Genomic DNA, 57,671 nt, shown 5'->3' with positions numbered 1-57,671 from the left:
CGGAATATACACCAGCTGCGCACTCAGCGCAGGTGTAACAAAGTTTTTATAATCGCCTACATACACATCATGTGTTGGGTGCGCGCCAAAATAAGCCGTATCTGTTCCGCCATTATCCCGGTAACCGGCCAGATTGGTCTGTAATAACATTTTCGCACTGGCGGCATTGTTGTAAAAGGCCGACGCCCTGAAAGTCGCCAGGAAACGGCCTGCAGCGCTGCTTTCCCACAAACGGGTATGGCTAAGCACTACCTGCCAGGGCCAGGGATGGCGGTTAGTAAAGTCACCCGTGAAGCCCGGTGTAACAGTAAAGGTCTTCGTAAGTAAGGGAATGCAGGCGTAAATGCTGGTCCAGTTGCTGGTGATTAAATTATACGGATGCACATCAATCAGGGCCTGCGCCTGCGAGGCTGCAAAGTTCAGCGCATAATCATTTTCCAGGTTGGCATAATACGTAGTGCGCAGGTATTGATTGGCAACAGCCGTATCCTGCCCGGGTATTTCTGCTGTTTGTATTTTCCTGAGCGATTGTTCAAACGCAGTGGCATCATTGTTCATACGGTCTCCCAGCAAATGCAGCAGGGAAGCGCGTTGCGCATCCATCAACTGCCTGGCGTTTGGCTTGCTGCCATTACAGGGTGTTGCATAGGTTTTGCTGCTGCCTATCCAGTTATACTTTAGGGTAAAGCCCAGCTCATTATTGTATTGCTTATTGGCAAACGCAGCATTCCATGCATTGAAAATATTGGTTTTAATACCAATGCTCATCATGCTGTGCACCGCATCATCCTTCCCCTTCGGGCTGTACAGGTTATGCGTTACCGCCACTGTACCCTCCGATGAATTAAACACCAGTGTATTGATGTGATAGGATAGATCAATATTATCAGACAGGTAGGTGCCCACCTTATCAGTCAGGTATAGGTTCATGGCGCGGTTGCTTACCAGCTGCGCCTTGCCGGTGCTGCAAGGCAATGCTGCGATGCGTTGGTTAATGGCCTGCAGCGTATCAAAAATGGCCGCGGCATTTTGTGCACGGGCAAACAGGCCGGTAAAAAACAACAGCAGGCACAATACAATTCGTTGATGCATAGGCAAGCTATTTATCCAGCCCCCACTGCTGCATTACCGGGTTGGTAAACACATTACGGGTATCGGCATCCAGCAGCTGGTTGCGCGCTGCCAGCCAGCTGTCGGCCGCAGCACCGTATTTTGATTTCAGTCTGTCAGGGTCCAGTTCCGTCATTTTACCCCAGTGAAAAGTAAACGGAATATTTGCCTGCTCCAGCTTATCCCATACAGCGGAATAAAATTGCAGCGTTGCATCCGAAAATACGGCGTCCAGCTCCAGTATACAGGTCGTATCAAAACGTGTAAAAGCCAGCGTGGCATTAGACTTCTTCACATACCGCAATGCAAACAACCCCGCATAAGGCACATTGCCCCTGGTCATTGGCAGCAGTATATCCACCACCTTGTTTACAAACGAAATGGGTATGCCGATGGCCGCGCACAGCAACTTGCCATGCAGGGTAGTGTTATCGAATATTTCACCCAGTGTGCCCATCTTTTTTTCATAAGGGGTAAGCGCACCGGCCAGTAGTTTATTTACAATAAAGGGAACGGCAGCAGGCACAGCTTGTGTAAGCCTGCCCACGAAACAGGCGGCATCATCACCCGGACCAATACCATCCTGGTTATCACTGGCGCGCTGGTAATCGTGTGTGTAAGGCCGTTTATACATGGAAGTTACATACACGCCCTTGTCTATATCATACGGGTTAATCTGTACCGCGAAATGAAAAGGCCGTTCTGTTCCGCAGGGCAGGTTGGCATTGCTGAAATCCAGTGTTTCCATGATCTTTTTCAGGTTGGCATCGTAAGGCATGCGACGCATATAACACTCCAGCAGGTACAGTGATTCTGTTTCAATCATTACCCCATGCACAAAACCAAAACATCCCATGCTAATGAGCGCTGCATAAAACAATGCATCATCCTGCACCAGTTCTGCTTTCAGCTTCTGTATTATTTCACTGCCCGCAACAGGGGCCGATTTGCGTTCAAGAAATATATGCCGGTTGGGACCAACCACGATATGCAGCCCCACCACAAAATCCTGCACCGCACCAAAATCAAATGCAGAGCCATGTGCGCCGCTGCCGATAGCGCCTGCAATGGTTTGCCCGTTGCTGGCGCCCGAGGTTTTCAGCGACAGGTTGCGGATCTGCAGGTATTGGCTTAGCTCCCAAATGGCAGCACCGCACTGTGCAAAAACCAGCTTGCTTACATCGCCTTTATAGTCGGGCGAAACCTGCTGCTGCGATATGGTGAAAATGGAATTAAGCGGTTTCGTATCGAGCATAATACCGTTGTTACCGGTAGTGGCAATCTTTGTCCACGACCAGCCCGAGCCCAGCGCGCGCAAGGTTGTGTTTTGCTGTATGGCGTCTGCAATCAATTTCTGGATAGCCACAGTAGCATCGTTATAGGCATCGAGTGCATTCATGGAATTGTCGTTGCCCAGGAAATACAGATCTTTTATTGGCTGGGTAAACACTTCATGCCTGTTCTGCCATTGTGTTTTACCCGATTTTACAATCATCATAACAGTAAGTTTTAAAGTGGGCCGGTAAGCGGACAGGGTTTGCTGCATTTGTACTGCACCGTCATAGGGCACCAGATGCCCAGTGTTGCAACCGTTAGCAGCGAATAACCCAGGTTTGTTTTCATTTGTACAATGGCCATACCCCTGGCATTGAGCGAATCGCAAACAGGTGTGGTAATGGCTTTGGGACTTTGTACCAATCCCCAGAAATAAGCGTTCACGTGCCTGGTTTGTATTTCTGTGCCCTCCTGCGCCTTCGTTGAAATACGATAGGTATAGCAGCCCGTGAGCAGTTGCGAGGCCAGTAATGTGCACACAAGGGCACGCACAAAAACGCGAACTGATTTTTGTTGATACATAAAAATGGTATTAGGAATTCAATGACATTCGGCTAAGCGCCTCCTGAAGCCTTTACATGAAAAGAAAGGCCCTAACAAAATGGCATCGATCAGGAATTAAACTATGATTGTCCCTGGTGTTTAGCAGGTATTTGCAGTTAGCAGCAGAAAGCATGCACGGTATAAATGTAGAAACTGTTTATAAGAAATGCAATGGGAAAAACCACATCCATCATTGTGATTACAACCTGCGCTGTTAGCCGGGACTATTCCGCTGCAGGCCGCATGCCAGCTGCATTACACATTATGCAACAACATAACCGCTTACACAGCAAACAATGCGTTAATATGATGCAAGTGAAGTATAACAGGGCATAAAAAAAGCGCACATGACGTGCGCTTTTGCGGGAATTAACCATTTGCAGCGGTTAGTTATTTTCAACGAGTGCTTTTATTTTAACCAGCAGGGGGTTCCAGCCTTCGCCGTTATTATAGGCATCCTGGTACCGCTTCTCCCCTTCAGCCGCGGTTTCAAAACCGGTTTGGCTTACTTCCAGGTTGGTAGCACCATCCTGCTCTGTTAAGGTATAGGTCACAGTAAGATAGTTTTCCGGCACATCCGGTAAATTGGGATTGTGCGGGTCAATCACTGTGTACGCCAAGTACCTGCCCGGCTCAATGGCTTTTATAAACCCCTTTACCGGGATAAACTCCTGCCCTTCATGTATCATACGCCATACCAATGTACTTCCTTCTGTCCAGTCGCTCACGGTTTCGCAGCCAAACATATACTGTTTGGTTTGTTCAGGATTGGTGAGTGCATCCCACACCTTTGCAGCAGGTGCCTGGATCAGGATATTATTTTCTATGGCCAGCATGGGTAATGGTTTTACGATGAACAAAATTATATGGAATAATTATACACTGTTGTTGCGTGCTTTAACCAGCTCCTGGTCCTGCAAGCCGGCAAAGGTTGCGGGGTAACGCACCACAGGTTGTGTAAGCGCATCAATGGCTGCAATTTCCGCGGTGCTGAGTTCCAGTTCGGCGCCCTGCAGGTTGCTTTCCAGCTGCTGCATTTTGCTGATGCCCACGATTACGGTTGACACCACTTTTTTCGACAGCAGCCAGGCAATTGCCACTGCGGTAGGTGTGGTATTGTGTGCCTTGCCTATTTCGGTAATCGCATCTACCACGGTATAACCCAGCTCACGGTCAAACAACCCGAGATCAAAGGAATTTAACCTGCCATCTTCCGGCTGCGGGTTGCTGCGCGTGTACTTGCCTGTTAAAAAGCCACTGCTCAGCGGCGACCATACCATCATGCCAACACCATGGTGCAGGCTCATGGGCACAAACTCCGATTCTACTTCCCTGTTCAGGATAGAATAATGCATTTGCGAAGTGATAAACGGGCTGTAGTGCAAATCTTTCTGGCGCTGTATCATCGTAGCCGCCTTCCAGGCCTGGTAATTCGAGAAACCGGCATAACGGATGAGGCCACGTTGTACCAGGTTCTCCACCGCCTTCAGCGATTCATCTACCGGTGTTATGGGATCTTCGTTGTGCAGCAGAAATACATCGAGGTAATCTGTCTGTAATTTCTTCAGGCTGTTTTCGCATTGTTCAATCAGGTGTTTGGCATTAACGCCTGCGTTAAAAACCTGTGGCCCTGTGCGGAAACAGGCCTTGCTTGCAATCAGTACATCTTTGCGTTTGCCGGCAAGTGCCTTGCCTAAAATCTCTTCGCTCTGGCCATTGCCATATCCATCTGCCGTATCAAAAAAATTGATGCCTTTGTCAATGGCAGTTGCAATCAGTTCAGTAGCGCCTTTCTGATCAAAACTGAATTTCAAACCATAAAAATCCCCTTCACCAAATGTCATTGTTCCCAGCGTAAGTTCAGATACAACCAAACCGGAATTGCCCAGCTGTTTATACTTCATGCGGTTAATTTCACCCAATAATAAATACTCTTTTTAACATGCCGTGCGAAAAAGGGATGAGCGGAAAGTGAAGAAAATAACCCGGGAATGTACAGGTTAAAATAAGCCTGCCGGCGAGGAAAGATTGAAAGCAAAGACCATGTAGAAACATAGTCCGAGGTTACTAATAAAAATGAGAAAAGATATAATGACAACCGGCCAACTGCCAGGTTGCGGATTGACAGTTCGCAAATATAGACGAATATCTGTATATAAAAATTAAAAATGTATTCCTGCACAATAGTGATCACCCTGGCTATTTCAGCGGCCTTTAGCTGATTGCCTCATTGCGGCTTTGCGTTTTTCACGGTAAAAAATAAGAACCACAGCTAATTAAGTGTAACCGTTTGCAGCGCTTCTACAATATAAGGTTTGGTGTAATGCACCGCAGTATGGTATTGCTCTTTGATTTTACCAATTACCACGTATGTGGTTTCATCAATATTGGCAATGACATTTTTGGGAGAAATATAGATGCGGAATTTCTCGATCTGCGCGGGATTGGTTTGCCAGTCAGACTGCTCAATCTTCGCCGTCCACAAACTGGCCGGGATAAGGTATAATTCATTAAGCGGCGCGGCCGACTTTACCGCGAGCTGTATCCTGCCTGGCCTTACCACGCCATAGTTTACCTGTAAAGTATCGAAACCCTTTTTGCGCGGGCGTTGTATGTACCCCGTACACCAGATGCCGCCGCTATGTTTGGGCACATAGGCGGGTGTGGTTACTTTAATAAAAAAGCCGTCACCATCGGCATCGAAACTTTCAATTACACCCGAACGCCAGCTTTCGCGCCCTGCCGTATCAAGACTTAGCATGGTAAAGTTCAGCATACGGTCTGTTTTCTGCGGGTGATGCCCTGTCCAGTTGGGTGTGGTAACATGAACACAATTGGAAATACTGTCGTGCCGGGCAGCCATTTTGCTTTGTGCAAAACCCTTGGAAAAACCCAGCACAGTGAGTAAAAATAAACTACCACGTATCCATTGTGTCATTGCCTGAAATTTTAAGCGCAGTAAAACAGTGGTGCCAACCATTTTACTGCGCTGGCAAAGATAGAGAATACTTTCACCCACGGCAGCTGAGACAGCTTGCGCAGGGGATTTTAACAATGTGTGTGGTTACCCCATCACCCATTTTGCTTTATCCTTAAACAGTTTATATACCAATACCGTAAAAATCCATGCAAAGGCAAACGTAAAACTGGTGGCTACAGCTATCTGCAGGGGAATGGGCACATGCAGTGCGTTTACGATCATCCAGCTGGGGCCAACCAAAAAATAATGCACCATGTAAATGCCAAAACCGCATTTGGTGAGATTGGCAAAAATATTCACCCAGAATGTGCTGCTTACTTTAATACGCTGCGCCAGCATAAACACGGCAATGGTCATCAAAAACACATTGGGTGTGCAATACAGGAAAAACAATTCTATCTGCTCTTCGGTTGATTTTGGATCAGCTACTTTTTTGCCGAAACCGATATAGGTAATCGCATAGCCAATGGCGAAAAGCACCACGCTTACAAGTACAGTTTTGGCCAGGCTCCGGTTATTGCCTTTTGACAAATAATGCCCCAGCAACAGGTAACCGTTAAAACCGGCGAAATAGTAAAACATATCAAATCCCTGGTTCCACGGGCAGGAGCCCAAAATGTATTTGGCTACATATTCATGCACGTATGGCATAAACAGGGTAATGATCCAGAAGCCAAGGTACATGCGCTTCTGCTTGTCTGTAGCATCTTTTATCCAGGCTGAGAAAATGGGCATAAACAGGTAAAGCCCAATCAGCATATAGATGTACCACATATGCGTACACATGGCAGTAAAGTTGAAAGGTATCAGCAACACATTGTGTAAACTGTCACCAAACGCCTGCGATGGATGATCACCTGCATACACAAAAAACTGTGTGATTACCGAAGGCTGCAAACCCAGCACACCCGTGAACCACGGAAATAAATCGTACAGCACAGACCAGATTAAAAAAGGAAACACCACACGCAGCAATCGCTTCTTGTAAAACACGCCCGGCTCCTGTTTAACCGGCAGCAACAGCATGCCTGTAAGCATTACAAACAAAGGCACACAGGGACGTAATACTGAACCGTAAATAGTTCCCCAGAAATTATAGGCAGGGTTTAACCTGGCAGCAGGTGAAATATTAAACGGATCGGTACAGTGTACACAGATCACCATAAACATTGCAATAAAACGCAGCACATCGGCCCAAACAACACGTTCGTGTTTCAGCGGCAAAGCATCACTCATGAGTAGATTTAATTTTTAAGAACAGGATAATAACACAGGGCACACATGAAATAGCGGCGAAAATAAACCATCAAACCATTCAACCAATAAACCGTCCTTCCTATTTCCCTTTCTTCCCTGGCTTCGGAAACACCTGGTGCGTAGTGGCCCATTCGCGCCACATAGTTTGTAACTGCTGTACTTTACCAGGATAGCGGGCCGCAAGGTCAGTTGTTTCTGTTCTGTCTGCAGCCAGATTGTATAAATGCCAGGTACTGTCATTACTGGCACTTACCAGCTTCCAGTCGCCCAGGCGCGCATAACGCGCACCGAAATGTTCGTTAAACAAAGCCTCATGGCCCCGTACTGTTTTATTACTGAACGAGGGCACCAGGCTAACACCGGTTGTAGGTATAATGGTTTGCCCTTTATACACAGCCGGGTATTTTGCATGGGCCAGCTCCGCAAACGTGCGCATAAAATCCATCACATGCCCAACCTGTGCATTCAGGCTGCCTTTGGCTTGTATACCTTTTGGCCAAAAGGCAATCATAGGCGTGTGAATACCGCCTTCATACGATTCGGCTTTCCAGTACTGGTAAGGTGTATTGGATACATTGGCCCAGCGCTGCCCGATGGAAACAAAACTGGTTTCTTCACCTGGCATGATTTGTTTTTTGGTGTCGTACACAATGGCACGACCATCGCGCGTGGCGCCTGGCCTGTCGAATCCCGGGCCATAGGCAGCTGCATTTTCAGGACTTGCACCATTGTCTGAAAGTACCACGATCAGCGTATTATCCAATTGCCCGGTTGCTTTCAATGCTTGTATCATGCGGCCAATGCCCTGGTCCATCCGGTCTATCATGGCAGCATGCACCGCCATGGCCCTTGCATCCCAGGCAGAATCGGGGTTTTGCTCCCAGCTTAGTTCATTTTTCCAGCGTTTGGGTAAAAGTGTAGTGGAACTGTCAATCAATCCCATCTGCAGCATGCGGTGGTAACGGGCTTCGCGTATGGCATCCCATCCGGCAGTGTAAGTGTTTTTGTATTTGGCAATTTCTTCAGGTGGTGCCATCAGCGGCCAGTGCGGTGCATTGTGTGCAACATATAAAAAGAACGGTGCCGTTGATTGTGCAAAGGTTTTAATATAAGCTACCGCCGTATCGTTGATAGCATCTGTTTGATAATAATGCGCCGGCACCTGCTCAACAGGCTTGTTGCCGCTTACCAGGCTAAACGGATCGTAAAAATCCACCACACCCCAGATGGTGCCGAAAAAGCGATCAAACCCGCGACTGGTGGGGTACTGCTGTAAAGGCGAAAAATCACCCCCTTGCAGCTGGTGGTTCAGCCAGGCCTGTTGTTCTGCAGGCGTGCGCTGTTCATTGGTGTTAGACACATGCCATTTGCCGGCCATCGCCGTATTGTATCCTGCCGTTTTCAGCACTTCGGCCAATGTAACCGTATGTTCAGACAAATGCCCCAGGTAGCCGGGCTCATCTTCTGCATCTGTCATTTTACCAATGCCTGCCTGCTGGTTATATAAACCGGTTAACAGCGAAGCACGTGTAGGGCAGCAACGGGATGTATTGTAAAACTGTGTGTAGCGGATGCCATTATGTGCGAGGTAATCAATATTGGGCGTATGTATTTCACCACCATAACAACCCAGGTCAGAGAAGCCCATATCATCGGCCAGTATTACAATAATATTGGGGCGTTTGTCTTTCACTTGTGCGCCCGCCTGTTGAAAAGGACTGAGCAGGAATAGCACCAATGCTGCAGTTGCAGCGCTTGCCGCAACCTGTTTTTTTAAATGGCATTTCATGGTTTGAAAATAAACAATAAACCCCATCCACTTGCAGGATAGCCTTTGCCCTGGCACATTAAAATCACTGTAAAACCGCTCCGGCGCAGGTAATAAAATGGCTGGCATTGTTCAGTTTTGATCATTTTACGGGAATGGTGTATACCCATTGTAACCGGCTGTTTTACGCATCCAGGTCTTTTAAAATATCATTCACGCTTTCTTCCGTTGAAGTAAGTTTAGCCTTGCATATTTTAATCAGCTGGGCAGCCCGCTTAACTTTTTCAGACAATTCATCGATAGAGATCTGCCCCTTTTCAATTTCTGAAACAATTAACTGTAACTCCTGGAAAGCATCGGTATACTTTATCTGCTCACTCATGCTTCTGTATTTTTTTCTGAAGTTTCAACAACACTTGTAACTACTCCCTGGTACAGGATGGTGGTAAGCACATCGCCTTTCTTTACCTGCTGCGAATTGCCTACTGCTTTATTTTCCCGCAAGGTAATGCTATACCCGCGCATCAGTACATTTTCCGGGCTCATGATCCTTACTTCTTTTTCCAGTCCGCCTACCGCAACCCTGGCAGCATCTGCCTGTTGCCTTATGGCTGCAACAAGCAGCTGCTGATCGTGCTTCAGCTCCTGTTGATTTTTACTCACCAGCAACTTCGACGCATGGTGCAATAACCCCGCGGTTTTCTCCATGCCGAATTTAAACCCCATCAGGCACGCAGCCACATCTTTCTGAAGATGTGATACGGATAATTTTACTGCCTGTTTATTCGCATCACAGGCAAGCGCCGCACCCCGTTGTAACCGGCTTCGCAGTGCGTGCATTTCATTGCGCTCACTTTTAAAAAGAAAATCTGCCTGCCGTATTATTGATTTCCCGTGTGCATCCACTGCACTCCTGTTTTTAACCAGTACATTTTGCGTAACCGATCGGAATAATTTCAATACCGATGTTACCTGTGTTTGCTGCTCATTCAATAAGCGCAGTGCTTTGTCTTTTATTTTCTCTTCTGCCTTCTGCACCGGTACCGAAAAATTATGAAACTGCTGAATCAGGTATTCTGCTATTTTGGTGGGTGTAATGGCATTGGAAAATGAAACCATTTCCACAACAGTTTCGTTGGTGGCATGCCCGATGCCTGTTATTACCGGTATGGGAAACAGGGCTATTTCTTTAGCCAGCTCATAATTATTGTAACAGGAAAGCCCCACATCACCGCCTCCGCCCCTGATAATGGCCACCACATCAAAATGCGATTGCACTTTTTTTATTCTTTGCAGCTGTTGCAATATCGATTTTACAGCCTGCTCGCCCTGCAGCAGCGACGGAAACAGGAAATGAAAAAAAGCATACCCGCCAATGTTGGTGGTTAGTACATTCAGAAAATCGGCATATCCCTTACTTGTTTCTACAGAAATTAATGCAATGCGTTGCGGCAGCAACGGAAGTGAAAGTGATTTGTTCTGATGAAAAAGGCCTTCCTTTTTTAAACGGGCAATGGTATTTGCCTTTTCCTGCTCCAGGTCGCCCAGTGTAAAACCGGGGTCAATATCAATAATCCGCAAAGCCAGTCCATAAGCCGGATCAAAAGAAAGGGTGGCCAGCAATAATATTTTAATACCATCCTTCAGCGGCTCGCCTACAACCTCTGTAAACTTTTCGTTGATGCGTTTAAAATCATCGCGCCATAAATTGGCTTTCAGCTGTGCCACCACCTTGCCTCCCGATTTCTCCACCAGCTCGGGGTAACAATGACCGGAATGACTGTAATAGTTGAGCTTGTTCATTTCCGCCTTTACCCAATATGAGCTGGTATACCTGTCCATAATGGTTTTCTGAATGCTCTTAGCCACTTCAAACAGCGAAAACACCCGCTTGTTATGTATATCCTCTGCCATACGCTCCATCTTTCTCCGCTAAAATTAGCGACTTATCTGCAAGCGGGTTTGAATTTGTTGCGCGTGGTGCGCGCTACATTTCCAAAAACAAAAAAGACCATGTAGAAACACAGTCTTTGATTCGATTGCTTGCCATATGAAAATAAATACCAGCAGTTACGGATGGATTCGAACCATCGTAGAAGGTTGTGCAAACCTTAGCCTAACCACTCGGCCACGTAACTCATTTATCATTTAACGCCGCAGCAGCTGCACTTGCTGTAACTGCGAAGTATCGCTGATTACCAGTTTGCCGCTTTTGTAATCTCCGTGTTGTATGGTAATGGTAACAGGCAGGGCTTGCCAGGTTCGTAAAGTAAAATTGCCTGATGTATCAGTGAGGGTTTCTTCTTCACCCTGCACTGCCGTAATATAGGCGCGTGACACCGGCTGATGATCTGCGCCGCTTACCACCCGGCCCCGTAATAAAACGGGTGTGGCATGATACATATCGGTAAAACTTAAAATCATGATACTTGTTAGCATGAGGCAAATTATCACCAGTGTCTTCATATTGCCGTTGTATTAAATGATGCATCAAATATAAGTTGTTTTCAATTAGTCTACCAATTTTATAGACTTTTATTTTTATTATGTTTTTTTAGCTTATTTCCTGTGGCGCACACTTCATCACAAATATGTTGTACATCATAAGCGCAACATCTTTGTCCAGCCAACTGGCTATCAAACCATTGCAGCCATCTTAAAACCATACCATTTTTCCATGTATCTGTACCGGCACGCGGTATACGGCACCCTTTATTTTTGCTGTAAATTCATGGCATGATTAACCACCAGCAAAAAGCCTATGCCCTGGCCAGGGTTTTACTCGGCATCAATTTTTTACTGCACGGACTAACACGTATTCCCAAATTGGAAGCTTTTGCAACCGGCATGGTTGCCCAGTTTCAGGCCACGCTGTTACCTGCTGCACTCACCAGCGCGTTTGCCCATGCATTGCCTTTTGCAGAAGCCGGCATCGGCCTGTTTATCTTATTGGGTCTGTATACCCGTCATGCCCTGCTGGCTGCAGGTGTGGTAATGGGTATGCTGCTGTTTGGCACCTGCCTGCTGGAGAAATGGGATGGTGCGGGGCTGCAGATGAGCTATGCTTTATACATTGCTGCCCTGTTGTTCCTGGAAAAATATAATTACTGCGCAGTTTATCGTTACAAAAATTAAGTAACCCGCACTATCTATAATTACAGCCCCTAAGGCGATGGATATAAACGTCCATTGCCTTATGAAGTTTATGCCTTTGGCAGGGCAGGTTTATATATTTTTAACCATTTGCAATACTTTTTTTTCAGAATATGCCATGCATGCAGCATAAAGAGGCAATTCGCTGCCTATGTAGAGTTATAACGTAAGTATATATTGAAAAAAAAGTTTGTGTAAAATTTACATGAGGTTAAAAAAGACCTAAATTTATTAAACGATTCACCTGTTTTTGAAAAGGATTGCTTGCAAATATGGAAATGGCGATACATTCCTCCTTCTGTATTTCTCCTTTCAGGATTACGATTAAGCGTTGTTTATTAAGATTTTAACCAAACTAAAATGCACATATACCTAGTAAATAGTATCGAACCACGCACGTAGACTACTGATTATAATTCAACTTATTCCACCATATTCCACCGGTACGCCATATACCGGACGGTAACGCTTTGCACCAAACTTTTATTATCACCAAAACAACACTAACAATTATGCGTATGTAAACTCCCGCTTCCTGTTAAAACACCACCTAATTAATCATCAATCTATTTTATCATCCCGTTAAACACAACGATTGCTATGTTCATCAAGCACAAGGAACGCGCGATAAGCTTTATCCTGGCATTGCTGCTCTTGCTGGGCACCAATGTTTTTGCGCAAAAAAGCATTACAGGTAGAGTTCTCGGTCCCGATCGCAAACCCGTACAAGGGGCCTCGGTATCTGTTAAAGGCGCAACTACCGGCACACAAACCGATGCTGACGGTAACTTCCGTATTAACGCAGCCAGCGACGCTACACTGGTTATTTCTTTCGTAGGTTTTGCCTCACAGGAAATAGCCGTTAATAACAGCCAGTCTGTCGGTACCATTTCACTATCACAGCTTGCCACATCACTTAACGAAATCGTAGTAACCGGTTATTCTTCCCAGAAGAAGAAAGACCTTACCGGTTCTGTAGCCATTGTTAACATGGAAGCCGCCAAAAAACAACCGGTGGCCGACCTTAACAACATGCTGCAGGGACAGGTTTCGGGCTTAACCGTAGTGGGAACCGGCCAACCCGGCCAAACACCACAGGTTAGGATCCGCGGCTTCAACACATTCGGCAACAACGCCCCGCTGTTTGTTGTTGACGGTGTTCCCACACAAAACATCAATGACATTAACCCGAATGATATCGCCAGCACCCAGGTGCTGAAAGATGCGGGCGCCTCTTCTATTTACGGTTCACGCGCTTCTAACGGCGTTATCATCGTAACTACACGCAAAGGCACAGGCAAAGTAAAAGTCTCTTACGACGGCTATGTGGGTACACAAAAACCCAAAGGCGGCAATGTATGGGATATCCTTAGCCCGCAGGAAATGGGTAACCTGAAATGGCTGGCTTACAAAAATTCAGGTAAAGCACCAACCGATGCGCAGTTTGGCTCAGGCACTACTCCTGTAATTCCTGACTATATTCTGCCTAACGGTGCCAAAGCAGGCGATCCCGGAACAGATCCTTCTACTTACTACCTCGATCCCAACTACAATGGCAGCATGGACGGCTTTCACCAGATTGTACAAGCCAACAAAACAGGTACAGACTGGTACCACCAGATCTTCAGAAATGCCCCTATTACACAGCATAACCTTGCTGTAACAGGCGGTAACGACCAGGCAGCTTACCTGTTCTCTGTAAACTATTTCAATCAGCAGGGTACACTGATCAACACGTACTTAAGACGTTTCACCATCCGTGCAAACAGTACTTATAAAATCACCAACTTCCTGCGCGTAGGCGAAAACATGGGTTACTCTGTTATCAGCAACCCGCAGGCAGCCAGCGGTATCCTGGTAGAAGGCAGCGCCATTGGTATGGCCTTCCGCGAAAACCCGATGATCCCGGTGTATGATATCAAAGGCAACTATGCCGGTTCTGCCGGTAAAGACCTTGGTAACGCCAAAAACCCTGTTGCCATCCAGCAGCGTACAGCCAACAACAAAGGCCTGGCTAACCGCCTGTTCGGTAACATTTTTGGTGAAGTGGACATCCTGAAAAACCTGACTGCACGCACCAGCTTCGGCGGTGAAGTGTACAGCGGTTCAAACCACTCATTTGCCTTTCCTGAATATGAGAACTCAGAAAACCTGACGACCAACTCATACACAGAAACTGCCTATAGCGGTTACAACTGGACATGGACCAACACCCTGGCTTACCATCTTACAGCAGGTGATCATGACCTGAAACTGCTGGGTGGTACAGAAGCTTACCTGGCTACCAACCGCAACCTGGGTGGTACTACACTGGGTTACCTGAATTTCGATCCCAACTACACTTCACTTTCTACCGGCTTAGGCACACAAACCAACTACAGCAACCAGAACAATGGTATTAACTCTACCACTGCATTTGGCGCTGACAACACGCTGGTTTCTTATTTCGGCAGACTGGATTATACTTTCAAAGACAAATACCTGTTAGGTGCAACTGTAAGAAGAGACGGTTCATCTAAATTCACTACCAACAGGTGGGGTACTTTCCCTGCGGTGAGCATCGGCTGGCGTATTTCACAGGAAAACTTCATGAAAAACGTAGGCTGGATCACCGATCTGAAAATCCGCGGTTCATACGGTACCATGGGTAACCAGTTTAACGCCCTTGGCACTAACTCTTACACACTGTACGGTACCAACAAACAAACCACTTACTATCCTTACGGCGGTTCTGCCATTGTACAGGGTGTAAGCCTGCAACAGTTTGGTAACCCGAACGGTAAATGGGAAAAAGACAAAAACCTGAACGTAGGTTTTGATGGTACCTTCTTTAAAGGTGCACTGGAAGTAACCGCAGATTACTACCACAAAGACATCAAAGACCTGCTGTACCAGCTTACTTTCCCCGGTACTTATGGTGCCGGTACAGTACCAGCTTTCAACGTAGCTTCTATGAAAAACTCAGGTGTTGACGTTGCCGTAACCGGTCACATCAATATTGCCAAAGACCTGAAACTGGACGCTACCGGTACATTCACTACATTCAGCAACACCATTACCCAGATTGATGCCAGCGGTACACCTTACTTCGACCAGGACAGCAGGCGCTTTAATGGTTCTAACATCGTGCGTAACGCTGTAGGTCATTCAATCAGCCAGTTCTATGGTTATAAAGTAACCGGTTTCTGGCAAAGCCAGGCTGAAATTGATGCAGCCAATGCAGAAGCACAGAAAGCTACCGGTAACCCTAACGCAGTTTACCAGACAGATGCTGCTGTAGGCCGCTTCCGTTATGCTGACAGCAAAAACCAGCACCAGATCACCAACGACAGCAAAGTTTTCCTGGGTAACCCAAGCCCCGATTTCAGCTATGGCTTAAACCTGGGCCTTACTTACAAAGACTTTGATTTCAGCATGTTCCTGTACGGTGTACAAGGCAATGATATCTGGAACAACGTTAAATGGTGGACTGATTTCTATGGTTCATTCCCAGGTGGTGCCAACAGCAAAACAGCGCTGTACAATTCATGGACACCCACCAACACTCACGCCAAAGCACCTATCCAGGAAGCAGGCAGCTACTTCAGCACACAGAGTGTTCCTAACTCTTACTTCGTTGAGAACGGTTCATACCTGCGTTGCAAAAACATGCAGTTGGGTTACAGCTTTAATTTCGCAAGCCTGAAAAAAGCAGGTATCAGCCGCCTGAGAGCTTATGTGCAGGCAGCCAACCTCTTTACCATTACCAAATATTCTGGTATTGATCCTGAAATTTCTACCAATTCAGGTAATGTCAACGCTACTACTGATTTTGGTATTGATGAAGGTGCTTATGCTAATCCCCGCCAGTATTTGTTCGGTATCCAAGTAGTATTTTAATCAGCTTGCCAAAATTTATCAGAATGAAAAAGAAAATCAATAAAATATGGATGATAATACCCGCTTTGTCCGGTGCGGTATTATTCAATGCGTGTAACAAGAGCTTTCTCGACCAGTCAGCCAAGGGTGCTCTGAGCCCTGACCTGCTGCCTACTAAAACAGTATTACAGGCGCTGTTAGCCGGCGCTTATGCTGCGCTTGACGGCCAGGGTGCAGGCAACAATGCCATTGCAGGCGGTGCTCCATGGGAAGCTTCTCCCAGTAACTGGATTTACGGCAGCGTAGCAGGTGGTGATTCACACAAAGGCTCCAGCCTTGGTGACCAGCCGCCGATCGTTCCTATCGCCACTGCACAGGAAGACCCTTCCAATGGTTTCTTCAATACCAAATGGAAAGCCCTGTACGAAGGCATCGCACGTTGTAATGCTGTTTTAAAAACAGTTCCGCAAACACCCAACCTCACTGCTACAGACCGCGTAAACATCGCGAACGAAGCAAGGTTCCTGCGCGGCCACTACTACTTTGAGCTGAAGAAGTTCTTCAACATGGTTCCATGGATTGATGAAACCACTACAGACTTCAACCAGCCAAATGACAAAGACATATGGCCGATGATCGAGAAAGACTTTAAAGCAGCTGCCGACAGCCTTGGTGATAAAGCGCCAACTGCAGGCCAGGCCAACAAATGGGCTGCTAAATGTTATCTCGCAAAAACCTATGTATACGAGAAAAAATGGACAGAAGCGGAAGCACTGTTTGAAGAAATCGGCGCCGGTGGTATGACCTCTACCGGTTTGGCTTATGGCCTTACCGACAGGTTTGAAGACCAGTTTGATGCTGCTACCAAAAACAACAAGGAAACTGTATTCGACATACAGATGACTGCCAATGACGGAACCAACTCTATCGCCAATGCCAACGGCGGCGATATGCTGAACTTCCCTTACAACAGTCCTTTCCGTTGCTGCGGTTTCTACCAGCCTTCTATCGACCTGTCTAACTCTTACAGAACAGATGCCAGTGGCCTGCCTTACCTGGATGATTATAACAGCCACCCGGTAAAAAATGACATGGGTGTTATTTCTGAAGGCGACCAGGGCGGTGCACCGTTTACACCCGATGCTGATCCGCTGGATCCACGTATCGACTGGACCATCGGCCGCCGCGGCATTCCATTGCACGACTGGGGTAACCACCCAGGCAGCCACTGGATCCGCGATCAGGCATCTGCCGGTCCGTTCGCCAACAAAAAGAACCTTTACTGGCAGGCAACCGCCGGTACTTATTCTGACCAGAGCACCTGGGCACCAGGTTCTGCCATCAACATTCACATTATCCGTTATGCAGACGTACTGTTGCTGTGGGCCGAAACTCAGGCACAACTGGGCAACCTTTCCGGCGCACTGGAACATGTGAATGATGTAAGGAAAAGAGCAGCACTGCCTGTTAACTTCCTGAAAACATATGCAGACCCTGCCAACCCAATGGGTGGTTTCTCCGGTACCAATGCAGCCAACTACGTAATAGCTCCTTATGCAAGTTTCCCTTCACAGGATTACGCGCTGAAAGCAATACGTTTTGAACGCAAACTGGAACTGGCTTGTGAAGGTCAGCGCTTCTTTGACCTGGTTCGCTGGGGCATAGCAGAAACAACAATGAATGCCTACTATGCTTACGAAGGACAAATTACCGGTGACTTACCTGGTGGTCACTTCACAGCTGGTAAAAATGAATACTTCCCCATCCCTCAAATACAAATTGACCTGGTGGGTAAAGCAAAACTGAAACAGAACCCGAATTACCCGCAGTAATTTTTATTCTGTTCAAAAAAACAAAAGGTCGTTGCCAGTTTGCAACGACCTTTTGCGTTAATTAAATCACTAACTTTCTCCCTGTTTTTAACATTGCACCACAAGCCAGTAAGTATGAAAAGAATTTTCGCAACAGCTATTGTTATCGCATGCCTGGTTGCATGCCGCGACCGCCACAACCCGTATGAAAACAAACTCAATCTTCGCCCGAGTTATCTTGCACAGGTAGATGTTGAACATTACACCACCATTCAATGGTACGATACTGTTCAAAACTTCGGCACCCTGAAAGAAGGCGATAGTGTACGGGTGAAATTCCGTTTTAAAAACACGGGTAAAAGACCCCTGTTCCTTTCAAATATACGCAGCAGCTGCGGCTGCACGGTTCCCAGCTTCCCCGAGAAACCCATTTTCAGCGGTGAAGAAGATACGCTTGTTGCCACCTTCAACAGCGAAGGCCATCCCGGCGCTGCACGCAAGGGCATTACCATTACCTCCAACACCAACAACGGCACCGTACATGTGCTGTACCTGGTAGGTAACGTTATTCCCAGGCCCACTGCACCGGCTATTCCCAAACCATAACCCATAGTTACAGGCATTCAGCGCAATTTTATTTCAACAGCATCGCATGCAGTATACAACCGCCCGCTATAAAACCGGCTTTATTATTTTCAGTATCGGCGTTTTAATGGCAGCCTGCCAATCTAAACCCTTGTTGCATAAAAATCTTTCACATGCACAAACAGCTGATGAAAGCATTGCAGCGGGCCAAAAGCTGGCAGCACAATACTGCCAGTCTTGCCACACCTTACCCGATCCCTCATTGCTCGATGCCAATACCTGGGAAAACGGTGTGCTGCCGCAAATGGGTCCGCGGCTGGGTATTTTTGAACACCTCATGAAAAAGTACCCCAGCAACCAGAACGATCCCAATCTTGATAAAAATTTCTACCCTGCACAGCCAGCCGTAACAGCACAGCAATGGCAGCAGATCATAGATTACTACACAGCTGTATCGCCCGATACACTGCCCCAGCAGCAACGCACGCAGCCCATCCAGGTAAGCAGTACGCTGTTTACCGTAACACGCCCCAAACAACAGGGCGCTACACCGGCCACCTGCTTTGTTAAATGGGATTCAGCAGGCCGGCATATTCTCACAGCAGATATTATACAGCAATCACTGCATGCTTTTAACGGGCAGTTACAGCCAACAGATTCCCTGCACACCGGCGGTGCCGTGGTGGATGTTACTGCATCACCCGCAGGCACTGTTGCCTGTAACATGGGCGCTTTTTCACCCAACAATGCCAGGGGGGGCTTTCTGCAATTACTGCAAACAACCGGTAAACTGCAATTAAGCAATCCCCGGCTTACCGGCAACCTGATGCGGCCTGTAACCATTGCAGCAGGTGATTTTAACGGTGATGGCAAACAGGATTATGTTGCCGGCGAATTTGGTTACCTGCAGGGACAGCTGTCGTGGCTGGAGCAAAAAGACAGCAACCAGTTTACACAACACGTGCTGCGTAGCGTGCCCGGCGCCATTAAAACCTATGTGCAGGATTATAACCATGACGGCAAACCTGATATATGGACGCTGTTTGCACAAGGCGAGGAAGGCATTTTCCTGTACACCAACAAAGGCAATGGCGAATTCAGCCAGGAGGAAGTGTTGCGGTTTCCGCCTTCTTATGGCTCTACTTTTTTCGAGTTAACCGATTTCAATAAAGACAGCGCACCGGATATTGTTTATACCTGCGGCGATAACGGCGATTACTCCACTATCCTGAAGCCCTACCATGGCGTATATATTTTCCTGAACGATGGACACAACCATTTTAAACAACAGTATTTCTTCCCCATCAATGGCTGCTACAAAGCCCTTGTACGCGATTTTGACAATGACGGCGACCCTGATATTGCTGCTATTGCCTATTTTGCCGATTTTGCACACCAGCCAGAAGAAAGCTTTGTGTACCTGCAAAACCAGGGCAATGGCCAGTTTACCCCGTACAGCATTCCCGAAGCAAAAGAAGGCCGCTGGATGACCATGGATGCGGCAGACATTGATCACGATGGTAAAACAGAACTGCTGCTGGGCAATTGCTCTGTGGGACCTAATTTTATTAACCCGCATGCCAACTGGCAGCAGGGCCCTGCCTTACTGCTGCTGAAACTGAGATAACTGCAATAAAAAACCGGGCTGCAAACAACCCGGTTCAAATTATACCTGAGCAAAAAGTACATTTTACAGTAACACTGTAACAGTTGTTATGCGTGCGTTCATCAACTGTAGTCATGCCAGCCAGCCTGCAACGATAACAGGCAGTAACACCTGCTTTATCCTTGTGCGGTAAAATATTACCGGGGTATCTTTAACTGAAGATCCCTGTTGCAAGTAGTAGTTTTCTCAGCTATAAATATAAGATTTCAGGCGCCTTTTGCGTCAAAACAGCAGATATTTCATGAAAAATAATATAACAAAATTTCATGCATGTTCTGTAGCGTTTAACTCGAACACTTTCTCTGTTTTTACATCGTTTTTCCTGATATAGGGGCGGATGATCAGGCGATTGCCTTTGTCAAACGTAAAGAAGTTCCAGAGCCAGTTGGTGAACACCAGCATCTTGTTCCGGAAGCTGATTAAAAAGCCGATGTGTACAAACAACCAGATCCACCAGGCCAGCAAACCGCCAAAGTGCAGCTTACCCGGCAAATCGGCCACTGCCTTGCCCCTGCCGATGGTAGCCAGCGATCCTTTATCAAAATACTTAAATGGCTTAACAGACTGGTTGCTGTGCAGGGCATAGAGGTTCTTCCCTAGGTACTTGCCCATTTGCATGGCAGGTTGCGCCAGGCCGGGATGGCCTTTGGGTGTTGCTTCGCTTTTCATTATAGCAATATCGCCGATAGCGAAAATATTGCTGCTGCCTTTTACCCGGCAGTTTTCATCCGTAAGCAGGCGCCCTTTTTCTGCCCATTCCGGTGGCAGGCCGGGCAGCACATCACCGGTTACGCCGGCCGTCCATACCACGGTAAACGATTTCAGCTGTTCACCATTTTTAAGCGTCACGGTTTCCCCGTCGTAGGATTGTACCATGGCTCCCAGTTTTATTTCCACGCCCAGTTTCTCCAGATCTTTTTTAGCGCGGGCGCTGGCCTGGGGCGACATGGGTGGCAGTAACCTGTCCATCCCCTCGAGCAGGTAAATACACATGTGCGAAAAATCGAGGCGCGGGTAATCTTTGGGCAGCACGTATTTTTTCAGCTCGGCCAGTGCACCGGCCATTTCTACCCCGGTAGGGCCGCCGCCAATAAGCACAATGTTCAGTATATGGTCTTTAATAGATTCGTCCTTATTAATGCTGGCCCATTCAAATAACTGCATCAGCTGGCTGCGCAGGTCAAGCGCGTCGGGAATGCTTTTAAGCGGAAGCGCCAGCTGCTCCATTTTCTGGTCGCCGAAATAGTTGGATTTAGCGCCATTGGCAATTACCAGGTAATCATATTCCAGGTCGCCGGCCAGTGTGCTGATGGTGTGCAGGGCAGGGTTTACAGATTGCACTTTCAGCATGCGGAATTCAAAATCTTTTTTCTTCCTGAACTGGCTGCGCAGCGGGCCTGCAATGGCATCTGCCTGCAAACCGGCAGTGGCCACCTGGTACAACAAAGGCTGAAACGTATGGTAATTGTGTTTATCGAACAATACAACCTGGAAACGGCTGTCGGGCAGGTATTTCACCACATTCAAACCGCCGAAACCACTGCCCACTACCACTACGCGGGGCTTGTTCACTTTAGGAATATTGAGAGCTAGCTGCTGTACTGGTAACATAACTGGTGTTTAGGGATGCAGTACAGTATTTATGCCAGTATGGGCAGGCCAGGCCGCCTGCTGCAGTGCAGGAGTTATTTATGGTCAGAATGGCCCAGCGCCTTACCCGGCGCCACGGTATCGCGCACCAGCTGTTTCAGTTCTTTGGCTTCAGGAAAGCGGCCCATGGTTTTACGGTCGAACACGAGGTGGTGGTTTACCCTTACCTGGTAACAACCAGCCGTTTCACTGGGCTGCAGCAATACGCCGTGCAGCTCGTCCTGGAAAGTAGTCAACAGTTCCTGCGCCATGTAGGCGGCGCGCAGCATCCATCCGCAGCGGGGACAGTATTCAATGGTTACGGTAGGCTTCATGCCTTAAAGTTACCCCAATAAATTCTTACGATCATCACGTGCATCGCGCAACATCTGGCCAAAATCTTTTTTTACCGCCATCGCATTAACAGACTGAGCGATGCGTTTGGTTCTGGTGGTATCGGTTTTGGCCGTTTCAATCCATTTAATCCAGTAATTGCGGTGCGATTGGGGTATTCCCTGCCAGTAGGCTAGTGCAGCTGGCTCATCTTCCAGGCATTCCAGTAATTCGGGGATCATTTTCACCGGCTCGGGATTTTTATCAACAGCCAGCTTTACCACCAGCGAAGCGCCCACCTGCTTTTTAATCGCCTTCCGCACTGCGCCATTCAGGGGCATAATAAAATTGCCTTCTCCCATAGGCAGCAGGCTTACAGCTTCAAAGGCATAAGCATCGAGCCTGCCTTTTACCCTGAATGATTTTTTGTTGCCCGGAAGCAGCTTCTGTGCATATTCTGCGGGTATGTCAATATAAGTCCACCCGGTTTTCTCTCCTTGCTTTTCAAAGCGCTGTATAATGGCAGTGTATTGAATCATGGTAAAGCTTTCTGCAATAAAACTAATCAAATCACTGGTATTGAACAGGGGCATACAGGTCAACACAGCTGGTATAAATAACTTTATTCATGATGTGTTACAGACAGTGCCGCAAACATTTTCAGCAATTTATAGTGTGCCTTAACCAATAAATCTTTATTTTTCGGGCACCTAAACGCTTTAAAAACATGGATGAATATATTTCATTCGAGCAAATCCCGTTTGGCAGTGACAACTTTGCCGACAATCCCGAGCCAAGATGCCCCTGTGTATTGTTGCTCGACACTTCCGGGTCCATGGCCGGCAATCCCATACGCCAGCTGAACGAAGGCATTAAAACATTCCGCAACGAGCTGCTTGAAGATCCCCTCGCCGTTAAACGCGTAGAGATAGCAGTGATCACTTTCGGGCCGGTTACTCTGGAATCTGACTTTCACACAGTACCCAATTTCGGGTTAAGGGAATTAACCACCAACGCCGATACGCCGATGGGCGCTGCGATTGCCATGGGTATTGACCTGGTGAACAAGCGCAAGCAGGAATACAAAAATCATGGCATTGGTTATTACAAGCCCTGGATTATCCTCATTACAGACGGCGCACCGACAGACAGCTGGGAACATGCTGCCAGCCTGGTAAAAGAAGGAGAAGAGAAAAAGTCTTTCGCCTTTTTCGCCATTGGTATCGAAGGCGCCAACATGAAACTGCTGAAACAGATTTCACCAAGAGAGCCGCTGAAACTGAAAGGGCTCATGTTCCGTGAATTCTTTATGTGGCTGTCTGCCTCTATGAAAATTGTATCGGGCAAAAGCCCGGGCAGCAGTATTAATCTTTTACCCCCAACCGGCTGGGCCGAATTATAATGAATTGGAAATCGATTGGACAAAGTGTAGTGGGGAAATCGCACAGTATCGATAACAAGGCATGTGAAGACCATATCTGCTATGAAACTGTTTCCTTACCCCATGAACAGGTACTTCTTTGTTGCGCCAGCGATGGCGCAGGCAGCGCCATGTTTGCAGCAGAAGCATCTAACCGGGTTACCCAACGTACCATGCAGCTGCTGAAACAGTGGTTGCACAATGGTACCGTTATTACAGAAGCGCTGCTGCTGCAAATGATTGAAACCATTTACGATGAACTGCAGGCAGCAGCTACACACAGGGAAATACCACTTAACGAATTTGCCTGCACACTGCTGGGCTGCATTGTTTACCGTACCTCCGCTGTTTTCTTCCAGGTGGGCGATGGCGCCATTGTACGCCACGACGGCAATGAAGGTTACAGTCTTATCTGGTGGCCGCACAATGGCGAATACCAGAACAGCACCGCATTTATTGTAGATGACCGCATAGCCTCGCAGTTTAAAGTACAGCTGCTCAACGAAGCCGTACACGAAGTAGCCATTATTACCGATGGCCTGCAGCTGCTTGCGCTGAACACAGAAACCATGAGCCCGCACCAGCCCTTTTTCGCAGACATGTTTAAATGGCTGCGCCTGGCAGATGATGAAAAAAAACTGCACATACTGCAGCAAAAATTAGGCGACTACCTCAACAGCCCGGTAATTAACAACAGAACAGACGACGACAAAACGCTATTCCTGGCTTCAAGAATACAACCATGACAGGCAGAACAGTTAAAGGATTACACTGTGATTATATGATAGGCCGCGAACTTGGCAGAGGCGGCGAAGGGCAGGTATTTGAGGTACACCACAACGATGCTGTGGTGGTGAAGCTGTACAACGAAGAACTAAGCACAGAAAAGGCAGAAAAACTCAAATACATGGTAGAGATAGGCAACGATGATATACGCGCCTATGCTGCCTGGCCCTCGGATATTGTAACCGATTTAAAGGGCAATACCATTGGCTTTGTAATGCGCAAACTGGTGAACAGCGTACCGTTGCACATGCTGTTTAGCCCTATGGACAGGAAGAAACTGTTCCCTGCACGCGGTTACAATTTCCTGGTGCATGTTGCCCGCAACCTTGCTGCAGCTTTTTATACACTGCACAATGCCGGGCTGGTAATTGGCGATGTTAACGAAGGCAATATACTCATCGATAAAAACGGCATGCTTACGTTTATCGATTGCGATTCGTTCCAGGTGTATGTAAAGGAAGAGAAAAAATATTATTACTGCGAGGTAGGCGTGCCACGCTACACACCACCCGAGCTGCTTGAAATGACTTCCTTTGAAAACGTGGTACGTACTGCCAACACCGATGTGTTTTCGATGGCCGTACTTATTTTCCAGCTGCTGTTCCTGGGTCGTCATCCTTTTGCAGGGCGCAATACCTCCAGTGACGATATCGATGAAGAAACTGCCATTAAAAAACACTATTTCGCTTACTCACAAAACAACGAGGCGCCGAAACTGCTGCCACCGGCAGACAGCCTGGAAATAAAACACCTCTCCCCCCTACTCAGCCAACTGTTTCACCAGTCGTTTGAACAAAGAAGCCGCCGGCCCATTACTACGGAGTGGATTAAAGCATTAGATCAGTTTCAGAAAGAGATGACGCGCTGCGCCAACGCTAAAATGCACTTCTACCCCAAACACAGCGAAACCTGTCCCTGGTGTTCGTTTCGTGAAAAGCGCGGCATCGTTTATTTTATTGACGACAGTTACCTGAAAAGCAACCCGCTGCTGGAAAATATCGACAGTTTTGTAAACGGCTTCCAGGTAGAAGAAATTACCCTGAAACCGCACTCAGGCAATTACCTTACCACCGGGCTTTCTGCAGCTACTATTCCGCAGCAGTTTTATCTGTATAAAAACTACACACGTTATGCAAAACTGGCCATACTGCTGCTCACCACCGGCATTGCTTTTATTACGCCATGGCTCATTATTGCAGGCGTAGCTGCTTACTTTGTTGCCAATGCCCTGCTTCCCTGGAAAAACAAGCTGAACCGCCAGCTGCAGAAAAGGGAAACGGACTACACCACGCTTAAAAGCCGGTATGCCGCACTGGTAAAAACGTACAACGCACCGCCGGAATTAAACGTATACAACCAGCTTACACAGAAACTGGAAAACCAGATAAAGGCATTTCGTGAATTACCGGTCGAATTTAAAGAGCGCAAGAAACAACTGGAAGAGGTACAGTACAATGAGCAGCTGGAAGCATTTTTAAAAAGCTGCAGTCTGAGGGATCACAATATTGCCAGCTTTGGCAGTGCGCGTAAACAAATCCTGTTTAACAACGGTATACGCAATGCAGCCGACATTAGCCGGCTGCCTGAACTGCGCATACAGGGCATTGGCCCTAAAAACATGCAGGTGCTGCTGAACTGGCAACGGCAGGTGTGTGCAGACTTCACCTACAAACCCAACGATACGCTGTTCAGCAAACAGTTGCACACCATCTTTCTTGAAATAAACGGCAACAAGCAAAACCTCGAAAACGAGATCCGCTCCAACTACCAGGCCATTCAGCAAATGAAAAACCACATCTACACCAAACAGGCTGCACTGGAAAAACAAATAGCCGCCATGGCCGCACAGGTACACCAGGCTTCGCTTGACAGTGAGGCATTCAGGCGGTTTATTCAATAAACATCACCCGTTAAAACATACCATTATTTATGTATACAGGATGCCTCCCAGGCGGGCGCCATCTTTCGTTTAACAAAGTTTTTCCCTTAATTTATACCGATTGGTATATTTTTGCACCTTAATCATTTTCCTTACATGGGCAAGGCCGACCAGACAAGACAACTGATCATTGAAAAAACAGCACCTGTTTTTAATGTGAAAGGGTATGCCGGCACCTCACTGAGTGATATTACCGAAGCTACAGGACTTACCAAGGGCAGCATTTACGGCAACTTTGAAAACAAAGACGAAGTGGCCATTGAAGCCTTTGCCTACAATTTGCAAAAGGTAAATGCCATTTTCACGGCTGCTACGGGTAAACATGCCAGCTGCAGTGCCCAACTCATCGCCTTTGCTGAGGTATACGAAAACTTTTTGCACCAACCCTTTCCCCATGGCGGCTGCCCGGTGCTGAACGCAGCCATAGAAGCAGATGATACGCACCCGCAGCTGAAACAGTGCGCAGCCGCAGCCCTGAACGGCTGGAAGAAAATGATTGCAGCTATTGTAAAAAAAGGCATTACCGATAAAGAGTTTAAAGCAAGCGCCATACCGGATGAAACAGCGATTACACTGATTGCTTTACTGGAAGGCGGTATTATGATTGCCAAACTAACCGGTAAACGCAGCTACCGGCAAACCATCAGCAAGGCCATCCGCCAACTGGTGCAGGACTTAAAAAAATAAAATCATGAAAAGAGTAGTTGTAACAGGATTAGGCGCCATAACGCCATTGGGCAATTCGGTCAATGAATTCTGGCAAAATATTCTTGCCGGTAAAAGTGGCGCCGGGCCAATCACCAAATTCGACAGCAGTAAATTCAAAACACAATTTGCCTGTGAAGTAAAGGGATTTGATGCAACCGTCTACCTTGAAAAGAAAGAGATCAAAAAATACGACCTGTTTACACAATACGCCATCGCTGCCAGTGATGAAGCCATTCGTGATGCAGGCATCGACTTCAGCAGCATGAGCACGGCAGACCGTGCTGAAGCCGGTGTAATATGGGCATCCGGCAACGGCGGCATTGGTACGTTTGAAGAACAGCTGAAAGAGTTTTATGCAGGCGATGGCACACCACGCTTCAACCCTTACTTTATTCCTAAAATGATTGCAGATATCGCTGCCGGTGTTATTTCTATCCGTCACCAGCTGCATGGCCCCAACTATTGTACAGTATCGGCCTGCGCCTCGTCTAACACAGCGATCATTAATGCGTTTGATACCATCCGCCTGGGTAAAGCCAACATCGTGATAGCCGGTGGTTCTGAAGCAGCGGTTACTGCCGCATCGGTAGGTGGCTTTAATGCAGCACAGGCTTTATCTAAAAACAATGAAGGATACGCTACTGCCTCCAAACCATTTGATGCCGGCAGGGATGGTTTTGTACTGGGTGAAGGCGCGGGCGCACTGGTGCTGGAAGAATGGGAACATGCAGTTAAAAGAGGTGCACGCATTTATGCCGAAATGATCGGCGGTGGCATGGCAGCAGACGCCTACCATTTAACCGGTACCCCACCCGATGGTCATGGCGCTGCACTGGGTATGGAAAAAGCACTCAGCGATGCCGGTATTGATGCCAGCCAGGTTGATTATATCAATGCACACGCTACCTCTACCCCATTGGGCGATTTAAGCGAGCTGCACGCCATTCACAAGGTGTTCGGCACCAAACCTGCGGTAAGCGCCACCAAGTCAATGACAGGGCACTTACTGGGCGCAGCGGGGGCAGTAGAAACCGTTATCACCGTACTCGCCGTACAAAACGATATTGTACCGGCCACCATTAACACCACGCAGCTGGATGAAGCCACCCCCGCCGCTTTGAACATCGTACTCGGCGAGCCTCGCAAACAAACGGTACAATATGCACTGAACAATACCTTTGGCTTCGGCGGACATACGGCCAGTTCGCTGTTTAAAAAGTACACAACATAACCCGCATACAAATCCTTTAGTAATACAAAGGCCCCGCACGCAATACGCACGGGGCCTTTTTTATTTATAACAAACTGTGTTTAGTATACAATCACTTCATCAGTAAACAAAAAGCCTTTGTGATTTTTAGCGTATACATGAATATAACGCACAGGCTCACCTTTCAATACAGCACGGTATTGCTGTAACTGTAATTCACGTTTATCGTACGTAAGCTGGTTCAGCACTTTTACCGGTTCGCTGAAATTCACACTGTCTGCTGATACAGACACTTCCACGTATTCGGGCATATACACCCCCGGGCCAATAAGCTGCTGGAAATTGAGTGTTACGAAGTGCACGATATCAGTCTTCTCCAGGTCAATCGTAAAATCAATGTCCGTATCAAAACCCTGCCACTGCCCATCGCTGTAAGTATAGGTGCCTCGGTAGCCATTTACCAGCGTAGCATCGCCCCTGGCAGTGTAGCGTTTGCTGGGTGGTATTTTATACGTTACCTTTTTGCCCAGTGCTTTGTGAAAGTCTATTTCAACACGGCTCAGTGTATCATGCCTGGTTGAATCAGTAAAATAGGCGGCCTGCACTATAACACTGCTGTCTACCTCCAGCTCACCTTCATACAAAGGTGATTGAATGGTGGGCGCTGTACCATCCAGCGTATAGTGTATGCCAGGCTGGTAACGCTCTGTGTGCATGCGCACTGTTGCGCTGCGTATAGCCGAATCAAACGTGGTTTGCATAATCACCTGTGCCGATGGCCTGAAATAGTTCACCTGCTTTTTCTGCAATATGCCATAGTGCGGGTACAGCCTGCTGTGAAAATCATCGGCATTCTTTTGCGCAAGGCTGATCCACCCATTTTCTGCAAGTGCTATGGCGCGGGGAAACAGCATGTATTCAGCCTGCTCCATGGTAGGTATATATTCCGTCCACAAGTTGGCCTGCACGCCAATTACATGTTTGGCCGCAACACTGTCGAGTACGGCAGGCACCGGGTTGTACCCGTACACCATAGAGGTAGGCAGGTAACCGCCAAATGCTTCGGGCTGCGTGGCAGGGTTATCCTGGTAGTGATCAAAATAACAATAGCTCTCGGGTGTCATCACCACATCATGCCCTTCCTGTGCTGCGGCAATGCCACCTGCTTCGCCGCGCCAGCTCATTACCGTTGCTGCGGGGGCAATACCGCCTTCCAGTATTTCATCCCAGCCCAGCAGTTTACGGCCATGCTGCTGCAGGAACCGCTCTATGCGTTTCATGGCATAACTCTGCAAACCGTTCTCATCTTTCAGCTGCTCATTTGCAATACGGCGCTGACATTTGGGGCATTGCTTCCAGGCTTTCCTGCTGGCTTCATCGCCACCCATGTGTATATACGTGGATGGAAATATATCCATTACCTCTGTCAGCACATCCTGTAAAAAATTAAACGTAGCATCGTTGCCCAAACAATATTCCGAGTTGCGGTAGGGCTCACCCGAGCAGGACAAATAGGGATAAGCCGCCAGCACTTCTTCCGAGTGACCGGGCATTTCAATCTCCGGGATCACGGTGATACCGCGCTTCGCAGCATACTGCACCACTTCTCTTGCTTCCTGTTGCGTATAGTATCCGCCATAGGCATTGGGATCCCCCTCACTTGAATAACGGCCGCCTTCCTTGCGCCATTGTTTCCAATTGGCACCCGTGCGCCAGGCAGCCTGTTTGGTAAGCAACGGGTACCGGTTTATCTGCAAACGCCAACCGGCACCGTCTACCAGGTGCCAGTGAAAGGTATTGAGTTTGTAAAGCGCCATCAGGTCGATCAGTTTTTTAACAAAGCTGATGGGATAAAAATTGCGGCTCACATCCAGCATCAGCCCCCTGTAACGGAAACGCGGGGCGTCGGTAATATTCACACAGGGGATGCTGCCCTTGCGTTGTGTGAGTAAAAACAACTGTGTTAACGACTGCATGCCATTGAGCATACCTGTACGCGTGGGCGCAGCAATGGTAATAATATCCGGTGCAACGGTAAGCCGGTAAGCGCTGGTATCCGTTAAACCGTCTGCCGCGCGTTTGGCAAATACAATAGCGTTGGAACCCGCCTGCTGACTGCGTGTAAGCACACGCACATTACCTGCCGGCATCGATACGCTTGCCGCAAACATTTCTGCCACATCCCGGTATTCGGGATCAGTAATAATCATGGTTGATTCATCGGCCAGGAATACGCCGGGCTTTTCTTCGGCATGCAAAGGCTTCGGGATAATGGAAATACGTACCGGCTGCGCCATTGCCAACGAACAGCAAACAACCAGCAATACTGCTGAGATATATTTCATTGGGAAAAGATAAGAAGAAATGGTGAGTGGTGAGTGAACTGGTGAGTGGTCAGTAAACCCTCCTCCATAACACCTCAGCCCATTGCACGCTGCAGGAAAAAAGCAGACATGGCATTCATTACTACACCTGCCAGGCTGCGGCATTGCATCGCTTCTTTTATCTTTGCCATTACTAAAACCAAAGCAATGTTCGCCGTTATTTTTGAAGTACAACCTAAGGAACACCTCCGACAGCAATACCTCGATATCGCTGCCTCTCTAAAGCCGCTGCTGGAACAGATAGACGGCTTCATTGCCATTGAACGCTTCGAAAGCCTGGTAAATCCCGGTAAGATATTGTCACTCTCTTACTGGCGCGATGAAGCAGCCATTACCGCATGGCGCAATACAGAACTGCACCGCATGGCACAGGAGAAAGGCCGTGAGGAAATATTCAGCGATTACCATTTACGCATTGCAGCCGTGGTGCGCGACTATGGTATGTTCAGCCGGGAACAGGCGCCGGCAGACAGCAACCAATATCACCATACACAACCGGAACAATAAACCGGCACCATTGGAAAATACCAGTAAACCATAAGTCTGTACAAGCAGCCAGCCTTGCGGCCGTGATAATTTTATGTCATAATATTTCAGTATGACATCCACTAACACATCCGCAACAAACACTTCCAAACAACAGGTGGCGCTGGTAGCAGGCGCCAATGGCGTAATAGGCCGTAACCTCATTCAACACCTGCAGGCATTGGGCAACTGGGAAATCATCGGCTTGTCACGGCGTGGCGGCGAACCCGCACCACGCACAAGTTACATTGCCGTTGACCTGCTTGATAAAAAAGATACAGCAGCAAAACTCAGCAGCCTCAGTAACATAACACATCTCTTTTATACAGCTTACCAGGACAAACCCAGCTGGACAGAACTGGTAGCACCCAACGTAACCATGCTAACCAATGTGGTAGAAGCCACAGAAGCGGCTTCAGCACAGTTGCAGCACATTAGCTTAATGCAGGGGTACAAAGTGTATGGCGCACATCTGGGCCCGTTTAAAACACCGGCACATGAATCAGATGCAGGGCATATGCCGCCTGAGTTTAATGTAGACCAGCAGGCGTACCTGGAAAAAGCACAGCAGGGTAAAAGCTGGAACTGGAGCGCCATACGCCCTTCTGTAGTAGGTGGCTTTGCATTGGGCAACCCCATGAACCTGGTGATGTCTATTGCCGTGTATGCAACCATATCAAAAGAACTCGGCTTGCCATTGCGCTTCCCCGGCAAACCCGGTGCTTATGATAAACTGCTTGAAATGACCGACGCAGACCTGCTGGCCAAGGCCACTGTATGGGCCGCTGACAGCGCGCATGCAGCCAACCAGGCATTCAACATCAACAACGGCGACCTGTTTCGCTGGAGTGAATTATGGCCGGAGATTGCCCGTTATTTTGAACTGGAAACCGCACCGCCACTACCTATGCAACTCAACACCATCATGGCCGACAAAGCAGCATTATGGCAACAGGTAACAGCCAAATACAATCTGCAGCCCATCCCCTACAACGAGCTATCCGCCTGGGGTTTCGCAGACTTTGTATTTTCCTGGGATTACGATATGTTCGCCGATGGCTCTAAAGCACGCCGCGCCGGTTTCCATGAATATGTTGAAACAAAAGCCATGTTCTTTAACCTGTTTGATGATTTGCGGAGGAGGAAGATTATACCATAACAATACCTGCAGTACCATGCGCCGGGCGGGTAATGCTGTCCCGGCGTATAACCATACACTTCCGCAACCCTGATAAAACTGTATTACCTGGAGCTATCATTTGCCTGTCTCAGGCCCCTTTTTGCCTGCTTAACGGGCTTTCACTTTTTATGCATGTTGCGTGGTACCTAGCTTCGCCGTGATGGTAACAACCATCATTTAAATGCATAGGTTATGATAAATCTGCTACAGGGTAAAAGAATATTGTTCGCGAATGTTCCTACAGACGGCCACTTCAATCCGCTTACAGCGCTGGCAAAATACCTGCAGGCAGCAGGTGCCGATGTGCGCTGGTACACATCTGCTATATATGCTGATAAGTTGGCCGCATTACAAATACCCCATTACCCGTTTGTACACGCAAGGGAAATCAATGGTCATAACCTGTTGGCCGCAATACCGGAAATGCAAACTGCCAGCGGCCCTGAAAAAGGAAGATTATACCTGCAGCACCTTTTCATCGACCGCTCCGTAGAATACTATGAAGACATCAAAAACATCTACAGCACCTTTCCCTTTGATGTTTTTGTTGCAGACAATATGTTCTCTGCCATGCCCTTCGTAAAGCATAAGTTGCTTGTGCCTGTTGTGGCCATAGGGGTAATACCATTAATAGAAGATTCCGTTGATGTAGCACCCGCCGGCAGGGCACTGCCGCCAGCCGCTGATGCTGAAACCCGGGAGGCATATGCGCAAATGTATGCGCAGAAATATGCAGGCATCCGGCCACTCATCAGCTTATACAACGCATACCTGCAACAGCACAACATTTCAGTAGCAGGCTCTTTTATTTTTGATACGCTGGTGAAAGAAGCAGATATCTTCCTGCAGATTGGTACCCCGGGTTTTGAATACTACCGCAGCGATATAGGCAGCAATGTGAAGTTCATCGGAGCCTTACTACCGCAACAGGCACCGGCATCTTCAACCGGGTGGTTTGATGCACGGTTGAAAAAGTACAGTAAAGTATTGCTTGTTACGCAGGGAACCGTAGAGGGCGATGTATCCAAGATTATAGCGCCAACGCTCAAGGCCTTTCAAAACACCGACACACTAGTTATTGCAACAACCGGCGGCTCAGGAACCCAACTGCTGCGTGAAAAATACCAGGCGGAGAATTGCATCATTGAAGATTATATTCCATTCAATGAAGTAATGCCCTATGTATCCGTATATGTAACCAACGGTGGATATGGCGGCACCATACTAAGTATCATGAACGGTGTACCCATCGTTGCGGCAGGTGTATACGAACTTAAAAACGAAATCTGCGCCCGTATAGATCATTTCGGCATAGGCATCGACCTGCAAACCGAAACCCCATCCCCCGAAGCCATCTTTACCGCCGCAGAAAAAATCATGCAGGATGCTGCCTATAAAGAAAGCATCACCACCCTGCAACACGAAATGACCCGCTACGATAGTTTTACGTTATGTACATCGTACATAGCCATGCAGCTGAATAAATAGATTGCTATACACCGCCATAGTCGCCGAAACGTCACCCAAAACTAATGTTCAATATCTTATACATGTAAACAAAGGTCATTCATAAAAAATGAATACAAAAAACAACATAAAACGTAGTTAGGCCTGTTTACTGGTGTATTAATTAATCAGGGATAAAATAGTGATGGGAAAGCTTCAATTAAAGTCAAGTAAAAACAATTGGGACTGGCTTGGGGAAGGCATGTATGCCCTTAAATTTAAAATGAATCGAAAGGGATTAATTCCGTTTCAACGAGAAAGCCCTTTGCGGAGCTTGAGATTTACGGAAAATATGGAGCGAACCGGTGACCTCCCAAAACAAAAAAAAGCCCCTTGCGGAGCTTAGTCTGCCGACGAATTGTCGAACCAGATAAAGGCATTATTCAAATGTTTTTTGCGGCTTAAATCGCTAACAGACAAATATTTAATAGCACAATCAGGCTCTCGCTAAGAAACCATTCTACGTGTAGAACCTCCCAATTCCCTTTGTATTCGACCTCAACGATCCTGCTGATAACTGATCTTATTCAGTCTCAAGCTGCCAGATTTAGTAGTGAAAATTGATAAATTTCATATTTTCTATATGAAATGTTGCAAGTTTATGTGAAAAAATAGAGTAATAATATGAATATTTCATATTATCTATGCGATTTCATACATTTACTGTATGGAACTTTATCAATCCATACAACAATACGGCACCATTCCTATTCCACATCATGTAATGCTTTGGATATTAAAAGATTACCTCCAACCCAATGATAAAATAAAAAATTTGGTCAAGGAAGGATTGTTGATGCCAGTGAGGCGAGGGCTATATATTACGGGAGAAAGACTTCAACAACCCAAGCCTGATCCTTTCCTGATTGCCCACCATATTTACGGTCCGAGTTATGTCTCTTTAGACAGCGCATTATCTTTTTATTCCCTCATACCGGAAAAGGTGTACACGGTTACTTCAGTAACGACTAAGATGAGCCGAAAGTTTTCAACCAGGCTCGGCGTATTCACTTATACCAGGTTGCCTCTTCCCTATTATAGTTTTGGCATCCAAAGTAACGAGATAACGCGCCAGCAACGTTTTTTGATAGCTTCGCCTCAAAAGGCCCTATTCGATAAGATCATTACCACCGCCGGAGTTGAATTGCGTAGTAAAAAAGCTACTTTGGCTTATTTGGAGGACGATCTGCGCATCGACATGCAAATGCTAAAATCGCTTGATTTTACCTTAGCAGAACAATGGGTCTCTAACGCCCCGAAAAAGGCAACTTTACATATGTTACTTCAAACATTAAAGCAATTATGATAAAGGAATGGTTAGAAACCTATAATCCCACTGACAGGGAGGAGGCTACCGCTGCTCTTCGTGAGATTATGCAGGAAGTCGCGCTGGCAGGACTTTCGCGGAGTGAATTTTACGGGAAAGCAGCATTTTATGGCGGTACAGCCCTGCGCATATTTTATGGATTAAATCGATATTCTGAAGATCTTGATTTTTCACTGCTTCAACAAGATGATCGATTTTCCTTTCAACCTTATTTGGATGCGATAGTTGGTGAGTTTAACGCCCAGGGTATGCAGGTAGCCATTACGGAGAAAGTGAAAACTGCACAATCCGATATAGAATCGGCCTTTTTAAAATCCGAAACAATCTGGAAAGAATTGGTATTGGAAAGCATAGTGCCCGAAGAACATATTCAACAGGTGGCCCGAATCAAGATCAAAATAGAAGTAGACAAAAAACCGCCTTTAGGATTCAGTACCGAAGAAAAGTTACTCACCAGGCCATTCTCATTTTATGTAAAGTGCTTTTCACTACCCGACCTTTTCGCAGGTAAAATGCACGCGCTGTTATTCAGACAATGGAAAACCAACGTGAAAGGCAGGGATTGGTACGATATGGAATGGTACATCAAGCGCGGTACTTCCCTAAACCTTAATCATTTCTTGTTAAGAGCAAAAGGTAGTGGCAGCTGGAAAGAAGACACGATAACGGAGGTGCAATTCAGGGCATTGTTACAGAAGCGCATAGACAACGTTGACTTAAACCGTGCCAAAGAGGATATAAGCCGCTTCATTAAAGATCAGAAAGTACTGGAAATATGGTCTCCAAAGTACTTCCACGATCTCGTGGAAAAAATGAAGATTGTATGAGGCTATGCTATTTTGTTTGGCATTTTTCGAGTGCTTGCTGCAAGCTAGCTATATAATGTTTAACGGCTGGCAATTCTTCTTTTATTGTCTGAGCCCAATCTGTCAATAGAACAAGTTGCCAAAACTTTTCATCTGTAATAGCATTCATCTTGATGACCTGTTCCGGAGATTGTATTTTATTTATATGATCAATAAGTGCATGGCAATGTCGTTTATTCGCTTCGTCCATTACAAAAGAGGAGTTAAAAGGAAATCGCTTGAACAATTCTTCCCCTATCCAAAATTGTAGGAACTCTAACAACAAGCTTACATCGTTGTTCTGTGTAACAGTAATGATACATTTTGTGCCACTTTTATAGCGTTTATATTCCAGTTCCGCACCGAAATATTTCAAATAGCTGGTTATGAGTTTTTGATGATCTTTTTTGTTTACAGCATTGTAAAATTTGGCAAGCCTTGGTAAAATGAAATGTATGGAGAAGTCTTTTTGATCAATCCAGTCTATATAAGGAAGCAGATTGCTCAGTTCAAGGTTTGGGTGATGTGTATAAGATTTGTAGTGCATGATTTTGTCGGGTACATTAAGAAAAGAAAGTGCCTGAAAAAAATGTTTTACTTCCGGAACGATAAAGCTATAATAGGTATTGTTTAATATGACCAGTCTGCTCTCTAGGACTTTATCAAAAAACTCTCTGTCCAGGTCAAGCATCCTTGCAGATTCGTACATATCTTTTTTCTAAAGAAATGGAGGCTTTGATAGGAGTAGTGGCCTACAAATTTATCAGGGCTATGCGCTCTTTTTCGGAAAAAGATAAGCGGAAAAATTCGTGCCTGCAATAATCCACGATAAAGCCTGCTTGCTGTTTGCTTATCGGCTGTTTAGTTTCAAAACAATAATCTATTATAGGCCCAAGCTGTTGTTCTGTGCGAATGAGCTTATATAAATACTTCCTTTCCTGTAGCAAGGACGTGATTTTATCAACTTTATCGGGATAGATTTGGGCAACTTGCTCGTATAACTCTTTTCGGGATAGTTTCTTTTCCGGTATAGGAAGGACATTGTCTACAGCCTTTTTTATGTCTGCAGATTCTTTTTCTTTTGCCCCTAACTTGCCTATGTTCCGGGGAGTCTTTTGTCTCTTTGCTGAAAGCTGAAGTCTACTCCTTTATCCGGTCCTCCATTTTGTGTTATAACAACAAAGTTGGTTTGATTTGCGGCATTTTCTCTGGCGCCTACAAGATCTGCTACCAGTCTTTCAAATTCAGCAGGCTCTAATATATGGAAATCAAAATCGTACATAACAAATCACGCTTTGTATACTTAAACTATTGCCTTTAACATGTATTGGATGTTGAATTTACCAAACATTATACAATTAGTTAGCTTAGACATTAACTGGTTGGACAGCTGATGAAGTGATTATTTAATATCCATCTTTAAAAGCGGGAACTTTTGGTGAGATAAAAGTGAGAGAAAATAGTCGTGTGTCCCGATAGGTAGTAAATTCTTTACCGATTCAGGGTCGTATCCAGGCTTTGCCATTTATTCATCTGACCGCTAAAGAACCACATTCTAGCTATTCCCTGGGGATTCAGCCTGATCTATGGTTCGACCATCCAATAGACATAAAAAAGTAAAGCCCTGCGATGCAGGGCTTTACTTGTGTTCGTGGAGAATACCGGAGTCGAACCGGTGACCTCTTGCATGCCATGCAAGCGCTCTAGCCAACTGAGCTAATTCCCCATTGATTTTCAGAACTTTCCTTTTCCCGGTATTTCCGTGAAAGGACTGCAAAAGTATAGGATCAACACATACGCGCAAAATTTATTTTGCCGCTTTGTAGCTCCCTGCTTTTGCAGTCCGTTTATGGCTAAACAGGCACTACAGCGCCCGCTTTGTTCAGGCGCTTCAGTACGTCTGCATAATCTTCATCAAGGCGTATAAAATGCAGGAATAATTTAAACTCGCACGTAATGCCCATCATCCACTGTTTGTTCATCAGCCAGTAGGTGCCTTCGCCATTGCGGGTAATGCATTCTGTTACGGTTGATGCAACAGGTTCTTCCATAAAATGTTCGAGAATATGCTGCAGCTTTTCGCCGATCATCTCCTCCATAATGCTCATGGCCGAAATCTCGTACGAAAGGTATACGGGGCGCTCTTCTTTAAAATGCAGCTGCATAATGGCCTTGCGATCGAACAACTCATCTTTTACAAACAATACGCTGAGGTTAACCCCCTCGCAATTGTAGCACTTTTTGTAATTGAAATTGAACAGGCGTTTGGCGCGCGATAAAGACACGGCGCAAAAATCTGATTCTGCAGGAAGGAAAATTTTAGGTTGGAAAGCGGCCGCTGTAACACCGTTTTTTTCACGTATCCATTTCTCTACTGATCCCAGGTGAATACGGTTTTCGTAATATTCTTCACGATCTGCACGCTGTGCATCCGTTTTTGCTTTGCCCAGCAAATTGTTTTTTAACAGGTTTAATAACATAGGATTGAGGTTTGTGGGCACGGGAAGGTTGAAACAACCGTTTGGATTTCTGAACCAATATTATTGAAAAATAATCAACCGTACAACGCTGATTTTAAAAAAGTCTCACTTTTTTACAGCCACTGCTGTAGTTTCAACATTTTCAGGTACTTTTTTCACCGGATAATGCACCCTTGCGAAACATACAAATTCACTGTAATACACGTATTTATGTAACCGGTTAACCAATTTGAAGCAGGATGGAATAAACCGGCTTGCAGCGGCGCAACCGTAAACATTATTTTACATCCGGCTGTTTATTACAGCAGCAGCTGCAGTTTAGCTGAAAAGAAAACCACCGGACAACTTCAGGCCATGAAAATTACACTTACCAGCATCCCAGTGAACGACCAGGAAAAGGCATTACGATTTTATACTTCGGTATTGGGCTTTGTGAAGAAAAATGATTTCCCCGCAGGCAATGCGCGCTGGCTAACGGTTGTTGCACCCGAAGCCACAGATGGCATTGAATTGCTGCTTGAACCTATGGCTTTTGCCCCTGCACTGGTATACCAGCAATCATTGTACGAAGCAGGTATTCCCTACACGTCTTTCAGTGTAACAGATTTGCAGGCTGAATATGAACGTATGGAACAACTGGGTGTGCGCTTTACCATGCAACCCACCACCATGGGTCCCGTACACCTCGCCGTATTCGACGATACCTGCGGCAATCTCATTCAACTGGCGCAGCATACGCACTAACGTTCATGCGGAGTGTGTTTGCCATCACACCCATCCCCGCTCCTTGTACAACCGGTAGCCCGCATCCAGGGCTTCGCTTATTTGCTTGTACAACACGGGATCGTTTCTGCGTATATGAAAACAGGATTTGCCTTTTAAGCAGGCCAGCAATTGCGTGCCTATTTCGTTCTTCAATGCGGTATCTCCATAAATAGGCATAAAGTAAAATCCTACATATCCTTTCTGCACCAGGGCAGCAGCAAAATAGGTCTCGTTTTTCCAACGCCCGTCAACTTCAACTTTCTTCTCGCTTACCAGCGCTATGTCGCCGTTGCTGCCACCACGTATCACAATAGCGCCTTTGCGATGGGCTGTGAGTATGCGCTTAAGCTCGTTGAAGATTATGTTTAAAGAAGCCGGGGCGGCTGGTTCATCACTAGGAAAGAAATTGCTGGCCGTATGCAGGCCGGTAAGGGAAACGGTTGCGACAGATTTGGGCATATTCAGGTGTTTCTTTCTTAAAAATAAAAAAAGGGCCCTGATAAATCAAGGCCCTTTCGCGCTATATAATGTTATTAAATTATTCTCCCCATATCTCACCCTTACCGTCCAGCCAGTCTTTCACAGAAGCGGTGGTAATAGATTTCGGACGTTCAATAGGCAAGCCCAGCGCCCTGTCCCAGCAAAGGCTGGCCAGCACACCCAGTGAACGGCTTACGCCAAACAGCACGGTGTAAAATTCATATTCAACCAGGCCATAGTTAACGAGCAATGCGCCGCTGTGTGCATCTACGTTAGGCCATGGGTTTTTGATTTTACCGAGTGATTGCAGAATGGGCGGAACGGTTTCGTAAATGTTCCAAACCGTTTGTACCAGCGGATCATCGGGCATGTGCTTTTTGCCGAATTCCATTTGTGCAGTAAAACGCGGATCGGTTTTGCGCAATACGGCATGGCCGTAGCCGGGTACTACTTTACCCGATGCAAGGGTATTCTGCACGTATTCGGAAATTTGTTCTTTGGTGGGCAGTTCAGTACCGAGTTTTTCACGCATTTCAAAAATCCACTTGATCACTTCCTGGTTGGCAAGGCCATGTAACGGGCCGGCGAGGCCGTTCATACCGGCTGCAAAGCTCAGGTAAGGATCGCTGAGTGCAGAACCTACCAGGTGCGTGGTATGGGCAGATACGTTGCCACCTTCATGATCGGCATGAATGGTCATATACAAACGCATCAGTTCAAAAAAGCTGTCCTGTTCAAAACCCATCATATGGGCCAGGTTACCCGCCCAGTCAAGCAGGCCGTTGGGCTGAATCTGCTCGTTGTTTTTGTATTTGCGACGGTACACATAAGCAGCGATCTGCGGCAAACGTGCAATGAGGTCCATCGTATCTTCAAAAATATATTCCCAGTAATCTTTTTTATTGATGCCTTTTGCGTAGGCTTTGGCGAAGTTGCTTTCTGTTTGCATGGCCATAATGCCGGTAACAAACATGGTCATGGGATGCGCGCCCAGTGGCAGTGCATCGATGGTATCAAAAACATGTACAGGCACATGGCTGCGGCGCTGCCAGATGGAAGTGAGGTGGTGTACGTCATCTTCTGAAGGCATTTCACCCAGCAGCATTAAATAGAATAAGCCTTCTGGCAACGGCTCTGTTCCGCCGGGCACTTTAGGCAATTGCTGCTGCAGTTCGGGTATGGAGTATCCCCTGAAACGGATACCTTCCTGTGCGTCGAGCAAACTTGTTTCACTTACCAGGCCGGTTATACCGCGCATACCCTGGTATACCTGGGATAAGGTAACCTCACCTATTTTTTTGCTTCCATTCTGCTTCAGTAACTCTTTCAACTCTGCATTGGCGGCGTCTGCTTTTGCCTTAAACCTTTCCTTGATAAATTCCATGACTAACAATTTTAAATATTTGCAAGCATCCAGCTTTTGCACTCTGCCGGTTACAGAAAAACAGCCTTCAGAGTGCTTTTAAAGATATAACAAACTTGCCTATCACAGCAAATTAAGTTCCACTTTGCGCATAGCGGGCCACAGGGCCTGTAATGCAGTGCAGTGCTTATTTAGGGGCCTTTTTAAACTGGTAATAGGCCACAAACGAAAACACAATATTCGGCAGCCAGGCCGCAATTATAGGCGGCAGGTTACCCTTGGTTGAAAAGATGGTAGAAAACCGGTCCATCAATATAAATAACGCTGCGGTGATAAACCCGATAGCCAGGTGCGCACCGCTTCCGCCACGTACTTTCCTGCTCGCCACCACTGCACCGATAATCGTTAATATAATCACCGATACCGGTGTGGCGGCACGCCGGTATGCCTCAATGCGCAATGCGTTTACCCCTTCTGTACCACGCAGCTCTTCCAGCTGAATGGAGTGCTGCAGCTCGGGCGTTGTCATTTTATCTTTTGCAAACGCATCTTCCCTTAAATCGGAAGGTCGGAAATTGAATTTCATAAACCGCGTGGGCGTAAGCGTGATATCTTCTTTCAGTCCGCTGATGGTTCGCTCAAAAATCCCGTCCAGCCGCCACTGGTGTTTGGCAGTATCCCAGTGCAGCGCATCGGCGCGCAGGTTATATACCAGCTGGTTGCCTTTTATGCGGTGCATAAAAAACGGGCCGCCTCCCTTGCTTACGGTATCATAATAGTGAATACCGGCATAGGTAAACGAATCAATTCTGAAATAAAGGTTATTGGTTACCGGCACCAACGGGTTGTACGATGAGTTGCCGTTTACATATACGTCTTCAAAATAAGTACGCTTTACTTCGGCACGGGGAATAATGTAACCGATGCCCCACCATAATATTACAGCCAGCAGTATACTGGTGATAATAAATGGGCGCAATACGCGTGTAAAGCTCACACCACCGGCCAGTATCGCAATAATCTCGCTGCGGCCGGCCATTTTTGAGGTAAAGAAGATCACTGCAATAAACACAAACAGCGGAAACAGCAGTGCAATAATGTGCGGGATAAAGGCCAGGTAGTAATCCACTACTATTTTGCCAAAACTCCAGCCGCTTTTTACAAAGTCGTCTGTCTTTTCGCTCACGTCCACCACAACAGAGATTACCGCAAACAGGAAGATCGAAAAGAAGAACGTGGTGAGAAACTTTCGGATAATATACCAGTCTATTTTCTTCATAATCCAGTTTAACGGAAATACTGTTTTTTAAAGTGCCGTAAAAGTAGCTGAAAAAAGCTTGCGGCAGGGGAAATGCCGTTTTGATTTGTGTTAATTCGGAAATAAAAAGACCTGGTTAACAGTGTTAACCGCTGCGTTTCTGCCCGGCACAGCTTTTACAAACGTTGTTTCAATACAGGTATTATCCCGTTTTTCCACGAGGCATAATCACCTGCCTGTATGTGTTTGCGGGCTTCCCCTACCAGCCACAGGTAAAAACTGAGGTTATGGATGCTGGCCAGCTGCAATGCCAGTATTTCGTTGGCCACAAACAGGTGGCGCAGGTAGGCACGGGTATAATATTGACTGTGCTCACTGGGTAAACCGGCATCGATAGGTGAAAAATCGGTAGCCCATTTCTTATTGCGGATGTTGACTACACCGCCGGTAGTGAACAACATACCATTGCGGCCGTTGCGGGTGGGCATTACACAGTCGAACATGTCGATGCCCAGTGCAATGCCTTCCAGTATATTCCACGGTGTGCCCACGCCCATGAGGTAGCGGGGTTTATCCTGCGGCAGGTTTTCGCAGCACAATGCGGTAAACTCATACATCATTTCTTCCGGCTCACCTACACTTAAGCCGCCTATAGCATTGCCGGCTGCATTTTTAGACGCAATGTATTGCGCGGAAGCCGTACGCAGGTCTTTATAGGTGCTGCCCTGTATAATAGGAAACAGGTTTTGCGTATAGCCATATTTATCGGGCGTTTCGGCCAGGCGCGCAAAACACCTGTCCAGCCAGCGATGGGTTAAATCCATGCTCTGGCGGGCGTATTTGTATTCGCTGGGGTATGGCGGGCATTCATCAAAGGCCATGATAATATCGGCCCCGATGCTGCGCTGTATATCCATAACGCTTTCGGGTGTAAACATATGCCTGCTGCCATCAATATGCGATTGAAACAGGGCGCCCTGCTCCGTGAGCTTACGGTTTTCTGCAAGGGAAAATACCTGGTAACCGCCGCTATCGGTTAAAATGGGGCCATTCCAGCCGTTGAATTTGTGCAACCCGCCTGCCATTTCCAGCACTGGTGTACCGGGACGCAGGTATAAATGATAGGTGTTGCCCAATATAATCTGTGCCTTAATATCGTTTTTCAGCTGTTGCTGTGTTACGGCTTTTACACTGCCCACGGTACCTACCGGCATAAAAATAGGGGTTTGAATTTGCCCGTGATCGGTGGTAATGGTACCCGCACGCGCAGCAGATGCGCCGTCTGTTGCCTGTAACTCAAATGTTAACGCTGCCATAGCGCGCAAAGGTAGCACCCTGCCTCTAGTTTTCAACAATTACCTGACAAATCAATCAATCAACCTATTTTTGCCCGATGAATACTGCAACCCTAATCTGGCTTTTGGTATTTGCCTTCTTTTGCCTTGTTGTATTGATACAGGTCTTTTATTACCTCTATTTTTTCAGAAGAATAGCGGTTCATCAGCCTGTTGCCAAAACCGAATCACAGGAGTATCCCGTTTCCGTTATCATCTGTGCACGCGACGAAGCACAGAACCTTGTAAATAACTTACCCGGGGTGCTGGTGCAGGATTATAAAACCACGCACGAAGTGATTGTGGTAAACGACAACTCGGTAGATGAATCTAAATACCTGCTGGATGGATTTAAAAAATCGTTCAAAAATCTCAATCCGGTTGATCTTACGCAGGAAGCAAAACTGATTCCAGGCAAAAAATTCCCGCTGTCAATGGGTATTAAAACTGCCAAATATGAAATTGTATTGCTGACCGATGCTGACTGTGTGCCTGCCAGTGAATTCTGGTTGCAACGCATGCAGGACGCGTACGGTCCCGGCGTGCAGATTGTACTGGGTTACGGTGCTTACCATAAACTGCCCGGACTGCTGAATAAAATTATCCGCTTCGAAACGTTTCACACTGCGCTGCAGTACCTGTCGTTTGCCAAAGCGGGTTTGCCGTACATGGGTGTTGGCCGCAACCTGTCGTACAAAAAACAGCTGTTCTTCGACAACAAGGGTTTCTCGGCCATTAACCAGATACCCGGTGGCGACGACGACCTGTTTATCAGCATGGTTGCCAAAAAACACAATACTGCCATCATGATCGATCCGGATGCGTTTACACTTAGCATGCCCAAACGCACCTGGCAGGATTGGATGCGCCAGAAAAACAGGCATTATTCAGCGGCGCGTTTTTATAAGGTGAAACATAAATTCTGGCTGGGCCTTTACTCGAGTTCGCATGTGCTCATTTACCCGCTGTTTCTTTTGTCGCTGTTTACTTATTGCTGGTGGATGGTATTGGCGGTGTTCAGCGTACGTATGATTATACAGGCCATCATCTGGTATAAAGCCATGAAAAAACTGAATGAAGGCGACCTGTGGCCTTTGTTCCTTTTCTTTGATATCTGGATGTTTATTTATTATTTCTTATTTGTACCCTCATTATGGAAAAAGCCAAAGAAAAGCTGGGATTAATTTTACAATACTTCGGTGACTTCACCGAACCCCAGCTGCAGCAATTCGCTGCACTTGATGAATTGTATACTGACTGGAACAGTAAGATTAATGTAATTTCCCGCAAAGACATCGATTCATTATACCTGAACCACGTGCTGCACTCGCTTACCATTGCAGCATTTGTAGAATTTAAACCAGGCATGGAAATCATCGACATAGGTACAGGCGGCGGTTTTCCCGGTATTCCCCTGGCGATCTTTTTTCCTGAAGTACAGTTTCACCTGGTAGACAGTATCAATAAAAAACTGAAAGTTGTAGCAGGTGTGGCAGAAGCCATTGGCTTAAAAAACGTAACTACACAACATACACGTGTAGAAGAAATCAAAAACCGCAAGTTTGATTTCGCAGTATCCAGGGCAGTGGCGCCGCTTAGAAGCCTGCTGCAATGGAGTAACCCGCTGGTAAGAAAAGGCCATGACCTGGAACATGCCAATGGCTTAATTTGCCTGAAAGGCGGCGACCTCGCTGCAGAGATTTCAGAAACAAAGGCACGACCGCATGTAGTGAGCATTTATGATATTTTCCCGGAAGAATATTTCCAGGAGAAATTCCTGCTACATGTAACACGATAAAGAAGAAAGGCAGCCCTGGGGCTGCCTTTCTTCTTATTTGAAATATTCTTTGTACCAGCTTACAAATCGCCGTACGCCTTCATTTACATCTATCGAAGGCTGATACCCGTACTCTTCTACCAGCTCTTTCACATCTGCATGTGTGGCAGATACATCGCCGGGCTGCATGGGCATCATTTGTTTGATGGCTGTTTTACCCAGCGCTTTTTCCAGCGCTTCAATATAATCAATCAGCTTTACCGGGTGCGAGTTACCGATGTTTACAATTTTATACGGTGCGGAAGAAGTAGCGCTGTCCGGCGTTACCGCATTCCAGCCTGGGTTGGCCACAGGTGGGCGTTCTATAATGCTGTTGATGCCTGCAACAATATCATCCACATAAGTAAAATCGCGGATCATATCGCCATTGTTAAACACCTGGATGGGTTTATCGCTGAGTATGGCCTTGGTAAACAGGAACAGGGCCATATCGGGCCGGCCCCATGGGCCATACACCGTAAAAAAGCGGATGCCTGTAGTAGGTAACCCGAACAGGTGGCTGTAACTGTGCGCCATCATTTCATTGGCCTTCTTGGTAGCCGCATATAAAGAAATAGGATGCTCTGTTGGCTGGTGCACACTCAGCGGCATATCGGCATTTAAACCATACACGCTCGATGTGCTCGCATACACCAAATGTTTTACGCCTGTAGCACGGCAGCCTTCCAGCACATTTAAAAAGCCATTCACATTGCTGTGTGTATACACGTAGGGATTGATAAGCGAGTACCGCACACCGGCCTGTGCAGCCAGGTTTACCACCACATCGAACGAGCCGCCCACAAACAGGGCCTGCATGGGCTGCGGCTCAGCTATATCCAGCTGAATAAAACGGTAATTGGGGTGTGAAGCAGATACAACAGGCACATTCCATTCAATATGCTCTTTGGCAATGCCATGCTGTGCCAGCCTGTTGTATTTGAGCGTTACGTCGTAATAATCATTGATATTGTCAACGCCTGTTACCTCATAGCCGGCCGCCAGCAGCCTGCCGGTGAGGTGAAAGCCAATAAATCCTGCCGAACCGGTAACCAGTATTTTCATAATGTCTCTTTGTTCTTCGTATAAACCTTCCACGGCAAAGATCGCTGTAAGGTTTTAAAAAACATAGCCCCTGCTGTTAAAATAGCCGGTACAGCCTTTAACCTGTGATAATTATAAAAAACATAATTTAGTATTTCACCGTCGCTTTCGCATGAAAAATAGCCCGTTCTCAGTTGCATCAGGTATTTTGGTTGTGTTGCTGCTATTGTTCAGCCCGATATCCTTTGCACAAAAACCATTAAACCGCCTTGTTACCTTACGGCTGCAGCAACAGCCCCTTGGCCGCGTGCTCGATAGCATAGGCCGCCAGGCCCAGGTGCAGTTTTCCTACAAAAGCGATATTATTGAAACAGGCAAACCGGCAAGCATTGACATTACCGGACAAACAGTGTACACTGCCCTCAACCTGTTGCTTTCCGGCAATTACCAATACAGGGAATCGGGCAACTACATTATTATACAGCTGCAGCAAACAGTAAGCACTTATACCATTACCGGCAGTATCAGCGACAGTAGCAACATCCCCATCAGTGATGCCAGCATTTACGAACCGCTGCAATTGACAGCCACCTTCAGCCAATCCAATGGCAGCTTTACCCTGCCACTGAAAACAAAGTATGCAGCCACGCAGGTGTGCATCAGTAAAATTGGCTATACCGATACCTGTGCGGCAATACAGGCAGGCGTTCCGGTTAACCTCCACATCCGGTTGCAGCCGGTAGTGGCCGAGCTTACACCGGTTGAAGTAAAAAGCAATACTGATAAATCGTGGCTGGGCCGGCTATTTCTTTCCCGCAAACAAAAAAACCTCAGCCGCAATATCCGCAACTTCTTTGCCTACAAGCCTTTCCAGGTATCCCTTACACCCGGTTTAAGCACGCATGGCAACATGAGCACACAGGTGGTAAACAAGTTCTCTTTAAACCTGCTGGGCGGCTATACAGCCGGCGTTAATGGCTTTGAAGCAGGCGGACTATTCAATATCAGCAAGAAAAATGTACGCAGCCTGCAATTGGCCGGCGGCGCCAATATCACCGGCGATTCGCTTTGGGGCGTGCAGGCGGCCGGTTTATACAACCAGGTGCACCAAACCAGTCGCGGTGTGCAGCTGGCTGGTTATATGAACAAAACTGAAGGCACTATGAAGGGCGTTCAGCTGGCAGCTGTTTGCAATTATGCGCATCAACTCAAAGGCGTGCAGATAGGTCTCGTCAATATTACTGACACAGTGGGCGGTTACAGTTTAGGACTGGTGAATATTGTAAAAGGCGGTTACAGCAAGCTTGCTGTTTTCACTGATGATTTAATGAATACACATGTTTCCTACACCTCCGGGCATGCGGGCTTGTACAGTATACTACTTGCAGGCATCAATATTTCACAGCATGAGAAAGCATATTCACTTGGCTGGGGACTGGGGCATGATTTTATTATCACACCCCGTTTCTTTGTGTCACTCATTGCCGATTACCAGGCAATTATTCTAACCTCATTCGATAACCGTTTGCTGCAAGGCAGAACAGATCTTAATTTCAGGTTCAGCAAAAGATTCACCCTGTTTGCCGGTGCCAGTTATAATTATTACCGCAACAGTGATCAAGCCACGCCGGGTTATAAAAACATTCTTTCCCCGCGTGTTGCCAGCTTAAATGATATTATGCACAAAAGCTGGGTTGGCTGGCAGGCAGGTATCACCACCAGTGTGTACGATACAAAACGCCGGCCACGTACAAATGCCATTGCCAATAACAACTGGTTCCTGGGTATGAACGTAAACCACGGTTTTATTTATGATGATAACCTCACTTCCTCCAATGGCGGAGAACTGGTGCTGCAACGTAAATGGAACCGCATCTCAGCTTCGCTTTCAGGCGGTGTAACACATTTCAACCATCAAAGCGATAATGCCCAACCACCTGCAGCTGGTACACTTGCGCCTTTTAAAGCAGGCGTGCGGTTATGGCCTGGCAATAATTTTTACGCAGGTGCAGAAGCAGGCTACAGCATTAATCTCAGCCATTGGCAAAACGGCTTTACATGGTCTCCGCAATTGGGCTACTTATTCAATTCAGGTATCGATCTCGGCCTGTTGTACGAAAGCTACCGCACTAAAATCAGGATTGACCAGGTTGTGCTGCGCCTAGGTTACACGTTAAAATTATAATGCAGGATTTTTTTTAAACAGCATAGGGGTAAGGTTTAAGCAGGTTGTCATTAACCACATACCTGATTTAAATACTAGTTTATGAAGCAAAATACCCTTGTACTTGTATTGGTTGCCATGCTGTTATCGTTGTACGGCGCGGCCCAGAATCCATCTCCCAAATGGTCGGCCGGCGTTAGTGTAAACCCCGGACTTGCCACACAGCTTCCCTTTCAGACTGCATTGGGCGGCGACCTGTTTGTGCAGCACAGGTTAAACAATCACCTTGCAGCCACTGTCAGCGCTGGTTATACACACTTCTTTGAAAAAGATCATTTCAATGGCTATACGCAATACAGCAGTCCTTTTAACGTAGTGCCTGTTAAAGCCGGTCTCAAATATTTCGAGGGCGATAAATTTTACATTGGCCTGCAGGCCGGTGCAGGCTTTGCTTTTGAGCAATGGAAAACATCTTTTGTATGGTCTCCTGCTGTGGGCGTTATGTTTGACAATGGTACCGATATCAGCCTGCATTATGAAGATTTTACCGGCTCGCGCGTTACCAAACAAATTGCGCTAAACCTGGCCTGGGCATTTGGCCTGCATCCAAAACACAACACTGTAAAAACCAATACCCCAAAAGCCGCCGGCTTGTGGAAGAGCTGCGGCTGGCTGATAGATGCCGGCATTAACTCCGGCATCTCTTTAAACCCCGGTACACAGTTCGCGCTGGGCATTACCGCAGGCGTTGAGAAATCAATTACACAACAATTATCTTTTACTGCACACACCGGCTTTACACATGTGTTTGCTTCAGGTGAGCCTTATCATATTGAAATCGTGGATGGCCATTATTTTATGCGTGGCGACAGGCGTTCAGACCACAACATTATACCCGTTAAAGCCGGGCTGAAATTCTATCCTGCAACAAACTGGTTTGTTGCAGCAGAAGCCGGCATCGGTATCGATATAAACGGCAACAGCGCAGCAACCTGGTCTCCTTCCATTGGTCATACATTAAGCAAAAGCAGCGAAATCGCTGCCCGCTACGAACGTTTCGGCGACAACATCGGCGGCAGGGATATGGTGGGCATTCAATTCAATTACCGTTTAGTAAAATGGTAACACCGGCAATGGTTAAATGGATTTATTGTTCTATGGCTGACCTTACTAATGCCAAAATTATTGCTGGTGATATGTTCCAGCGAACCTTCACTCTATCGTCCGGCCCTGTAAGACAGCAATCAAAAAGCCGGCTGGCATAATGCCACCGGCTTTTAAATTTGAAAATCCAATTAATAGTTTAATGGCTTTATTGTTTTATGGTTAACAACAATCTAAACCATTAAGCCATACAACCATTGAGCCATTATAGCTGCTATGGTATCGTCAATTTATTATTTCCCCTGTTTAAATCAGCCAGGCGCTGGCTGGGGTCTATTTCTACTTCTTTAATGTCTGCAATGTTGTGGTTCAGTTCCAGGCTGTATTCGGGATCTGTCCAGTGCCATTCAGGATGTACAATTCTGCGGATACTGGCATCTTCTGCAGGCTTTTCACCATACATCAGGTTCATCGGCACATAGTGCATTTCTTTGGTGCCGTCTTTGTAAGTAATCAGTACATCAAGCGGCATGGGCATTAAACCGATGCGTTTCAAGTTGACAACACTTTTACCGCTGGCCATGTTAATGTCACCAACAGCATAGTCAATGGTCTTGGTAGTGTATACCCAGTATTCTTTGTACCACTGCAATTCAATGTTGCTCAGCTTTTCCGCTACACGAATAAAATCGTTGGGATTGGGATGTTTAAAATGCCATTCTTTATAGTATTCCAGTAATACTTTATCGAGTGTTTCATTACCGATAATGTACGACAGCTGTTCCATAAACACACCGCCTTTGCTATAAGCTGCCCGACTGTAGGCGTAGTTGGTATTGTAGTGATCTGAGTGTGTGCTCATGGGTTCTTCCTTGCCGCTTTTGGCCAGGTCGTAATAGCTTTTATACATATCATCCCACCAGAAGTTGGGATTCTTGCGCAGGTAACCACTTACACGTGTTTCGGCATATGTGGTAAAACCTTCATCCATCCAGGGGTACAGGCTTTCGTTAGTGCCCATCATACCCTGGTACCAGCTGTGCATCCACTCGTGCAACGCAGTGCCTACGCTCGCATTTTTTATCAGCGTTGCCATGGGGTATTCCATACCGCCGTCACCACCCTGTACAAATGAGTAGTTTTTATACGGGTAAGGCCCAAATGTTTTAGCGATATAGGGATAAGCCAGTGCAGCTGTATCCGCTACTTTCTGCCAGCGTGTTTCCAGTGAATCTACCCTTTTGTATACGATGTACAGCAAGGGGCCATTGGCAGGTTTACGCGTGATGAGTTGATAAGCAGTATCAGCAGCCCACATAAAGTCATGTACATTCTGCGCGCTGAATTTCCAGGTAAGCGTATTACCTGTGGGTTGTTTGATCCTTACATTGTCTGCCTGGTAACCAAATCCGATTTCATTGGGATTCTGCAAAGTACCGCTGCCTGCAACCAGGTAGTTTTTATCGATGGTGATGTTCACATCATAGTCGCCCCATACGCCATAAAATTCGCGCGCCACATAAGGGTTTGCATTCCATCCCTGGTAATCGTATTCCACCATTTTAGGATACCATTGGCTCATGCTGTAGCGGATGCCTTCTGCATTGTCGCGGCCGCTGCGGCGTACCTGTAAAGGTACCTGGGCTTCAAAAGCAACATCAAAACTGGTGACTGATTTGGGCGCCAGCGGTTTGTCGAGTGTTACTTCCAGTATAGTTTCATGTTCAGTGAGTTTCTGTTCTTTTCCGTTTACCTTAACCGACTGCACATGCTGAAAACCGATTTCATTGGGCTGCAGTTTGCTGATACGGTCTTTCACCCTGCTATCCCAATCGTATACCGCCTCACCTTTGCGTGTGTAACCCAGCAGCACTTTACCCAGTTCGCGGCTGCGTACATCCATCATGCTGTTGGGCTGAAACGCGTTCCAGTACAAATGAATAAATACACGTTTCAGCGTGTCGGGTGAATTATTCCAGTACTCCATTTTCTCAGTACCTGCAAACCGGTTGGTATGTACATCCATGTTTACAGTAATGTTATACTTAATGCGCTGCTGCCACCTGTCAGACTGCCCCATGGCAGTTCCGCACAATGCAACGGCAAGCATGGAAAAAGAAAAAAACTTCATGAATATTGATATTAAAAAATAATAAGATACTGATTAAGGCCCGGCAGCACAATGGCCTGATGCCTGTAACAGTTGCGTGAAACAATCATCAGGCCATTAGCCCGTTGGTATTATAAAGTAATCGCATCGCGCAGCAAAGTGCCGTCGTTTGCAAAAAACAGGTATTTTTTCTGGATTGCATTTTTCTTCACCGCTATGCGATAGCTAAGCAGGTTTTCATCGTCTGCCTTTACAATCATATAAATATCCCCTTTCTCCCAGTCGGTGTACTTGCTTTTTTCAAAACCATCCTGCACATCATCGGGCAAGTCTTCATATTCCATTTTCTGATCCGTCTCCTGCCAGTCTCCTGACGAAGCAAAGTACGCGATGTATTCTTCATCGTCCATTTCAAAACTTGCCTGGAAAGAACTCAGCTTGTCTTTCCAGCTGACCTTTGTGGCGTTCGGAAATTTTTTGCGGAATGCTTCGGTTACATCTTCCGGTATTTTCCTGAACTGGGCCTTACCTGCAAAACCAATGGTGGTAAGCAGCAGGCAAAGGGTTAAACATTGAATTATCCTTTTCATTGTTGGTTGTTTGTATTAGTTAATCCATATCCGTGCCAGCAAGCACAATCACAATTTCGCCTTTCGGTGGCTTCGCTGTATAGTGATTGCATACTTCCTGCAAAGTACCGCGGATGTTTTCTTCAAACATTTTGGTCAGCTCACGGCTTACACAACACTGCCGTTCTGCGCCAAGGTACTGTATCAGCTCCTGCAGGGTTTTTACCAGTCTTACCGGGCTTTCATACAATACCATCGTACGTTCTTCTACCGCCAGTTTTTTCAGCAGCGTTTGCCTGCCTTTTTTAATGGGCAGAAAGCCTTCAAACAAAAAGCGGTTAATGGGCAGGCCGCTGTTTACCAGGGCCGGAACAAAAGCAGTGGCGCCCGGCAAACATTCTACTTTTACCTGGTTGCGGTTGCATTCGCGCACCAGCAAAAATGCAGGGTCTGATATACCCGGTGTACCTGCATCGGTAATCAGGGCCATGGTTTTGCCTGCCATCAGCTGGTCTACCACGTGTTGCAGAATCTTGTGTTCATTGTGCTGGTGATAGGCCGATAAAGGTTTGTGAATATTGTAATGCGTAAGCAGTTTGGAAGAAGTACGCGTGTCTTCACACAAAATCACATCCACTGATTGCAGTACTTCCAGTGAACGTAAAGTAATATCTTTTAAATTGCCTAACGGTGTAGGAACAAGGTACAGCATATGCCTGTTGCGCAGTATATTAAAACACAGGATGCAAGCTTCGGTAAATGGGTAACCACCGGCTTACATCCTGTATGTGTATAACTGCTTGTTTGATTGGTTCGGTACTTCCGGCGCCTGTTTACACGCTGTTGCTGCATGCGTGCAAAAATCAGGAAGCCTTTGGTTTAAGTGCCAAAGATAAAACAACGTACAGAATAAATACCACCGGCACCGCCAGCCATTTAAACAGCAAGGCTGCTACAATGGCCAGTAATACCAGCAAAAATTTAGGCCAGTTATCCTTAACAGTTAAATTTTTAAATTTCAAAGCCATCATCGGCAGGGTCGAAACCATCAGGTAGCTCACCACCACAATCAGTGCATACCAAAACCATTGGTTGGTAAGCAGGTTTAAAACCCATGTTTGCGAGGTACTCCAGTAAATAAGCGGGAATGAAGCAACCAGCAAACCACCTGCGGGAATGGGCACGCCCCTGAAACCCTGAGTGGTTGTGGTGTCTATGTTAAACCTTGCCAACCTGTACGCTCCTGCACAGGGCAGTAAAAAAGCGGGCAGCAGCCAGGCTTCATTTACATTCAGTCCGCCGGGTTGCTGGGCAAAGGAGTAACGCAGAAATTCAAATGCAATCATACCCGGTGCCACGCCAAAGCTCACCACATCGGCCAGTGAATCGAGTTGTTTACCCATTTCTGAAGCGCTTTTAGACAAACGGGCTACCAGTCCGTCTAAAAAATCAATCACTGCAGCACAGCCGATAAACAGCGGTGCCCAGTAAATATTTTCAGGCAGCACAACAACACTGCTGCCATCTGCATCCAGGCTCATGGTTAAACCTGTTTGCAAAATGCATACAATGGCCATACAACCAAACACCAGGTTAAGCAGCGTGAATATATTGGGTATTTGTCTCAGAATCATTTGCTGTGGTTATGTATCGTTTACGGTTGGTTGCTATTTCTTCATCAGTGTCTCTATCTCATCGGCAGTAATGGGAATGTTTTTCATTAAATCCACATTGCCGCCATACTGGATGCTGATATTGTTTTCAATGCGTATGCCCATCTGTTCTTCCTCAATGTAAATACCCGGTTCTACCGTAAGCACGGCCCCTTCGGGTATGGGATGATAGAAAGAAGCAGCAAGGTCATGCACATCAATGCCAAGGTGATGCGATATGCCATGGTACAGGTATTTACGGTAGGCCCTGTTTTCAGGATCTTCATTGCGTACATCCGCGTCGGTTAACAGTCCTATTTTTACAAACTGTTTGGTCGCTTCATCACCCACCATTTCATGATACGCGCCGATAGTGATACCCGGTTCCAAAACCGATTTGGCATAATTGTGCAGGTGCAGGCAGGCATCGTATACTTCACGCTGGCGTTTGGTGAATTTGCCGTTTACCGGTACCGTACGCGTTAAATCGGCATTGTAGCCACCGTACGACGCACCAAAGTCCATCAGCACCAGTTCGCCATCTTTACATTCCTGGTTATTGAACACATAATGCAGCGTACGCGCCCTGTCGCCGCTGGCGATGATAGAGGCGTATGCTTCACCGGTAGCGCGGTTGCGCAAAAATTCGTGCAGTATTTCTGCATGTATTTCATGCTCCCAAACGCCTGGTTGTATAAACTGCAGCAGCCGGCGGAATGTTTTTTCCGTGATATCCATGGCCTGCTGCATAACGGCTGTTTCGTAAGGAGTTTTCACCATACGCAGCACTTTAAACAGGCTGGCCGCACGCAGGTAATGGTGCAGCGGGTAACGCTCACGCATGGCAGCAGCATAACGGTAATCCTTTACAGGCACCAGGCTGGCCTTGCGGTTATTTTCGTTTGTGTTAAGATAGATATTGTTAGCCTCATGAATCAGTGGTTGCAGAAAAGCATCCACTGCATCGAGCCAGATAACGGTTTTAATACCCGATACCGCCAGGGCTTCTTCGCGCGTAAGGCGGTGGCCGTCCCATTTCTCTTTCAGCGCATTGGGACGAACAAGCACCAGTACTTCACGGTATTTGGGATCAGGACAATCAGGGAACAGGATTACCATCGAATCTTCCTGCATTATACCTGAAAGCCAGTACAGGTCTGAATTTTGTTTAAACGGATACAGCGCATCACCATTGGACGGCACTTCATCGTTCGAGTTGATGATGGCAATAGAATCCGGTTGCATCATCGCGGCAAACCTGCGGCGGTTACTGGTAAAAAGCTCGGCGTTTAACGGTAAATATTTCATCGGGCTGCAAGATACAGGATTCCGTATCCCTTTAACTCATTTACGCTGGTTTTCACGCTATTTTGGAATATCCCTTTCTGCGTATGCAAAATAAAACTGTAAAACGGCAAACATATTAGCTGTTTTTGCCATAAAAATACCCCTGAAATGACCGTTTTAAAACGTCTCAAAATCCCCTGTAACCCCCTAAAACAGCGCATTTACGTTAAAATATTTTTAATTATGAGATCTGGATTATTTGTATAAATTTGTATTATCCAATGGTACAGTCCTGCCATTTCTCTTGAACGTTTCGACGTAAATGTTTATGGGCTTTTGGGGTCACTGTAATTGAATTGGTTTTTTATTTTAATTACTTAATTTTTTCAAAATGAACATTTACGTTGGAAACCTTAACTGGGGTATGACCAGTGATGACCTGTACAATCTTTTCGCCCCATTCGGCGAAGTTACCACTGCAAAGATCGTTACAGACAAATTCAACAACAACCGCAGCAAAGGTTTCGGTTTCGTTGAAATGTCTGATGATGATGCTGCAAGAACTGCCATCAGCCAGCTGAACGAATCAGACATCCAGGGCCGCAAAATTGTGGTTAATGAGTCTGCTCCCCGTCAGGAAGGTGATGGTGGTTACAAAAAGAAAAGCTTCGGTGGCGGCGGCGGCGGTGGATTTAACCGTGGCGGCGGCGGCGGTGGCTACAACCGTGGCGGCAGCGGCGGTGGCGGTGGCTACAACCGTAACCGTGGCGAAGGCGGCGGCGGATACAATCGCTACTAGTCCTCACAAACGATACAAAAAGAGCCTGGCTTATGCCGGGCTTTTTTATGCCTTTTATTCAGCGTTGTAGCTTGACTGAGCTTCTTATCCGCATTACAACAAAGCGGCTGCTAACGGCCTTTAAAGGCCGTTAGCAGTGCCAGGCGATGCTTCGTTACACGTTATCATAAGTCGGACACTCCCCTGCAGAAATTTATACCAATGCCCGGTTTATTGCCCATGATTGTTGCTCGCTGTAGCAGAGAGTGCTGCAGCGCCGGCCGCTACACCCACGAGACCAATCACCGCCACTGTTTTGCCGTACCCAGTTCTTGCTTTTGTGTAAAACTGATCGCTGGTGCCTTCATTCAGCCGCCGGAAAGGTGTTTGCGCCGGATTGTTGGTTGTTTTGATTAATTCAGAAATGTAAAAACGCTGTTTGTATAAACCTGCATTGGGATTTACTGCCGGCAGATTATTATAGACAGCCAGGTAACTGGTAAATACCAGCGGTGAGTTGAGCGAATCGAACACAGCTTTTTTGCCCCTGTGTTTTGTGTCTTCCTCATCCACAGGATAACTATATACGGTATGAAATAGCGAATCGGGGATATTGGTAAAAAACTCCTGTGCAAGCTCCAGCGTAGTTCGCTTTATAAAAGCATGCGGAGGTATAAACTCTGTGTTTTTCGGCAGTTCCATTGAGCCATTCATGTTTGCGTAGTTTACACTCAAATCACGGTTAAGATTATAGGAATTGCCATAATAGCTTGCGCCAAACCGGGCTGCATCGGGCACATAACTCATCGCGCTGTCGTTGGTTACCAGTGCAGATCGCTGCCAGTCGATGTAAAGTGGATAATCTGCTTTATTAAAAACTGTAACGGCAACAGGCGCATGATTGCCAGCAAAACTGTACGTAATTTTTAATGAATCATTTTCAAAAACAAAGCTGCTGTCATTGGCTTTGCGTGGTGAATCGTAGCTGCTCACTGTGCAAATCTGATAGCGTTGGCACGATGCAGCAGCGAACACTGCCATCGCAAAAAGCACTTGAAGGAGAAGTCTCATAAAGGTTAATTTGTAACGTTAATTTACTATATGTTCAGGCAGCTGCCTATTCCCGGGATTCGATTTAACACATCATTGGATAGCGGAGTGGGCTTGTATGTAAATTGATAGAGAGGCGGATGATTGATGACCAGTGAGTGGCGAGTGATCTTAGCAAGTCCTAATACACCGGGGATTGGGATGATTATAGGTAGTTGGGTGGATTGGCGGGCGTCATTTTAACCACAAAGTACACGGAGGAAAAACCCGCAAAGTGCGCGGAGGATCTAAGCGAGACCGATTGTGAGCAGTCAGTCGTCTGGATAAAAGCCCACCAGGTCGTCGCCTTGCGACGCTGCAGTGTGCTTCGCTAAAAGCTACCAGCTCGTAGCTTGCAGCTAACAGCTGGGTGTTGTTACCTTGCTGTATCCCCCAAACAAAAAAGCCTCATCCGCAACAGAGCGAACAAGGCTTCTTTTTAATAAATATGGCAGCTACCTACTCTCCCGCATTTTGGTGCAGTACCATCGGCCATGAGGGGCTTAACTTCTCTGTTCGG

50 protein-coding genes and 2 tRNA genes (1 of these 52 running past the window's edge) are annotated in these 57,671 nt (G+C 46.7%); 21 read left to right on the top strand and 31 right to left on the bottom strand.

Going from position 1 to position 57,671, the window contains the following annotated elements; all coding sequences use genetic code 11:
• The 12 genes from DXN05_RS06635 to DXN05_RS06585 all read right to left on the bottom strand — a co-directional run.
• Positions 1-1,092, bottom strand: partial view of a hypothetical protein gene (locus DXN05_RS06635; RefSeq protein ID WP_147313848.1) — the 5' portion only. The gene continues 243 nt to the left of window position 1, outside the view; 1,092 of the gene's 1,335 nt are visible here — the first part of the coding sequence; the start codon lies at positions 1,090-1,092; the stop codon falls past the left edge of the window.
• A 7-nt stretch (positions 1,093-1,099) separates the two neighbouring features.
• Positions 1,100-2,608, bottom strand: a complete 1,509-nt coding sequence (locus DXN05_RS06630) for an FAD-binding protein (protein WP_116846468.1) — start codon at positions 2,606-2,608, stop codon at positions 1,100-1,102.
• 11 nt (positions 2,609-2,619) lie between these two features.
• Entirely contained in the window at positions 2,620-2,967 is a 348-nt protein-coding gene (locus tag DXN05_RS06625; protein ID WP_158559148.1) for a Bor/Iss family lipoprotein, read from the bottom strand.
• A 407-nt stretch (positions 2,968-3,374) separates the two neighbouring features.
• Positions 3,375-3,824 carry an SRPBCC family protein gene (locus tag DXN05_RS06620; RefSeq protein WP_116846467.1) on the bottom strand — a complete coding sequence of 150 codons (450 nt, stop codon included), beginning with the start codon at positions 3,822-3,824 and terminating at the stop codon, positions 3,375-3,377.
• Between the two features lie 39 nt (positions 3,825-3,863).
• Complete coding sequence (locus DXN05_RS06615; RefSeq protein ID WP_147313847.1) at positions 3,864-4,892, bottom strand: aldo/keto reductase; 1,029 nt, start codon at positions 4,890-4,892, stop codon at positions 3,864-3,866.
• Positions 4,893-5,260: 368 nt separating this feature from the next.
• Entirely contained in the window at positions 5,261-5,926 is a 666-nt protein-coding gene (locus tag DXN05_RS06610) for a hypothetical protein (protein WP_147313846.1), read from the bottom strand.
• 126 nt (positions 5,927-6,052) lie between these two features.
• Entirely contained in the window at positions 6,053-7,204 is a 1,152-nt protein-coding gene (locus DXN05_RS06605; protein WP_116846464.1) for an acyltransferase, read from the bottom strand.
• Between the two features lie 100 nt (positions 7,205-7,304).
• Positions 7,305-9,122 (bottom strand): arylsulfatase, encoded by a 1,818-nt coding sequence (locus DXN05_RS06600; protein ID WP_245975149.1) that lies wholly within the window; start codon positions 9,120-9,122, stop codon positions 7,305-7,307.
• 55 nt (positions 9,123-9,177) lie between these two features.
• Complete coding sequence (gene xseB / locus DXN05_RS06595) at positions 9,178-9,375, bottom strand: exodeoxyribonuclease VII small subunit (protein ID WP_116846462.1); 198 nt, start codon at positions 9,373-9,375, stop codon at positions 9,178-9,180.
• Positions 9,372-10,907 carry an exodeoxyribonuclease VII large subunit gene (gene xseA / locus DXN05_RS06590; protein ID WP_158559147.1) on the bottom strand — a complete coding sequence of 512 codons (1,536 nt, stop codon included), beginning with the start codon at positions 10,905-10,907 and terminating at the stop codon, positions 9,372-9,374. Before xseA ends, xseB begins: the two co-directional genes overlap by 4 nt.
• A gap of 153 nt (positions 10,908-11,060) precedes the next feature.
• A tRNA-Cys gene (locus tag DXN05_RS24580) sits at positions 11,061-11,131 on the bottom strand.
• A gap of 10 nt (positions 11,132-11,141) precedes the next feature.
• Positions 11,142-11,417, bottom strand: coding sequence for a carboxypeptidase regulatory-like domain-containing protein (locus DXN05_RS06585; RefSeq protein WP_158559146.1), 276 nt, complete (start codon positions 11,415-11,417; stop codon positions 11,142-11,144).
• Positions 11,418-11,729: 312 nt separating this feature from the next.
• Between DXN05_RS06585 and DXN05_RS06580 the strand changes: the two genes are divergently transcribed.
• From DXN05_RS06580 to DXN05_RS06560, 5 genes are all read left to right on the top strand, one after another.
• Positions 11,730-12,128: a DoxX family protein gene (locus DXN05_RS06580; RefSeq protein ID WP_116846459.1), complete on the top strand. Its 399-nt coding sequence runs from the start codon at positions 11,730-11,732 to the stop codon at positions 12,126-12,128.
• Between the two features lie 618 nt (positions 12,129-12,746).
• The gene (locus DXN05_RS06575; RefSeq protein ID WP_116846458.1) at positions 12,747-16,025 is read left to right on the top strand and encodes a SusC/RagA family TonB-linked outer membrane protein; all 3,279 of its coding nucleotides are present in this window, start codon (positions 12,747-12,749) and stop codon (positions 16,023-16,025) included.
• 23 nt (positions 16,026-16,048) lie between these two features.
• Entirely contained in the window at positions 16,049-17,836 is a 1,788-nt protein-coding gene (locus tag DXN05_RS06570; protein ID WP_116846457.1) for a RagB/SusD family nutrient uptake outer membrane protein, read from the top strand.
• A gap of 114 nt (positions 17,837-17,950) precedes the next feature.
• Positions 17,951-18,421: a DUF1573 domain-containing protein gene (locus DXN05_RS06565; RefSeq protein ID WP_116846456.1), complete on the top strand. Its 471-nt coding sequence runs from the start codon at positions 17,951-17,953 to the stop codon at positions 18,419-18,421.
• A gap of 46 nt (positions 18,422-18,467) precedes the next feature.
• Entirely contained in the window at positions 18,468-20,027 is a 1,560-nt protein-coding gene (locus DXN05_RS06560; protein WP_116846455.1) for an FG-GAP repeat domain-containing protein, read from the top strand.
• Positions 20,028-20,330: 303 nt separating this feature from the next.
• Here DXN05_RS06560 and DXN05_RS06555 read toward each other — a convergent pair whose 3' ends face one another.
• From DXN05_RS06555 to DXN05_RS06545, 3 genes are all read right to left on the bottom strand, one after another.
• The gene (locus DXN05_RS06555; protein WP_116846454.1) at positions 20,331-21,677 is read right to left on the bottom strand and encodes an NAD(P)/FAD-dependent oxidoreductase; all 1,347 of its coding nucleotides are present in this window, start codon (positions 21,675-21,677) and stop codon (positions 20,331-20,333) included.
• A 74-nt stretch (positions 21,678-21,751) separates the two neighbouring features.
• Positions 21,752-22,030, bottom strand: coding sequence for a SelT/SelW/SelH family protein (locus DXN05_RS06550; protein ID WP_116846453.1), 279 nt, complete (start codon positions 22,028-22,030; stop codon positions 21,752-21,754).
• Positions 22,031-22,039: 9 nt separating this feature from the next.
• On the bottom strand, positions 22,040-22,621 hold the full coding sequence (locus DXN05_RS06545) for a YdeI/OmpD-associated family protein (RefSeq protein ID WP_245975148.1): 582 nt from the start codon (positions 22,619-22,621) through the stop codon (positions 22,040-22,042).
• Between the two features lie 134 nt (positions 22,622-22,755).
• Here DXN05_RS06545 and DXN05_RS06540 point away from each other — a divergent pair, with 134 nt between their 5' ends.
• The 5 genes from DXN05_RS06540 (at position 22,756) to fabF (ending at position 28,112) form a co-directional block, all read left to right on the top strand.
• Positions 22,756-23,430, top strand: coding sequence for a vWA domain-containing protein (locus tag DXN05_RS06540; RefSeq protein WP_116846452.1), 675 nt, complete (start codon positions 22,756-22,758; stop codon positions 23,428-23,430).
• Positions 23,430-24,194: a PP2C family serine/threonine-protein phosphatase gene (locus tag DXN05_RS06535; RefSeq protein WP_116846451.1), complete on the top strand. Its 765-nt coding sequence runs from the start codon at positions 23,430-23,432 to the stop codon at positions 24,192-24,194. Before DXN05_RS06540 ends, DXN05_RS06535 begins: the two co-directional genes overlap by 1 nt.
• The gene (locus tag DXN05_RS06530; protein ID WP_116846450.1) at positions 24,191-26,134 is read left to right on the top strand and encodes a protein kinase domain-containing protein; all 1,944 of its coding nucleotides are present in this window, start codon (positions 24,191-24,193) and stop codon (positions 26,132-26,134) included. Before DXN05_RS06535 ends, DXN05_RS06530 begins: the two co-directional genes overlap by 4 nt.
• Positions 26,135-26,269: 135 nt before the next feature.
• Positions 26,270-26,860: a TetR/AcrR family transcriptional regulator gene (locus DXN05_RS06525; protein WP_116846449.1), complete on the top strand. Its 591-nt coding sequence runs from the start codon at positions 26,270-26,272 to the stop codon at positions 26,858-26,860.
• 4 nt (positions 26,861-26,864) lie between these two features.
• Entirely contained in the window at positions 26,865-28,112 is a 1,248-nt protein-coding gene (gene fabF, locus DXN05_RS06520; RefSeq protein WP_116846448.1) for a beta-ketoacyl-ACP synthase II, read from the top strand.
• Positions 28,113-28,192: 80 nt separating this feature from the next.
• Here fabF and DXN05_RS06515 read toward each other — a convergent pair whose 3' ends face one another.
• The gene (locus tag DXN05_RS06515) at positions 28,193-30,436 is read right to left on the bottom strand and encodes a beta-N-acetylhexosaminidase (protein ID WP_116846447.1); all 2,244 of its coding nucleotides are present in this window, start codon (positions 30,434-30,436) and stop codon (positions 28,193-28,195) included.
• Between the two features lie 108 nt (positions 30,437-30,544).
• Here DXN05_RS06515 and DXN05_RS06510 point away from each other — a divergent pair, with 108 nt between their 5' ends.
• The 5 genes from DXN05_RS06510 (at position 30,545) to DXN05_RS06485 (ending at position 35,840) form a co-directional block, all read left to right on the top strand.
• Complete coding sequence (locus DXN05_RS06510) at positions 30,545-30,982, top strand: antibiotic biosynthesis monooxygenase family protein (RefSeq protein WP_211329994.1); 438 nt, start codon at positions 30,545-30,547, stop codon at positions 30,980-30,982.
• Positions 30,983-31,073: 91 nt separating this feature from the next.
• Complete coding sequence (locus tag DXN05_RS06505) at positions 31,074-32,159, top strand: SDR family oxidoreductase (RefSeq protein WP_116846446.1); 1,086 nt, start codon at positions 31,074-31,076, stop codon at positions 32,157-32,159.
• A 213-nt stretch (positions 32,160-32,372) separates the two neighbouring features.
• Positions 32,373-33,668: a glycosyltransferase gene (locus DXN05_RS06500; RefSeq protein WP_116846445.1), complete on the top strand. Its 1,296-nt coding sequence runs from the start codon at positions 32,373-32,375 to the stop codon at positions 33,666-33,668.
• Between the two features lie 685 nt (positions 33,669-34,353).
• On the top strand, positions 34,354-34,992 hold the full coding sequence (locus DXN05_RS06490; protein ID WP_116846443.1) for a type IV toxin-antitoxin system AbiEi family antitoxin domain-containing protein: 639 nt from the start codon (positions 34,354-34,356) through the stop codon (positions 34,990-34,992).
• Positions 34,989-35,840 carry a nucleotidyl transferase AbiEii/AbiGii toxin family protein gene (locus tag DXN05_RS06485; protein ID WP_116846442.1) on the top strand — a complete coding sequence of 284 codons (852 nt, stop codon included), beginning with the start codon at positions 34,989-34,991 and terminating at the stop codon, positions 35,838-35,840. The genes DXN05_RS06490 and DXN05_RS06485 overlap by 4 nt, the downstream gene beginning before the upstream one ends.
• A gap of 7 nt (positions 35,841-35,847) precedes the next feature.
• Here the strand turns inward: DXN05_RS06485 and DXN05_RS06480 are convergent, their stop codons facing one another.
• From DXN05_RS06480 to DXN05_RS06460, 4 genes are all read right to left on the bottom strand, one after another.
• Positions 35,848-36,567, bottom strand: coding sequence for a hypothetical protein (locus DXN05_RS06480; RefSeq protein ID WP_116846441.1), 720 nt, complete (start codon positions 36,565-36,567; stop codon positions 35,848-35,850).
• 387 nt (positions 36,568-36,954) lie between these two features.
• Positions 36,955-37,140, bottom strand: a complete 186-nt coding sequence (locus DXN05_RS06470; RefSeq protein WP_116846439.1) for a hypothetical protein — start codon at positions 37,138-37,140, stop codon at positions 36,955-36,957.
• Between the two features lie 370 nt (positions 37,141-37,510).
• Positions 37,511-37,584: transfer RNA gene (locus DXN05_RS06465), tRNA-Ala, on the bottom strand.
• 127 nt (positions 37,585-37,711) lie between these two features.
• Positions 37,712-38,338: a hypothetical protein gene (locus tag DXN05_RS06460; RefSeq protein WP_116846438.1), complete on the bottom strand. Its 627-nt coding sequence runs from the start codon at positions 38,336-38,338 to the stop codon at positions 37,712-37,714.
• Positions 38,339-38,692: 354 nt separating this feature from the next.
• Between DXN05_RS06460 and DXN05_RS06455 the strand changes: the two genes are divergently transcribed.
• Complete coding sequence (locus DXN05_RS06455; RefSeq protein WP_116846437.1) at positions 38,693-39,082, top strand: VOC family protein; 390 nt, start codon at positions 38,693-38,695, stop codon at positions 39,080-39,082.
• Positions 39,083-39,106: 24 nt separating this feature from the next.
• Here the strand turns inward: DXN05_RS06455 and DXN05_RS06450 are convergent, their stop codons facing one another.
• From DXN05_RS06450 to tgt, 4 genes are all read right to left on the bottom strand, one after another.
• The gene (locus DXN05_RS06450) at positions 39,107-39,562 is read right to left on the bottom strand and encodes a DUF1801 domain-containing protein (protein ID WP_116846436.1); all 456 of its coding nucleotides are present in this window, start codon (positions 39,560-39,562) and stop codon (positions 39,107-39,109) included.
• Between the two features lie 79 nt (positions 39,563-39,641).
• Positions 39,642-40,967: a citrate (Si)-synthase, eukaryotic gene (locus tag DXN05_RS06445; RefSeq protein WP_116846435.1), complete on the bottom strand. Its 1,326-nt coding sequence runs from the start codon at positions 40,965-40,967 to the stop codon at positions 39,642-39,644.
• A gap of 166 nt (positions 40,968-41,133) precedes the next feature.
• Complete coding sequence (locus DXN05_RS06440; protein ID WP_116846434.1) at positions 41,134-42,225, bottom strand: LptF/LptG family permease; 1,092 nt, start codon at positions 42,223-42,225, stop codon at positions 41,134-41,136.
• A gap of 155 nt (positions 42,226-42,380) precedes the next feature.
• Positions 42,381-43,520: a tRNA guanosine(34) transglycosylase Tgt gene (tgt, locus tag DXN05_RS06435; RefSeq protein ID WP_116846433.1), complete on the bottom strand. Its 1,140-nt coding sequence runs from the start codon at positions 43,518-43,520 to the stop codon at positions 42,381-42,383.
• A 77-nt stretch (positions 43,521-43,597) separates the two neighbouring features.
• Here tgt and DXN05_RS06430 point away from each other — a divergent pair, with 77 nt between their 5' ends.
• Complete coding sequence (locus tag DXN05_RS06430) at positions 43,598-44,722, top strand: glycosyltransferase (protein WP_116846432.1); 1,125 nt, start codon at positions 43,598-43,600, stop codon at positions 44,720-44,722.
• Complete coding sequence (rsmG, locus tag DXN05_RS06425) at positions 44,692-45,336, top strand: 16S rRNA (guanine(527)-N(7))-methyltransferase RsmG (RefSeq protein WP_245975147.1); 645 nt, start codon at positions 44,692-44,694, stop codon at positions 45,334-45,336. Before DXN05_RS06430 ends, rsmG begins: the two co-directional genes overlap by 31 nt.
• 33 nt (positions 45,337-45,369) lie before the next feature.
• On the opposite strand, the gene DXN05_RS06420 is transcribed toward rsmG, so the two are convergent.
• A complete protein-coding gene (locus DXN05_RS06420) occupies positions 45,370-46,419 on the bottom strand; it encodes an NAD-dependent epimerase (RefSeq protein WP_116846431.1) in 1,050 nt (349 codons plus the stop codon).
• A 151-nt stretch (positions 46,420-46,570) separates the two neighbouring features.
• Here DXN05_RS06420 and DXN05_RS06415 point away from each other — a divergent pair, with 151 nt between their 5' ends.
• Together DXN05_RS06415 and DXN05_RS06410 are read left to right on the top strand one after the other, a co-directional pair.
• The gene (locus DXN05_RS06415) at positions 46,571-48,583 is read left to right on the top strand and encodes an LA_2272 family surface repeat-containing protein (RefSeq protein WP_116846430.1); all 2,013 of its coding nucleotides are present in this window, start codon (positions 46,571-46,573) and stop codon (positions 48,581-48,583) included.
• An 81-nt stretch (positions 48,584-48,664) separates the two neighbouring features.
• Positions 48,665-49,687, top strand: a complete 1,023-nt coding sequence (locus tag DXN05_RS06410; protein WP_116846429.1) for a hypothetical protein — start codon at positions 48,665-48,667, stop codon at positions 49,685-49,687.
• Positions 49,688-49,940: 253 nt separating this feature from the next.
• On the opposite strand, the gene DXN05_RS06405 is transcribed toward DXN05_RS06410, so the two are convergent.
• The 5 genes from DXN05_RS06405 to DXN05_RS06385 all read right to left on the bottom strand — a co-directional run bounded on the left by DXN05_RS06405 (position 49,941) and on the right by DXN05_RS06385 (position 55,305).
• A complete protein-coding gene (locus tag DXN05_RS06405; protein ID WP_211329993.1) occupies positions 49,941-51,797 on the bottom strand; it encodes a M1 family metallopeptidase in 1,857 nt (618 codons plus the stop codon).
• A gap of 110 nt (positions 51,798-51,907) precedes the next feature.
• Positions 51,908-52,366: a PepSY-like domain-containing protein gene (locus DXN05_RS06400; protein WP_116846428.1), complete on the bottom strand. Its 459-nt coding sequence runs from the start codon at positions 52,364-52,366 to the stop codon at positions 51,908-51,910.
• A gap of 19 nt (positions 52,367-52,385) precedes the next feature.
• The gene (gene rsmI, locus DXN05_RS06395) at positions 52,386-53,057 is read right to left on the bottom strand and encodes a 16S rRNA (cytidine(1402)-2'-O)-methyltransferase (RefSeq protein ID WP_116846427.1); all 672 of its coding nucleotides are present in this window, start codon (positions 53,055-53,057) and stop codon (positions 52,386-52,388) included.
• Positions 53,058-53,208: 151 nt separating this feature from the next.
• Positions 53,209-53,979, bottom strand: coding sequence for a CDP-diacylglycerol--serine O-phosphatidyltransferase (pssA, locus tag DXN05_RS06390; RefSeq protein ID WP_245975146.1), 771 nt, complete (start codon positions 53,977-53,979; stop codon positions 53,209-53,211).
• Between the two features lie 33 nt (positions 53,980-54,012).
• Positions 54,013-55,305 (bottom strand): aminopeptidase P N-terminal domain-containing protein, encoded by a 1,293-nt coding sequence (locus DXN05_RS06385; protein ID WP_116846426.1) that lies wholly within the window; start codon positions 55,303-55,305, stop codon positions 54,013-54,015.
• 370 nt (positions 55,306-55,675) lie between these two features.
• Here DXN05_RS06385 and DXN05_RS06375 point away from each other — a divergent pair, with 370 nt between their 5' ends.
• Complete coding sequence (locus DXN05_RS06375; RefSeq protein WP_116846424.1) at positions 55,676-56,083, top strand: RNA recognition motif domain-containing protein; 408 nt, start codon at positions 55,676-55,678, stop codon at positions 56,081-56,083.
• Positions 56,084-56,293: 210 nt separating this feature from the next.
• On the opposite strand, the gene DXN05_RS06370 is transcribed toward DXN05_RS06375, so the two are convergent.
• The gene (locus DXN05_RS06370; RefSeq protein ID WP_147313845.1) at positions 56,294-57,133 is read right to left on the bottom strand and encodes a hypothetical protein; all 840 of its coding nucleotides are present in this window, start codon (positions 57,131-57,133) and stop codon (positions 56,294-56,296) included.
• Between the last annotated feature and the right edge of the window lie 538 nt (positions 57,134-57,671).

It is taken from the genome of Deminuibacter soli, assembly GCF_003412455.1.
GTDB lineage: Bacteria > Bacteroidota > Bacteroidia > Chitinophagales > Chitinophagaceae > Deminuibacter > Deminuibacter soli.
The sequence above is the reverse complement of the archived record's forward strand: the minus strand, read 5'-3'. Positions and strand labels throughout refer to the sequence as shown.

Bases quoted from the DNA above. Each gene is read 5' to 3' on its own strand.
- xseB (WP_116846462.1), bottom strand. From the start codon at position 9,375: ATGAGTGAGCAGATAAAGTATACCGATGCTTTCCAGGAGTTACAGTTA.
- DXN05_RS06575 (WP_116846458.1), top strand. From the start codon at position 12,747: ATGTTCATCAAGCACAAGGAACGCGCGATAAGCTTTATCCTGGCATTG.
- pssA (WP_245975146.1), bottom strand. From the start codon at position 53,979: ATGATTCTGAGACAAATACCCAATATATTCACGCTGCTTAACCTGGTG.
- fabF (WP_116846448.1), top strand. From the start codon at position 26,865: ATGAAAAGAGTAGTTGTAACAGGATTAGGCGCCATAACGCCATTGGGC.
- DXN05_RS06585 (WP_158559146.1), bottom strand. From the start codon at position 11,417: ATGATTTTAAGTTTTACCGATATGTATCATGCCACACCCGTTTTATTA.
- DXN05_RS06525 (WP_116846449.1), top strand. From the start codon at position 26,270: ATGGGCAAGGCCGACCAGACAAGACAACTGATCATTGAAAAAACAGCA.
- DXN05_RS06430 (WP_116846432.1), top strand. From the start codon at position 43,598: ATGAATACTGCAACCCTAATCTGGCTTTTGGTATTTGCCTTCTTTTGC.
- DXN05_RS06580 (WP_116846459.1), top strand. From the start codon at position 11,730: ATGATTAACCACCAGCAAAAAGCCTATGCCCTGGCCAGGGTTTTACTC.
- DXN05_RS06420 (WP_116846431.1), bottom strand. From the start codon at position 46,419: ATGAAAATACTGGTTACCGGTTCGGCAGGATTTATTGGCTTTCACCTC.
- DXN05_RS06560 (WP_116846455.1), top strand. From the start codon at position 18,468: ATGCAGTATACAACCGCCCGCTATAAAACCGGCTTTATTATTTTCAGT.
- DXN05_RS06565 (WP_116846456.1), top strand. From the start codon at position 17,951: ATGAAAAGAATTTTCGCAACAGCTATTGTTATCGCATGCCTGGTTGCA.
- DXN05_RS06415 (WP_116846430.1), top strand. From the start codon at position 46,571: ATGAAAAATAGCCCGTTCTCAGTTGCATCAGGTATTTTGGTTGTGTTG.
- DXN05_RS06570 (WP_116846457.1), top strand. From the start codon at position 16,049: ATGAAAAAGAAAATCAATAAAATATGGATGATAATACCCGCTTTGTCC.
- DXN05_RS06490 (WP_116846443.1), top strand. From the start codon at position 34,354: ATGGAACTTTATCAATCCATACAACAATACGGCACCATTCCTATTCCA.
- DXN05_RS06460 (WP_116846438.1), bottom strand. From the start codon at position 38,338: ATGTTATTAAACCTGTTAAAAAACAATTTGCTGGGCAAAGCAAAAACG.
- DXN05_RS06405 (WP_211329993.1), bottom strand. From the start codon at position 51,797: ATGAAGTTTTTTTCTTTTTCCATGCTTGCCGTTGCATTGTGCGGAACT.
- DXN05_RS06455 (WP_116846437.1), top strand. From the start codon at position 38,693: ATGAAAATTACACTTACCAGCATCCCAGTGAACGACCAGGAAAAGGCA.
- DXN05_RS06555 (WP_116846454.1), bottom strand. From the start codon at position 21,677: ATGTTACCAGTACAGCAGCTAGCTCTCAATATTCCTAAAGTGAACAAG.
- DXN05_RS06370 (WP_147313845.1), bottom strand. From the start codon at position 57,133: ATGAGACTTCTCCTTCAAGTGCTTTTTGCGATGGCAGTGTTCGCTGCT.
- DXN05_RS06545 (WP_245975148.1), bottom strand. From the start codon at position 22,621: ATGCCCCTGTTCAATACCAGTGATTTGATTAGTTTTATTGCAGAAAGC.
- DXN05_RS06440 (WP_116846434.1), bottom strand. From the start codon at position 42,225: ATGAAGAAAATAGACTGGTATATTATCCGAAAGTTTCTCACCACGTTC.
- DXN05_RS06375 (WP_116846424.1), top strand. From the start codon at position 55,676: ATGAACATTTACGTTGGAAACCTTAACTGGGGTATGACCAGTGATGAC.
- rsmI (WP_116846427.1), bottom strand. From the start codon at position 53,057: ATGCTGTACCTTGTTCCTACACCGTTAGGCAATTTAAAAGATATTACT.
- DXN05_RS06530 (WP_116846450.1), top strand. From the start codon at position 24,191: ATGACAGGCAGAACAGTTAAAGGATTACACTGTGATTATATGATAGGC.
- DXN05_RS06400 (WP_116846428.1), bottom strand. From the start codon at position 52,366: ATGAAAAGGATAATTCAATGTTTAACCCTTTGCCTGCTGCTTACCACC.
- DXN05_RS06515 (WP_116846447.1), bottom strand. From the start codon at position 30,436: ATGAAATATATCTCAGCAGTATTGCTGGTTGTTTGCTGTTCGTTGGCA.
- DXN05_RS06625 (WP_158559148.1), bottom strand. From the start codon at position 2,967: ATGTATCAACAAAAATCAGTTCGCGTTTTTGTGCGTGCCCTTGTGTGC.
- DXN05_RS06505 (WP_116846446.1), top strand. From the start codon at position 31,074: ATGACATCCACTAACACATCCGCAACAAACACTTCCAAACAACAGGTG.
- DXN05_RS06510 (WP_211329994.1), top strand. From the start codon at position 30,545: ATGGCATTCATTACTACACCTGCCAGGCTGCGGCATTGCATCGCTTCT.
- tgt (WP_116846433.1), bottom strand. From the start codon at position 43,520: ATGGCAGCGTTAACATTTGAGTTACAGGCAACAGACGGCGCATCTGCT.
- DXN05_RS06385 (WP_116846426.1), bottom strand. From the start codon at position 55,305: ATGAAATATTTACCGTTAAACGCCGAGCTTTTTACCAGTAACCGCCGC.
- DXN05_RS06615 (WP_147313847.1), bottom strand. From the start codon at position 4,892: ATGAAGTATAAACAGCTGGGCAATTCCGGTTTGGTTGTATCTGAACTT.
- DXN05_RS06630 (WP_116846468.1), bottom strand. From the start codon at position 2,608: ATGATGATTGTAAAATCGGGTAAAACACAATGGCAGAACAGGCATGAA.
- DXN05_RS06410 (WP_116846429.1), top strand. From the start codon at position 48,665: ATGAAGCAAAATACCCTTGTACTTGTATTGGTTGCCATGCTGTTATCG.
- DXN05_RS06485 (WP_116846442.1), top strand. From the start codon at position 34,989: ATGATAAAGGAATGGTTAGAAACCTATAATCCCACTGACAGGGAGGAG.
- DXN05_RS06480 (WP_116846441.1), bottom strand. From the start codon at position 36,567: ATGTACGAATCTGCAAGGATGCTTGACCTGGACAGAGAGTTTTTTGAT.
- xseA (WP_158559147.1), bottom strand. From the start codon at position 10,907: ATGGCAGAGGATATACATAACAAGCGGGTGTTTTCGCTGTTTGAAGTG.
- DXN05_RS06535 (WP_116846451.1), top strand. From the start codon at position 23,430: ATGAATTGGAAATCGATTGGACAAAGTGTAGTGGGGAAATCGCACAGT.
- rsmG (WP_245975147.1), top strand. From the start codon at position 44,692: ATGGAAAAAGCCAAAGAAAAGCTGGGATTAATTTTACAATACTTCGGT.
- DXN05_RS06620 (WP_116846467.1), bottom strand. From the start codon at position 3,824: ATGCTGGCCATAGAAAATAATATCCTGATCCAGGCACCTGCTGCAAAG.
- DXN05_RS06450 (WP_116846436.1), bottom strand. From the start codon at position 39,562: ATGCCCAAATCTGTCGCAACCGTTTCCCTTACCGGCCTGCATACGGCC.
- DXN05_RS06470 (WP_116846439.1), bottom strand. From the start codon at position 37,140: ATGTACGATTTTGATTTCCATATATTAGAGCCTGCTGAATTTGAAAGA.
- DXN05_RS06610 (WP_147313846.1), bottom strand. From the start codon at position 5,926: ATGACACAATGGATACGTGGTAGTTTATTTTTACTCACTGTGCTGGGT.
- DXN05_RS06605 (WP_116846464.1), bottom strand. From the start codon at position 7,204: ATGAGTGATGCTTTGCCGCTGAAACACGAACGTGTTGTTTGGGCCGAT.
- DXN05_RS06445 (WP_116846435.1), bottom strand. From the start codon at position 40,967: ATGGAATTTATCAAGGAAAGGTTTAAGGCAAAAGCAGACGCCGCCAAT.
- DXN05_RS06550 (WP_116846453.1), bottom strand. From the start codon at position 22,030: ATGAAGCCTACCGTAACCATTGAATACTGTCCCCGCTGCGGATGGATG.
- DXN05_RS06540 (WP_116846452.1), top strand. From the start codon at position 22,756: ATGGATGAATATATTTCATTCGAGCAAATCCCGTTTGGCAGTGACAAC.
- DXN05_RS06500 (WP_116846445.1), top strand. From the start codon at position 32,373: ATGATAAATCTGCTACAGGGTAAAAGAATATTGTTCGCGAATGTTCCT.
- DXN05_RS06600 (WP_245975149.1), bottom strand. From the start codon at position 9,122: ATGCCAGCCATTTTATTACCTGCGCCGGAGCGGTTTTACAGTGATTTT.